The organism is Paraprevotella xylaniphila YIT 11841 (assembly GCF_000205165.1).
Lineage (GTDB): Bacteria > Bacteroidota > Bacteroidia > Bacteroidales > Bacteroidaceae > Paraprevotella > Paraprevotella xylaniphila.
Window position 1 is genome coordinate 68,381 of record NZ_GL883836.1, and the last position, 57,671, is coordinate 126,051.

Annotated in this window: 28 protein-coding genes and 1 pseudogene (1 of these 29 cut by a window edge); 26 read left to right on the forward strand and 3 right to left on the reverse strand. The window is 51.1% G+C overall.

Going from position 1 to position 57,671, the window contains the following annotated elements:
• The first annotated feature begins 168 nt into the window (after window positions 1-168).
• From HMPREF9442_RS05580 to HMPREF9442_RS05660, 18 genes and pseudogenes are all read left to right on the forward strand, one after another.
• Window positions 169-4,209: an ATP-binding protein gene (locus tag HMPREF9442_RS05580; RefSeq protein ID WP_253271035.1), complete on the forward strand. Its 4,041-nt coding sequence runs from the start codon at window positions 169-171 to the stop codon at window positions 4,207-4,209.
• Window positions 4,210-4,371: 162 nt separating this feature from the next.
• Window positions 4,372-6,237: a hypothetical protein gene (locus tag HMPREF9442_RS16685; RefSeq protein WP_008626292.1), complete on the forward strand. Its 1,866-nt coding sequence runs from the start codon at window positions 4,372-4,374 to the stop codon at window positions 6,235-6,237.
• Between the two features lie 26 nt (window positions 6,238-6,263).
• Window positions 6,264-6,425, forward strand: a complete 162-nt coding sequence (locus tag HMPREF9442_RS16425) for a hypothetical protein (protein ID WP_008626294.1) — start codon at window positions 6,264-6,266, stop codon at window positions 6,423-6,425.
• A gap of 203 nt (window positions 6,426-6,628) precedes the next feature.
• Window positions 6,629-9,595 (forward strand): glycosyl hydrolase 115 family protein, encoded by a 2,967-nt coding sequence (locus tag HMPREF9442_RS05590; protein ID WP_008626296.1) that lies wholly within the window; start codon window positions 6,629-6,631, stop codon window positions 9,593-9,595.
• Between the two features lie 68 nt (window positions 9,596-9,663).
• On the forward strand, window positions 9,664-10,830 hold the full coding sequence (locus HMPREF9442_RS05595) for an alpha/beta hydrolase-fold protein (protein WP_008626297.1): 1,167 nt from the start codon (window positions 9,664-9,666) through the stop codon (window positions 10,828-10,830).
• Window positions 10,831-10,934: 104 nt separating this feature from the next.
• Window positions 10,935-11,987, forward strand: a complete 1,053-nt coding sequence (locus HMPREF9442_RS05600; protein ID WP_040602694.1) for a glycoside hydrolase family 43 protein — start codon at window positions 10,935-10,937, stop codon at window positions 11,985-11,987.
• A 15-nt stretch (window positions 11,988-12,002) separates the two neighbouring features.
• A complete protein-coding gene (locus tag HMPREF9442_RS05605) occupies window positions 12,003-13,373 on the forward strand; it encodes a glycoside hydrolase family 43 protein (protein ID WP_008626301.1) in 1,371 nt (456 codons plus the stop codon).
• 61 nt (window positions 13,374-13,434) lie between these two features.
• Window positions 13,435-14,745, forward strand: a complete 1,311-nt coding sequence (locus tag HMPREF9442_RS05610) for a glycoside hydrolase family 43 protein (protein ID WP_172634390.1) — start codon at window positions 13,435-13,437, stop codon at window positions 14,743-14,745.
• A 41-nt stretch (window positions 14,746-14,786) separates the two neighbouring features.
• Window positions 14,787-16,415: a glycoside hydrolase family 43 protein gene (locus tag HMPREF9442_RS05615; protein WP_040602678.1), complete on the forward strand. Its 1,629-nt coding sequence runs from the start codon at window positions 14,787-14,789 to the stop codon at window positions 16,413-16,415.
• A gap of 114 nt (window positions 16,416-16,529) precedes the next feature.
• Window positions 16,530-17,375 (forward strand): annotated as a pseudogene (locus HMPREF9442_RS05620) (sialate O-acetylesterase); the annotation flags it as partial.
• A 32-nt stretch (window positions 17,376-17,407) separates the two neighbouring features.
• Window positions 17,408-19,741 (forward strand): CE1 family esterase, encoded by a 2,334-nt coding sequence (locus HMPREF9442_RS16690; protein ID WP_253271036.1) that lies wholly within the window; start codon window positions 17,408-17,410, stop codon window positions 19,739-19,741.
• A gap of 65 nt (window positions 19,742-19,806) precedes the next feature.
• Window positions 19,807-22,236 carry a glycoside hydrolase family 95 protein gene (locus tag HMPREF9442_RS05630; RefSeq protein ID WP_008626311.1) on the forward strand — a complete coding sequence of 810 codons (2,430 nt, stop codon included), beginning with the start codon at window positions 19,807-19,809 and terminating at the stop codon, window positions 22,234-22,236.
• A gap of 29 nt (window positions 22,237-22,265) precedes the next feature.
• Window positions 22,266-24,857, forward strand: a complete 2,592-nt coding sequence (locus tag HMPREF9442_RS05635) for a glycoside hydrolase family 2 protein (RefSeq protein WP_008626313.1) — start codon at window positions 22,266-22,268, stop codon at window positions 24,855-24,857.
• A gap of 418 nt (window positions 24,858-25,275) precedes the next feature.
• Complete coding sequence (locus HMPREF9442_RS05640) at window positions 25,276-27,636, forward strand: glycoside hydrolase family 127 protein (RefSeq protein ID WP_040602680.1); 2,361 nt, start codon at window positions 25,276-25,278, stop codon at window positions 27,634-27,636.
• Between the two features lie 483 nt (window positions 27,637-28,119).
• Window positions 28,120-30,717 carry a glycosyl hydrolase 115 family protein gene (locus HMPREF9442_RS05645; protein ID WP_172634389.1) on the forward strand — a complete coding sequence of 866 codons (2,598 nt, stop codon included), beginning with the start codon at window positions 28,120-28,122 and terminating at the stop codon, window positions 30,715-30,717.
• A gap of 35 nt (window positions 30,718-30,752) precedes the next feature.
• Window positions 30,753-32,633, forward strand: a complete 1,881-nt coding sequence (locus tag HMPREF9442_RS05650) for a sialate O-acetylesterase (protein WP_050795495.1) — start codon at window positions 30,753-30,755, stop codon at window positions 32,631-32,633.
• Window positions 32,634-32,666: 33 nt separating this feature from the next.
• Entirely contained in the window at window positions 32,667-36,692 is a 4,026-nt protein-coding gene (locus HMPREF9442_RS05655) for a glycoside hydrolase family 98 domain-containing protein (protein ID WP_008626323.1), read from the forward strand.
• 75 nt (window positions 36,693-36,767) lie between these two features.
• Window positions 36,768-38,885: a hypothetical protein gene (locus HMPREF9442_RS05660; RefSeq protein WP_008626325.1), complete on the forward strand. Its 2,118-nt coding sequence runs from the start codon at window positions 36,768-36,770 to the stop codon at window positions 38,883-38,885.
• 96 nt (window positions 38,886-38,981) lie between these two features.
• Here the strand turns inward: HMPREF9442_RS05660 and HMPREF9442_RS05665 are convergent, their stop codons facing one another.
• Window positions 38,982-41,882 (reverse strand): family 43 glycosylhydrolase, encoded by a 2,901-nt coding sequence (locus tag HMPREF9442_RS05665; RefSeq protein WP_008626326.1) that lies wholly within the window; start codon window positions 41,880-41,882, stop codon window positions 38,982-38,984.
• Between the two features lie 340 nt (window positions 41,883-42,222).
• Between HMPREF9442_RS05665 and HMPREF9442_RS05670 the strand changes: the two genes are divergently transcribed.
• The gene (locus HMPREF9442_RS05670) at window positions 42,223-44,580 is read left to right on the forward strand and encodes a glycoside hydrolase family 2 TIM barrel-domain containing protein (protein WP_008626328.1); all 2,358 of its coding nucleotides are present in this window, start codon (window positions 42,223-42,225) and stop codon (window positions 44,578-44,580) included.
• 80 nt (window positions 44,581-44,660) lie between these two features.
• Complete coding sequence (locus HMPREF9442_RS05675) at window positions 44,661-47,516, forward strand: DUF8487 domain-containing protein (protein WP_008626331.1); 2,856 nt, start codon at window positions 44,661-44,663, stop codon at window positions 47,514-47,516.
• A 121-nt stretch (window positions 47,517-47,637) separates the two neighbouring features.
• Here HMPREF9442_RS05675 and HMPREF9442_RS05680 read toward each other — a convergent pair whose 3' ends face one another.
• Together HMPREF9442_RS05680 and HMPREF9442_RS05685 are read right to left on the reverse strand one after the other, a co-directional pair.
• Window positions 47,638-49,095 carry a DUF5723 family protein gene (locus tag HMPREF9442_RS05680; protein WP_008626333.1) on the reverse strand — a complete coding sequence of 486 codons (1,458 nt, stop codon included), beginning with the start codon at window positions 49,093-49,095 and terminating at the stop codon, window positions 47,638-47,640.
• Window positions 49,096-49,123: 28 nt separating this feature from the next.
• Window positions 49,124-50,920, reverse strand: coding sequence for a hypothetical protein (locus HMPREF9442_RS05685; RefSeq protein WP_008626335.1), 1,797 nt, complete (start codon window positions 50,918-50,920; stop codon window positions 49,124-49,126).
• Between the two features lie 276 nt (window positions 50,921-51,196).
• Here HMPREF9442_RS05685 and purL point away from each other — a divergent pair, with 276 nt between their 5' ends.
• The 6 genes from purL to HMPREF9442_RS05715 all read left to right on the forward strand — a co-directional run.
• Window positions 51,197-54,901: a phosphoribosylformylglycinamidine synthase gene (purL, locus tag HMPREF9442_RS05690; protein WP_008626336.1), complete on the forward strand. Its 3,705-nt coding sequence runs from the start codon at window positions 51,197-51,199 to the stop codon at window positions 54,899-54,901.
• 88 nt (window positions 54,902-54,989) lie between these two features.
• Window positions 54,990-55,538, forward strand: coding sequence for a chromate transporter (locus HMPREF9442_RS05695; RefSeq protein ID WP_008626337.1), 549 nt, complete (start codon window positions 54,990-54,992; stop codon window positions 55,536-55,538).
• 7 nt (window positions 55,539-55,545) lie between these two features.
• Window positions 55,546-56,121 carry a chromate transporter gene (locus HMPREF9442_RS05700; RefSeq protein ID WP_008626338.1) on the forward strand — a complete coding sequence of 192 codons (576 nt, stop codon included), beginning with the start codon at window positions 55,546-55,548 and terminating at the stop codon, window positions 56,119-56,121.
• Between the two features lie 18 nt (window positions 56,122-56,139).
• Window positions 56,140-56,781 carry a MarC family protein gene (locus HMPREF9442_RS05705; protein ID WP_436197881.1) on the forward strand — a complete coding sequence of 214 codons (642 nt, stop codon included), beginning with the start codon at window positions 56,140-56,142 and terminating at the stop codon, window positions 56,779-56,781.
• A gap of 158 nt (window positions 56,782-56,939) precedes the next feature.
• Complete coding sequence (locus HMPREF9442_RS05710) at window positions 56,940-57,263, forward strand: ArsR/SmtB family transcription factor (RefSeq protein ID WP_008626340.1); 324 nt, start codon at window positions 56,940-56,942, stop codon at window positions 57,261-57,263.
• An 81-nt stretch (window positions 57,264-57,344) separates the two neighbouring features.
• A protein-coding gene (locus HMPREF9442_RS05715; RefSeq protein ID WP_008626342.1) for a nitrophenyl compound nitroreductase subunit ArsF family protein crosses the window boundary here: on the forward strand, window positions 57,345-57,671 show its 5' portion. It continues 120 nt past the right edge of the window; the window shows 327 of its 447 coding nt (coding positions 1-327); the start codon lies at window positions 57,345-57,347; its stop codon lies off the right edge, out of view.

The window sequence follows — 57,671 nt, forward strand, 5'->3', positions numbered from 1 at the left end:
TATGCCAGTCGCTCTCTTGTTAAGAGATAGGCCGTTTGGGCGTTCAAAAACAGGGGGGGATTTAACGGAGATATAGAAGAAAGAATCTATTGAATTGATATTTTATCTAAAACCATGAACGGTAGAAAGTATTTTTTAAGTTTATTTTGGACTGTGTGTGTTATCGCAATGAAAGCACAGTCGCCAATTTCTTTTACGTCCGATCAAGGATTGTCGAATACACGTATCCGTTCCATAACGGAGGACAGTCGGAAAAACGTTTGGATTTGTACCCAAAGTGGCCTGAACCGTTACGATGGGGTGAAAATGAATGTTTACCGGCATCAGGACGGGATGTCGGGAACCTTGGGGCATGATATCGTCACTTGCGTCTTGGAAGTAGAACCCGGGTGTGTGTTGGTAGGCATGGAGTCCGGGGTGCAGGTTTATTCTTACGATACGGATAAGTTTACCGATGTACCTCTGTTGGCAGAAGGAGGCGATACGCTTTCTGCCCATATCGTTTCGATGGCCAAGCTTTCCGGGGGAGACGTATACGTCTGTACGGCAGGATATGGATTATACCTGTTGTGTAAAGGGGACAAGGGCAAAATGTATTTGAAGGAAACGAAAGAAATGCAAAGTGGCTCTCCTCTTTTGCAACTGTTTGAAGATAAAAAAAGGCGTTTGTGGATGTTGGGGGCGGATGGTTGCATATACTGTCGTGCGGAAGGGAAGGTGCATAGGTTGGCCCGGCGACCGGGTGCCGTGGATTTTTGCCAAAGTTCGTCCGGGCGTGTTTATTTGGCTATGCAGAATGACGGGCTTCTGTGTTATTCCGAAAAGGACCGTAGTTTCTACCGGGTTTCTTCCGGGCATGAAAGTGGAGTCATCGCTTCCATCAATCCCGGAACGGACGGGCAGGTCCTGATTGCCACCGATGGGGGAGGCTTACGGGTGTATGACGAGTCTACGGGACGAATCACCCAAAGTCCTATCCGTACGTATGAGTACAATCTGGCTACCTCCAATGTGAAAGAAGCCATTGTGGACAGTGACGGGAATACATGGGTAGGTGTGTATTGGAAAGGCGTATGGGTTATGCCGGACATGGCTACGGGCTTCGACTATGTAGGGCGGCGATCGGTACAGAAAAACACCATCGGCACGAACTGCGTGACCGCCATTGTCGGAGACGGCAGGGGCGACTTATGGTTGGCAGCCGACCATTGCGGGGTGTACCATCTGAAAGCGGACGGGAGCAGCAGCGTGCATTTCAAGCCCGGAGTGGTGAAGACCATGCCTTCTACGGTGGTGAGCATCCTGGTGGACTCGGAAGGAGGTGTATGGCTTGGTTCCACGTGGTCGGGTGTATCGAAAATGAATCCGGAAACGGGGGAATGTACCCGTATCGGGGCATGGGTAAAGGGTGGGGAGAAAATCCCCAATGCGTATGCCATGGTGGAGGACGGGGCCGGTAACATTTGGATAGGCACGAACGGTGACGGGTTGTACTGTTACCGGCCGAAGACGCATGGATTGGAACATTATCAAGTGAGGGAGGGCGACGAGGTTCGTTATCCTGACAGGATTTTGTATAACTCTTATATTACGGCGTTATTGGTATGGGGGGATTGCCTTTATGTGGGGATGGCGGACGGGATGGATGTGTTCCGGTTGACACCGGAAGGTCCTAAAAGGAAAGGGAGGTTTTTGCCAAAAGCCAATGTCCGGGATATGGAGATTGGTGAAGACGGGGTGCTTTGGGTGGCTACGTCTACCGGTCTGGTACGTTTCGATGTAAAGGACGGCAGTATGAAGTCTTATACGGCGGCAGACGGGCTTCCCACGAATTCTCTGTGCAGCATAGAGAGGGATGCCGGCGGAAAGGTGTGGGTGGGTACGGATGACGGGCTTGCTTGCTTCAATCCGGCCAAGGAGACTTTCGACAATTATCGTATCGAAGACGGGTTGCAAGGCAATGAGTTCGGTGCGAAGGCTTCGTATGCCCAAAACGGTCTGTTGTATTTCGGAGGAATCAACGGGCTGACTTGTTTCCGCCCTTCTGATGTGGGAAAGAGGGATGGCGTGAACCTGGAAAAAATGGATTTGCGCATCGTGGATTTTTACGTCAACGGTAAAGCGGTTCATGCGGGTGACCGTTCCGGGCATTATACGATTATCGACCGTTGGCTTCCGTTGACGGACGAAGTAAACCTTTCCCATCATGACAAATCTTTCAGTGTAGAGCTTTCCACGATGTCTTTCAGCAACTCTCGCGTGACCTATCGGTATTGTGTCAATGATGGTGAATGGATGGCCTTGGAACATGGGCAGAACCGCATATCTTTTGTGAACATGGAGGCGGGAACCTACCGCATAAGGATAAAGGCGGAGGCATACGGGGAGTCGTCGGATGTGAAGGAACTGACGGTGAAGGTGCATCCGGTATGGTACCTGTCTCCATTGGCAGTCATGGTCTATTGCGTGCTTTTCCTTTTCATTTGCTATATGGTATTTTTGCAAGTCAAAGAGCACTTCAAAACCAAACGGATTTTTGAAAAGCATCGCCAGGAAGAGGAATTGAATGAGGCCCGGATCCAGTTTTTCATGAATATCAGTCATGAAATACGTACGCCGATGACGCTTATCCTCAGTCCGCTTATGAAATTGATGAAGCAAGATCAGGATGAAGCGCATCAACGCAGTTATTCGCTCATGTATCAGAACTCTCAGCGTATCCTCCGGCTGATCAATCAGTTGATGGATGCGCGTAAGATAGAAAAAGGGCAGTTCCGTCTGAAATACCATAAGGTGGAAATGGTGGGGTTTGTCAATAATCTCTATGAGTTGTTTGAAACCACGGCTCGTAATCGGGGCATTACGTTCTGCTTTGTGCACGACATGGAACGGATGGATGTTTGTGTGGATCCGCAGAATTTCGACAAAGTAATCATGAATTTGCTGTCGAATGCGTTCAAGTTTACTCCCGACGGGGGTGACATTACCATCGAACTGAAGGAGGTGGACGGCAATGTCTCGGGCGAACGGGACTTCAGGCTTTCGGTGACGGACAGTGGGGTGGGAATCCCCGACCAGGAGAAGAAGCGGGTGTTCGAGCGTTTCTATTCAGGCAAGTGGGGAGGCGATTACGTCGGTACAGGCATAGGGCTGAACCTGACAAAGTTGCTGGTAGAGCTGCATGAGGGGCATATTTGGGCAGAGAATAATCCTAAGGGCAAGGGCACGCGTTTCATCGTGCAGATGCCTCAGGCGTTGGAATTGTTGGAAGACATTTCGGATGACAAGATGCCCCGGGCTGTTTATTCCGCACCGTTGGAGGCAGAGCATGTGGCAGAGACGGTAGCCGAATTGCCGGAAGAAAAGAAAGGCGGAAGCAAGCACGGACGTATATTGGTCGTGGAGGACGAGACGGCTATACGGCGTTATCTGCATGGTGAGTTTTCCGGGGAATATCATGTCTGTGAATGCAGCAACGGGCAAGAGGCATGGGACTACATTGTCCAGAACGTTGAAAAAGTGGATTTGGTCGTGAGCGATGTCATGATGCCGGTCATGGACGGTATTGCGCTTTGCCGCAACATCAAGGGAAGTTTCAACACGAACCATATACCGGTGATTCTTTTGACGGCAAAAAGCGATGATGCCGACCGGTTGGAAGGATTGTCCATAGGAGCTGATGCCTATATGTCCAAACCTTTTAATATGGATGTCTTGCGGCAGACTGCGGAAAACCTGTTGAAAAACAAGCGGAGGCTTCAGGGCAAATATAGCGTGGCTCAACAGGAAGGGAAAATAGACAAGATAGAATGGATGTCTCCGAACGACCAGATGATGGAACGGGTGATGAAGGTGATCAACGAGAATATTTCCAATCCGGATTTGGGTGTGGAATTCATTGCCGATAAAATAGGTATCAGCCGGGTACATTTCCATCGGAGATTGAAAAACGCGACGGGACTGACTCCGCGCGACTTTGTGCGGAATATCCGCCTTATGCAGGCTGCAAAGCTGCTTTCAAGGACGGATACCGATGTGACCGGCGTGTCGGTGGCCACCGGGTTCAGGTCGGCATCTACGTTTTCTACATGCTTTAAGGCTTATTATGGTATGTCGCCTACTGAATATGCCCACAAGAATTCCAAGTCGGAAGATGGACCGGAAAAGAATGGGGACGGGAATGTTACAGGAGACAGGCATGAACAGTAGCTTCTGATGTAACAGGATGCTATGTGAAATGTAATATCCGGGCATTTGTTACAAAATAGCAAAAATCCGTTACGCAGGAATAAACAGGAATGGTTTGTTTCTGCGTAATTTTGTATCCGTATTGAGAATCTTTATTATGTTAAACTAAAATTTTATGGAGAAATGTTACGAAAAAATTTGCTTTTGGCTTTCTTGGGCTTGACCGCCGGTACGGGGCTGTGTGCCCAAGGAGAGAAGAGTCCCGTGTCGTTGCAGTACGACGTGAACGGGGTTGCCAACGTGTCCCTTGAAGACTTGGTGTTTGACGGGGAAGGTACATGGAATCCCGAGACAGGTTTGCTTACGACCACCGCAGGCGGTTGGACACTTACGTTGTATTTGGATAATGAAGATTTTTCCAATGTCGGTTATATCAATGTGGCCACAGACGAGAGTACCGACAAGGGGTATGCTTGTCTTGTCAACGATGTGCAGGTAATCGCTCCCGACGGAAAAGGGGCTGGCGGTGGTTGGTATAGTTCGTGGAGGAGTGCCAATTATGCGGCACAATGGAGTGGGGATACGGAAAATCCGAAAAGGACGTACCAACAGCTTTGTCCCACGGCTGCCCGTTACGTGTTTAATGGAAAGGCAGACCAAGGTGGTGTGGGTGCCATGGTCATCCAGTCCATTACGGTGGTGAAGAATCTGTTGAAGGCTTATCCCGGAAATGAAACAAGCCTGAATGCCTTGCCGAGGCTCAAGAACGACGGAAACTTCAACTTTACGGAGGAGGAGGCGAACGGTACTTGGAACATGGGAGTGGTTACGGACATATTCTATGGCGCGTCTTCCAGTGTGCAAGGATGGCCCTCTTATTGTGACCTGACGGGTTACGACGAACTGCGGGTGTACTTGCCAAAGGATAACAATGTGGGGGTACGTTGCTGGTTTTGCACGGCAGAACATAATGGCGACAACTCGAGCAATGACAACCTGTATGTCCCTATTGTGAAGCAGAACGATGACGGTAGGGATTATGCATCCGTGGACTTGGCTGAGGTGAGAGCTGAATGTGGGGGAAAGGCACACCTCATCGGAATGAAGACGGAAGTCGGAGGTTCGACGGTAGTCAATGACATTATCGCTGTGGATTACAGCAAAACCGAGGTGGATTATGTGCTGAACGGCTCGGGCGAATATACGGAAGGCATGAAAGCTGCCATGGCAGACACGAAGGCCACGGTGATAGATGCCACCGGGTTGTCCAATGCCGTGCCGATGGCTTTAGTTTCCGTTAACCCGAACTGCCTCTTCCTCGTGTCTGACGCTACGAAACTCTCCAACGAGAAGAACGTGGTGGTGAAAGGTGAAGACGGCACGTACACTTGTGCCAACTTGGCATTGGAGGGCGGATACGCTTTCCGTACGCCCTATGCCTTCACTGCGACATCTGCCAGTGTGAAGAAGACGATGCCCGCTTCTGGTTTCGCAACCTTCGTGTCTCCTTTCGAGGTGTCCGTGGCTGACGGTTGCAAGGCATTCAATTTGACCGGTGTGGACAATAACGACATGGTGGTGGGCGAAGAAACAGCCACGTTGGCAGCCAATGCACCCGCATTGTTGTCCGGCAACGGTGAATATGGTTTCACGGCGACAGGCGTGGAGGTGACCGCTACGCCCCAGTCCCTTGTGAACGGCATCCTGACCGCTTCGTATGCAGACGGCGCGATGGCTCCCAAGGGCAGCTATGTGCTCCAAACCCAGGCAGAAGGCACTGCCTTTTATAAGGTGCAGGAGGACGGCAAGCAGCGCGTCACTCCTTTCACGGCATACCTTTCGTTGCCGGAGGCTGCGGGCGTGAACGTGCGTTCGATAGGCATAGGCTTCTCCGAGGACGGGACGACCGGAATCTCTGCCGTAGCGGACGGAATGGTTGGCACAGCAGCCGTTTACGACCTGCAAGGCCGCAAGATGGAAAGCCTGGCCAAAGGCATCAATGTCGTGAAATACTCGGACGGCAGCGTGAAAAAAGTAATCATAAAATAAGTATAACCTTATAAAACAGAAGAACGATGAAAAAAGAATATCAGTCTCCCGTGATGGAGGTGACGGAGTTGGAAACAAAAGAAATGGTGTTGCAAGCTTCTGATGGTTGTCCCGGAGTATCCGATTCTCCTTCCGACACGGGAATGGGCTCAGAGGCTAACAAGAACATTTGGGACAGCCTTTGGTGATGGATATCAGCACAAGTCTTTTCATATAATGTTAGTTAGATTTAGAATGCGGAGTGCGCTGGGAAGTGATTCCCGGCGCACTTTTTTCCCGTTTATGGGATAAAAAAGCGCTTTTGTTACTTTATCAAAAAATAATGTTACATAGGCGAAATTAAGCAATGCCTTTTTCGTGTAACTTTGCGAGAAACAATAAAAGGTGAACCATGAAAAGTAACTTCTTGAAAATATGGGTTTGTACTTTCTTGAAAATATGGGTTTGTACTTTCTTCTTTGTGGAAGGGATAGTGAGTGCATGGGGGGCAGGCCATGTGGCCTTCTCGCCATTGCGCGGTGCTTTTTGTCTTGCCGAGCACGGGCGTGCCGCTACCATCCATGTGGATACGGCAGATTATAAAGGTGTGTATCTTGCCGCCCTAAATTTGGGGACGGACATCGGAAAAGTGACCGGAACGAAAGCCGATGTCTCTACGGCTTTGCCCATGGGGCAGGGAACTGTGATAGCCGGGACGCTCGGCCGGAACCGACGGATAGACGAATGGGTGAAACAGGGGAAAATTGACGTGTCTGCCATCGAAGGGAAATGGGAGAGCTTCCTGGTTCAAACGGTGGAGGGGAACCTCGTGATTGCGGGGAGTGATAAGCGTGGTACAATCTTTGGCATATATGACCTTTCGGAAAAGATAGGTGTTTCGCCGTGGCACTATTTTGCCGACGTTCCAGTACAGCGGCACGAAGTATTGTTTGTGAATCCGGGGCGGTATGTACAGGGTTCACCGAAAGTGAAATACCGTGGTATTTTCCTGAACGACGAATGGCCGAGCCTTGGCGGTTGGGCATCCACGAAGTTCGGTGGGTTCAACAGCCGCTTTTATGCCCATGTGTTCGAACTGTTGCTCCGGTTGAAAGCCAACTACATGTGGCCGGCCATGTGGGCCAGTTCGTTTTATGAGGATGACCCGGCGAACGGACAGTTGGCAGACGATATGGGCATCGTGATGGGCACTTCCCATCATGAGCCGATGATGCGTCCGCATAAGGATTATACCAAGCGGCGGAAAGAAGTAGGGCCTTGGGATTACGCCACTAATAAAGAAGGCATTGATTCTTTCTTCGTCGAAGGGGCGGAACGGAGCCGTAAGTACGAAAGTATCGTGACCATCGGAATGCGCGGTGATGGGGATGTGGCCATGGGAGGCGGCACGGATGAGGAGAACATGGCTGTGTTGTCGGATGTGATTAAAGGACAACGTGAAATTCTCGGACGTGTACATGGGAAAGACCCTGCCGGAATACCGCAACTTTGGGCGGTGTTTACGGAGGTACAACGGTATTATGACAAAGGTTTCAAGGTGCCTGATGACGTGATGCTGCTTTTCTGTGATAACAACTGGGGATATATCCGCAGGGTAGGACCGTGGCGGGAACAGCGGCGTAAAGGAGGCATGGGGCTGTATTATCATATTGACATGAACGGCGGACCGTGGAATGACCGATGGATTAACACTACGACCATCCCTAAGTTGCGCGAACAGTTCAATTTGGCTTACCAATCGGGCATAGACGACTTATGGATTGTGAATGTGGGAGACCTGAAGCCAAAGGAATTGCCTATTGATTTTATTATGCGTTATGCTTGGAATCCAGATGCCATACAAGCGGATGAAACGGATGATTACCTGAGGGGGTGGGCACGGCAGAATTTCAGCGGGGCGCATGCGGATGCCATTGCCGGCATTGTGTCCCGTTATTCCCAATATAACCTGTGGCGGAAACCCGAAGTGCAGTCCACCGATATATTCAGCGTCGTAAATCACCGTGAAGCCGACCGTGTGACGGAGTTATGGCGTGCATTGGTACATGATGCGGATTCTGTAGGACAACTTATGCCTCAGGCATACAAAGACGCTTATTACCAGTTGGTGCTTTATCCGGCCAAAGCTTCGGCCGGAGTGGCAGAAATCTATTTAGCTGCGGCAAAGAACCAACTTTATGCGCGGCAAGGACGTGTGACGGCAAACGATTATGCGCGGCGGGTGGAGGATTTGTATATGGCGGATACGGCCATGACCGCCTATTATAATAAGGTGTTGGCCGGAGGAAAATGGGAGAAGATGATGAGCGATATTCATTTGGGATATACCCAATGGTCGATGCCTAAAAAAGATTCCGTTCCGCAGGTGGTACGTGTGGAGCCTTTGTCGAAGCCCGTGATGGGCGTGGCCGTGGAAGGAAGCGAGGCGGCATCGCCGGAAGGAGATTTGGAACTCCCGGTTTTTGATAATTTTGAGAACCGTAAGTATTACATCGACATCTTCAATCGGGGGACGAGGGCGTTCGATTTCAAGGTCAAGGCCGGCGAGCCATGGATGGACGTGAGCCTTAGGAAAGGGACAGTGGAAACAGAAACCCGTCTTTGGGTCGGTATAGATTGGACGAAAGTAAAGGTCGGAAAGACGGAAGGCATGCTTTATATTTGTCGGGGAAGGGAGCGTGTGCCGGTGAAACTCCGTGTGGTAAAAGCTGAGAGGCCCGTTCAGGTAGAGGGGCACTGGTTCGGAAATGCTTGCGGAAATGAGTTCTCCGTACCTGCATGGCAGTTCAACGCTTGTTGGCCCGGACGATATGCAAAGTGGACTTTCCTGCCCGGTTTGGGCCGGGGTAAGGGCTGCATGGGACTGACACCGGTCACGGCACCTTCGGTTGAGGCGTTCCAGGATGCTCCATCTCTGGAATATCAGGTTTATTTTCCGAATACGGGGATGCAGACAGTTTGTCTCGGTATCCTTCCCACGCAGGATGTGGCACCCGAACGGGGTTTGCGGTTGGCTTTTGGTTTAGACAATGGAGCCGTTCGCACGTTGGATGCCCGTCAGGGATTCAAGGATGAGTTCCGGGAATATACTCCGGAGAACTTGCGGAAGTCACCGAATCTCAAACCGCTTCCTCCTCGTAACCGGACGTTGAAGCTCATCAACGGGAATGGATTCTGCCGCAACGAAGTGTTCGACAACCTGCGTTGGCTGACGGCAGAATTCAAGGTGGACCAACCGGGATTGCATACGTTCAAGGTTTATATGGTAGATCCGGAAATTGTTTTGGAGCAGTTGGTGTTCAATCCCGACAATACGCATCCGAGCTATTTCGGTGCACCACCGGTCAGGCATCAGTGAGAGCGGAAGCGGTGGAACGTATGGTGTTTTGGAAATTTAATTGGTATTCATTAAAATAAGATTGGAATATGAAAACAGGAATGCGGAATTCGAGAATGATATGGGCTTTCGTATGGGGGACCCTTACGGTCGGTGGGGGCCAAGGCTTGTGGGCGCAAGGCGTGGAAAGTTCCATCTACAATGTGCCGATGGCAGAGTATCCGAAAGTGGACGGGCAGCGGCGGGCCATTTTCCGGTTGCGTGCCCCGGAAGCACTTTCTGTGCAAGCCGATATTTGTGGGAAGAAATATCCGATGAAAAAAGGCCGTGACGGGATGTGGACGGTAACGACCGACCCGTTGGTGGTAGGTTTCCACTATTATTTTTTCATTGTAGATGGCGTGCAGGTGACAGATCCGGCTTCGGATTGTTTTTACGGTTGCGGCCGTATGGCAAGCGGAATAGAGATACCGGAAACTCCGGAAGAGTCCGCATACTACACGTTTAATCGCAGCATTGCCCATGGGCAGGTGCGTGAATGCCAGTATTATTCTGAGGTAGAAGGACGTGCACGTCGCTGTTTTGTTTATACTCCTGCGGAATACGAGACTTCGCCTGAGAGGAAATATCCGGTGCTTTACTTGCAGCATGGCATGGGGGAAGATGAACGTGGTTGGCATGAACAGGGACACATGGCCAATATTCTGGACGGACAAATTGCGAGTGGGAAATGTAAACCCATGATTGTGGTGATGGATTACGGTAATTGCGGATATATCCATGGGGCAAAAAGAGGAGAGACGCGGGATGAATTCGGTGCATCGTTTGGTGACATCATGTTGAAAGACATTATTCCGTTTGTGGAGAAGACGTTCCGTGTGGAAACCGACCGTGACCATCGTGCAATGGCCGGACTTTCGTGGGGAGGACATCAGACTTTCCAAATCACGTTGACACATTTGGATCGCTTTGCGCATATCGGAGCTTTCAGTGGAGCCATATTGATGGCTCCGGGACAGGATATAAAAGGCGTGTACGGAGGTGTGTTTGCCGATGCGGAGAAGTTCAACAGCCAAGTACATACACTTTTTATAGGTCAAGGAACAGAAGAAGGCATGGGGAGTGACCGTATGAGCCAATCGCTTAAGGAAGCAGGTATAAACCACGTATATTATGCCTCGCCCGGCACACATCATGAATGGTTAACATGGCGGCGTTGCTTGAATGAGTTCCTGCCTTTGTTGTTCAAGGAGTGAGGGTTAGGACGGAACTGATAGGATGAGATTATAAAACGTAAGTAAGGACATGAGTTAAAGAAGTTATACACATGAGGAAGAACTTGATATTCGGGATGGTTATGATGTGTTCGTTATTGGGACATGGTCAAGTTCCGGCTGTGAAGACATTTGGGATGAAGGGCAATCCCATTGTGACGGATAAGTTTACGGCTGATCCGGCTCCCATGGTTCACGACGGGACATTGTATTTGTATGTAGGACACGATGAGGCACGTGACGGAGAGATGTTCAACATTACGGAATGGCTGTGCTATTCCACAAAGGACATGAAGACGTGGACAGACCATGGGGCTGTATTGAAACCTACTGATTTTTCTTGGGCCGTAGGCGAGGCTTGGGCCTCCCAAGTGGTGGAAAAAAACGGGAAGTTCTATTATTATACCACAGTGCAGGCTGGCGAACCTTATACGGGCAAGGCGGTAGGTGTGGCTGTGGGAGACAGTCCTACGGGCCCTTTTAAGGATGCCATCGGGAAACCGTTGGTTACGGATGCCATGACTCCGAACGGAAAAAGGGGATGGTGGAACGACATCGACCCTACGGTTTTCATAGACGATGAGGGGACTCCTTGGTTGAGTTGGGGGAACGGGACATGTTTCTTGGCCAAACTAAAATCGAATATGACGGAATTGGATGGAGAGATACAAATATTGGAATTGCCCCATTACGTGGAAGGACCCTGGTTGCATAAACGGGGAGATTTGTATTACTTGACCTATGCTTCGATGGGAAAGGGGCGTGAGATGATACACTATGCCACAGCGGAATCCATAGGCGGGACGTGGACTTACCGGGGGGCTTTGACCGGCATGGCGGAAAACAGTTTCACGATACATCCCGGAATCATAGAATTCAAAGGACAGTGGTATCTGTTCTATCACAATGCTTCGCTTGTCATCGGGAATCAGGCCGGTGCCACAGGGCGCAGAAGTGTTTGTGCGGACTATCTGTATTATTTGCCCGATGGTTCCATGGCATACGTGGAACAGACGAAAGCCGGACTGACGCAACCTCCCAAAACGGCTGAAGACGTATCGCGGATAGCTAATCCTTATCCGGAGGAACCGAAGGAAGTGAAGAAGCGTGCGGTAAACACCGATGGTGCGGTGAAGTAATCTTTATACGATGATATGATGAAGCAAGTGGAAGTTATGAAAGTCTTGTCGGCCTTGTCTTTAGGCTTGTTTTTCATGGACTTGTCTGCTCAAAATCCGATAGTGCAGACCCATTATACGGCCGATCCGGCACCGATGGTGTACCGGGACACCTTGTATTTATATGTAGGGTGTGACGAAAAGGACGCACCTCGGAATGCCTACCTGATGCGGGAGTATCGCTTGTATACGACTACGGATATGGTGAATTGGACCGACCACGGTGCGGTGCTCCGTACGAGCGCTTTCGGTTGGTCGGCGGGCGATGCCAGTGCGGCGCAGTGTATCGGGCGGAATGGCAAGTTCTATTGGTATATTTCTTCGCAGAACCGGTTTAAGCCCGGCTCGTCCATCGGTGTGGCCGTAGGTGATACCCCTTACGGTCCTTTCAAGGACGCTTTGGGACATGCGTTGGTGACGAATGACATGACCACATACGCCAAGCACAGTTGGGATGATCTCGACCCGTCCGTGTTTGTGGACGATGGCGGGCAAGCATGGTTGTATTGGGGAAATGGCGTGTGTTACCGTGCCAAGTTGAAGGAGGACATGGTGTCGTTGGACGGAGGTATCGAGGCCATCGACCGGAAGGATGCTTCGTCCTTTTCTGGAGGCTTCACGGAGGCACCGTGGATTTATGAAAGGCAAGGGCGTTATTATCTGGTTTATGCGTCCGGATTCCCCGAATCCATCCATTATTCCATGGCAAAGTCTGCCGGTGGAAAGTGGGAGGCACAAGGTGTGGTCATGCCGACGGAGAAAGGAAGCAACACCAACCATCCGGGTATCGTGGATTTTAAGGGACATTCCTACTTTTTCTATCATAACGATGCCTTGCCCGGCGGGCACAGCTATTGCCGTTCGGTGTGTGTGGAAGAGTTTGCTTACGGTGCCGACGGGACGATTCCGGAGTTGCACATGACATACGAGGGGGTGAAGCAAGGTGTCGGCACGTTAGACCCTTACCGTCGAACGGAAGCCGAGACTATCGCTTGGTCGGAAGGGGTGACTTCTGCCGTTTCGGCCGAGAAAGGGGTATATATCACCGGAATACACGACGGGGATTATATCAAGGTGCGCGATGTGGATTTCGGGGATTCCGGCTCGAAGAAGTTCGTGGCAGCTGCTTCCAGCCGTTACCATGGTGGGGAGATGGAGTTGCGCATAGATGGGCGTGACGGTGAAATCATAGGCAAGGTCCGCATTCCTTATACTGGCGAGTGGGATAAGTGGGGCGAGTTTGCTACGGATGTGAAAGCCGTTACGGGAATACATGATTTGTATTTCGTATGCCGGGGAAAGAAGCCTCATGAGTTGTTTAATTTTGATTATTGGTATTTTAAATGAAATAAAAGGTATGAAAATAAGTAGATTGAAACATTGTATCGGGGGATTGGCTTTATGGCCAATGGCGTTGGCGGCACAGAATCCCATCGTGCAGACCATGTACACGGCAGACCCGGCACCGATGGTGCACGACGGTAAGTTGTTTTTGTACACCAGTCACGACGAAGACGCTTCCACATGGTTCGTGATGAATGACTGGAAGCTTTATACGACGACCGACATGGTGAACTGGACCGACCACGGAGCGGTATTGTCTTACGAAACATTCTCGTGGGCGAAAGGTGATGCTTGGGCCATGCAATGCGTGGAGCGCGGAGGCAAGTTCTATGCTTACGTGCCCGTGACGATGAAATCGGGGGGAGGTGCTATCGGAGTAGCCGTGGCAGACAGTCCTTATGGCCCGTTCCACGACCCGTTGGGAAAGCCGTTGGCGCAAAGCAAACGGGGAGACATCGACCCCACGGTCCTTGTGGATGACGACGGGCAGGCTTATCTCTATTGGGGAAATCCTTTTTGTTATTATGTGAAACTGAACGAAGACATGATTTCCTACAGTGGTGACATCGTCCGTGTCCCGATGGTGGAGGAGGCGTTTGGCAAACGTGAGGGCAACGTGGCCGAGCGTCCGACGCTCTATGAAGAAGGGCCTTGGTTGTACAAGCGCAAGGATTTGTATTATTTGCTGTGGGCGGGAGGCCCCATATCGGAGCATCTCGGTTATTCCATGAGCAAAAGCCCGACAGGCCCGTGGAAGTACGGTGGTGTGTTGATGCCTGCCGAAGGACGGAGCTTTACCAACCATCCCGGTATGGTGGACTATAAGGGAAACACTTACCTGTTTTATCACAACGGGGCGTTGCCCGGTGGCGGAGGTTTTACCCGTTCGGTATGCGTGGAACAGGCGGAATTCAATAAAGACGGTTCGATTGTCCCGTTGAAAATGACCGCCGGGATAGAGAAAGGGTTGGAGACGCTGAATCCTTTCCGGAAGACGGAAGCGGAAACCATCGCTTTCTCCGAAGGGGTGAAAGCTTCCCAGAACGAGGAAGTGGGCGTGTTTGTCAATGCCATGAAGGACGGGGCTTACATCAAGGTGAGGGACGTGGATTTCCGTGAAGGAGGCGCGTCCCGTATCACAGCCCGTGTGGGCACGACGCACAACGGCGGCGTGACGATGGAAGTACGTGCCGACGGTCGTGAGGGACGGTTGTTGGCCACATTGGAGGTGCCTATGACCGGAGGAGACAACCGTTGGGCATTGGTTTCTTCCGAAATAGAACGGATAACCGGCGTGCATGACCTGTATTTTATTTGCAAGGGGAACAAACCCGGCAGGTTGATGTACTTCGATTATTGGATGTTTTCAAAATAATGGTTTAATGTCTTCATTATAATAGGAAAATGAGAAGGATAATGAAAAAAAACAGCTTTTGGGGATGGTCGTTTGCTTGTGCGGTTGCGCTTTCATGGCATGCTCCGGTGTTTGCCGCATCTCCTGAAATGCGACTTACGGAGGTACAGCCCGCCACATTTAAGAATCCGGTGGTCTGGGCCGATGTGCCCGACCCGGATGTGATTCGTGTGGGGGATTATTTCTATATGGTCAGCACGACCATGCACCTGATGCCCGGGGCACCGGTCATGCGTTCCAAAGATTTGGTGAACTGGGAGACGGTCAGTTATCTTTTCGACAAGTTGCATGAGACTCCGAAATACGACATGGAGGAAGGTACGGTATACGGACGGGGACAATGGGCTACATCCATCCGTTATCATGACGGTAAGTTTTATGCCTTGTTCTCTCCGAACGATGTGCCGTACCGTTCTTTTATTTATACTACGGACGACCCGGCTAAGGGTTGGACTTTGCACAGCCGCATGAAGCATTTCCACGACTGTTCTTTGTTCTTCGATGATGACGGACGTGCCTATGCCTTTTATGGTACGGGGCAGGTTACTGAATTGGAACCGGATTTGTCCGGTGTGAAAGAAGGTGGTTTGAACATCACCTTGCCGGTGAGGGATGAGGAGGAAAAGGGACTGCTTGAAGGTAGCCGTATGTTGAAACATGACGGGAAATATTATCTCCTGATGATTTCCTGGCCCAATGGGGGGAAACGCCGGCAGTTGTGCTACCGGGCCGACAAGATTGACGGTCCGTACGAAAAGAAAGTCATCTTGTGCGATAATTTTGCGGGCTTCCCTTACGTAGGACAAGGGACGATTGTGGACGATGCCGAAGGAAACTGGTATGGTGTGATATTCCAAGACCGTGGCGGCGTGGGGCGTGTGCTGACATTGTCCCCTTGCCGTTGGATAGACGGATGGCCTATGTTGGGCGATGAAAACGGCCGTGTGCCGGAAGTGATGGAAGTGCCGGTGAAAGGCGGGCCGGTCATCCCCTTGGTCGTAAGCGATGAGTTCGATGGGGACAAGCTGAAGATGGAGTGGCAGTGGAACCATAACCCTGTGGATGAGGCTTGGACACTGAAGGAACACAAAGGATTCCTACGTTTGAAAACCAATAAGATAGTACAGAATCTGTATGAAGCCCGTAACACGCTTACCCAACGGATGGAAGGGCCGGAATGCAGCGGACGCATAGGTCTGGATGTCAAGGGAATGAAGGATGGTGACCGTGCCGGATTCGCCGCCTTTAACGGCCATTCCGGTATCCTGACCGTGGAGAAAGACGGGAAGGACTTGTTCTTGGTGATGACTGAGGAGGTTGTGTCATTGACCGACAAGGAGAAGAAAGTCACAGGGGTGGAACGGAAAGAATGCGCCCGTGTCAAGCTTCCTCGTACCAAGAATGTTTACCTGCGTATAGATGCGGATTTCCGTTTGAAACGGGATATAGCCGTGTTCTATTACAGTCTGGACGGTGAGGAATGGACGAAAATAGGTTCTGATTTCAAGATGCGTTTTGACTTCCGTAAGCTCTTCATGGGCACGAAGTTCGGCATATTCAATTATGCCACGAAGACGGGTGGAGGTTACGTGGATGTAGACTATTTCCGGTATGAAAAGGTTGAAAAGTGAAAATCGCGATTAAGCTCGGCAGAGGAAAGCTTGCTTGCCTCTGCCGAGTGGGAGCGATTTATGCAAAAAGTACGTGGGATTGAAGAATAAAATGGCAGAAAGGGAAACTGAATGATGAAGAAGATTATATTAAGTGTATGTATGTTGTGCGCATCCGTGGGAGGATGGGCGCAAAAGGATGGGGGAAAACCCGATCCGGACTTTTACGTGTTCCTCTGTTTCGGACAGTCGAACATGGCGGGCAATGCCCGTGTCGAGAACCGGGATTTGCGAGACGTGGATGAGCGGTTCCGGATGATGGCGGCAGTGGATGATTCGGGGCGGAAACGTGAAAAAGGGAAATGGTACACGGCGGTGCCTCCGCTTTGCCGGCCGGGGGATGGACTTACTCCGGTGGATTACTTTGGTCGGACATTGGTGGCCACGCTTCCGGAGAATGTCAAGGTCGGTGTTATCAACGTGGCTATCGGAGGCTGTCATATCGAGACGTTCATGGAGGATAGTATTGCAACGTATGTGGCCCACCGTGCTCCGGGTTGGATGAAAGGCATGTTGAAGGATTACGGCAATGACCCTTATGCCCGTTTGGTGGAGATGGCCCGTTTGGCCCAGAAGGATGGCGTGATAAAAGGTATCCTGGTTCATCAGGGCGAATCCAACACGGGCGACAAGGCATGGCCGAAAAAGGTGAAAACAGTCTATGAAAGCCTGTTGAAAGACCTTGGGCTAAAAGCCAAGGACGTGCCCCTCTTGGCGGGGGAAGTGGTCAATGCCGACCAAGGTGGCGTATGCGCTTCGATGAATAATATCATCCGTACTCTTCCGCAAGTCGTTCCGACAGCTGCTGTGGTATCTTCCGCCGGATGCACGTGCGCTACGGACTCGTTACATTTCGATGCGGCCGGTTACCGTGAGTTGGGACGGCGTTATGCTGAAAAAATGTTATACCTTTTAGGAAAGAACAGTCGTTGAAAACCTGAATCTATATGCAAATGAATAAACTTATAGGAACTTGTCTGCTCTGCGCTTGGGTATGGGGAACGCAGGCAAACGCGCAAGAGAGCATCAAAGTGGGTAATACAACCCGTAACATGATTACATACGCCCCCGAGGGATTGCCTTATAATCCGCCTTTGGTCATTTCGTTACATGGAATGAATCAGGATGCCAATTACCAAAAAGGACAGGCGAATTGGGAAGCCGTGGCCGATACGGCCAAGTTTGTGGTGGTTTACCCCAATGGCATCAATAAGGCTTGGGATATATCCGGTGATACGGATATAAAGTTTCTGGAGACGGTTATCGACACGATGTACAACCGTTACCACATCAACCGTAACCGGGTATATCTCTCCGGTTTTTCCATGGGCGGTATGATGACGTACCATGCCATGGCGCGGATGAGTGATAAAATTGCGGCCTTCGGCCCGGTGAGCGGTATTTCGGTGGACTACCGTAATCCTTCAGGCAGACGTGCAGTGCCCATCATCCATACGCACGGCACAGCTGACAACGTCGTATACTACAACGGGGATGCCAACCATCCGGCCGGAGGGTATGGAAGTATACCGGAATATGTGAAGAAGTGGGCTGCGTTCGACGGTTGCGACATGAATCCCGAAGTCATCAAACCCTATCCTGCCGGTAAACCGGGGTCATCGGCTACATATACCCGGTATTCCGGAGGAAAGGACGGAGTGGAAGTCGTGCTCATTTCAATAGAGGGCAAAGGACATTGGCACTCCAATGATCCGGCCAGTGTCATGACGACGGAAGAAATCTGGAATTTTTGCAAGCGATATTCGTTGGGACCAGAGGAACCGGAACCTCCTGCTTTGGTGTCGGCTGAGCCGGAAAACCATTCTTTTGACTTGCCTTCGCAGGATTTGGCTTTTGTTTACACCTTCGATGAAGCGGTAGATGGTGGAGAAGCCAAGGCTATTCTTTCCGGCGAAGGCATGGAATATCCGCTTGTGTTGTCTGAGAGTGGTTTTAGCAAACGCTTGACATTCCGTTTGCCGGACGGGGTACAGTTGCCTGATGGGGATTATACGCTGAGAGTGGAACATTTGGAGAACGAAGCGGGAGGTGTTTTGCAGTCGTGCGTGTTCACTTATACGATAGGAGTGGTTGAGGTCGGCGATGAACTTGCCATAGAGACGTTGCTTTCACCTGTTTGGAGAGAAGAGCAAGCGGTGGTGGGCGAAGGCATACCTACCGGTTGGAAGCGTGTGAACAGCCGTAAGGACGGCACGAAGGATGAGAAAGGATCGGGGGCCGCCAATACAGGCGGTGCCCGGCTGAAATACTTCCCTGAAGGAGGTGATTTCGATGCGGGGTTCTATTTGAGTGCCCGTGATTACGATGTATGTGACTTTTATTTTGGGAGTTACGATGGGTATCGTCTGCACTTGTTGCCCGGACAATACGTATTGTCATTCAATTCCGTATATTGGAGTGCGGGGTCGGAAGAAGGAAAGGCCACCTTTGATGTGCAAGTGACCGATGGGACAGGCAAGGGCGTGTGGTCGCAGGTCGGGCTGCTTTCTTCTGGATGTATGGACGAGGTCTCCACGGAAAAAGTAAAAGGTTCCAAAGCGCATGAATATGTGTTTTCCATAACATCCGAAGGTAATTATGAATTGCATTTTACGATGTCGCAGGGGTGGAATTCCATCATTCTCGGTGGGATAAGGATGACGACTCAGCCTTCTGTGGCCGACGTGTACAAAGGTGGCTTCCTGAGATTGATGAAGGAAGCGGCGCGGGGATACGAGGCAACGGCATCGGATTGTTATGCCGCTTCGGAAGATTTACGCACAGCTTTGAAAATCGTGTTGGATCAATATGAAGGTTTCGTTTCCACAGCTCCTTCGGAGTATGAAGAAGCGATGGAAGCGGTAGAGGCTGTATGGCTACCTTTGGCTGACCGGAAAGAAAGCGTAGACGTGTATGTGAATGCTTTGGAAACGGCACAGGAAGCTTTATCCGGATGGGAGAAGGACGGGTTTGACTTGACAGCACAGGCTTATTTGGATTTGAAGGAGGCCGTGCGGGACTGCGCATTCGGGCAGGTGGACATGACAGACAACTTGCGGATGCGGGATGCGGCGGAAAGTTTGTCCGGCTATGTGCAGAAGTTGCGGGAGGAAGCCTTGACGGTGGACGGCGTGACGGTGTCGGGGCGTCCTGTAAGTGTGGAGCATTATGATTTGAGTGGCCGTAGGATAAAGCCCGGTTGCCGGGGCGTGACGGTGGTGCGTGAACTTTACCGTGACGGCAGTGTCCGTGTGCAAAAAAGGTTGAATGTTTTTTCTTCTTTGTAAAGGCGAAGACTTTTTATTTGTATATCTTTGTAAGAGGTTAGGAAATATTGAAAAAATCGAGTACGATGAAAAAGAAGTTATTAGGAGCCTTGCTTCTGCTTTGTAGCAGCATGGCATGGGCGGGGGATTTGAAACTTTGGTATGGCAAGCCGGCCAAGGATTGGACGGAAGCTTTGCCTGTGGGCAATTCCAAGTTGGGTGCCATGGTTTATGGCGGCACCGGGCGTGAGGAACTACAGTTGAATGAAGAGACATTCTGGGCCGGCGGTCCTTACGACAATAACAATCCGAATGCGTTGTACGTCCTGCCGGTAGTCCGGAATCTGATATTTCAGGGTAAGACACGTGAAGCCCAACGGTTGGTCGATGCCAATTTTTTTACGCGCAAGGATGGCATGAGCTATTTGACGATGGGAAGCCTTTTTCTGGATTTCCCAGGGCATGACAAGGCAACGGATTTTTATCGTGACTTGGATATCGGGAATGCTACGGCCACTACCCGCTATAAGGTGGACGGCGTGGCTTATGCCCGCACTGTGTTTGCCTCTTTCACGGATAGCGTGATTGTAGTGCGCCTGCAGGCCGACAAGGCCGGGGCTTTGGCTTTCACGGTGGGCTACGACGCTCCTTTAAAGCACGAAGTCAGTGCCGATGGAGACATGCTTTCCATCGCTTGTGAGGGCAAAGACCAGGAAGGTGTAAAAGCAGCCTTGTGTGCCGAGTGTCGCGTGAAAGTGGTGAGCGACGGCAAGACAACCGCCGATGGAAAAAAACTGGAGGTGGTCGGTGCAACGAAAGCTACGCTTTACCTGTCGGCGGCTACGAATTACGTGGACTACCACGATGTGAGCGGTGATGCGGCTGCCCGTGCCGACCGTTGCCTGCAACGTGCTGTCCAGATTCCTTATAAGAAAGCTTTGGAAAAACATGTGGCTTATTATCGGAATTTGTTCGGACGGGTGGAGTTGGATTTGGGTGAGACAGAGGCTGCGGCGCGTGAGACCCCTTTACGTATCCGCGATTTCAGTCAAGGTGGAGATCCGTCGTTGGCTGCGCTTTTGTTCCAGTATGGCCGTTATTTGTTGATTTCCTCTTCCCAACCCGGCGGGCAACCGGCTAATTTGCAAGGCATTTGGAACCGCAGTACGAATGCTCCTTGGGACAGCAAATACACCATCAATATCAACACTGAGATGAATTATTGGTTGGCCGAGGTGGCCAACTTGAGTGAGATGCACCAACCCTTGTTCTCCATGTTGGAAGACTTGTCCGTGACGGGGGCGAAGACAGCTCGTGACATGTACAATTGCGGAGGATGGGTGGCCCATCACAATACCGACTTGTGGCGCATCAGCGGCGTGGTGGATTTTGCAGCGGCCGGCATGTGGCCGAGTGGAGGGGCATGGTTGGCCCAGCATCTGTGGCAGCACTACCTGTTCACTGCCGACAAAAAGTTCCTGAAAGCTTATTATCCGGTATTGAAAGGCACGGCCCGTTTCTTTTTGGATTTCCTGACCGAGCATCCTTCTTACAAATGGTGGGTGGTGGCTCCGTCGGTGTCGCCCGAGCACGGTCCGGTAACGGCAGGTTGTACGATGGACAACCAAATAGTGTTTGATGCCTTGTACAATACTTTGCAGGCTTCTGAGATTGTGGGCGATGATGCCGCTTTCCGCGATTCTTTGGCGCAGATGCTCGACCGGTTGCCGCCCATGCAAGTCGGACGGCACGGCCAGTTGCAGGAGTGGTTGCAAGACGTGGACGATCCTAAGGACGAGCACCGCCATATTTCCCACCTTTATGGCCTTTATCCGAGTAACCAGGTTTCCCCGTTTTCGCACCCCGGACTTTTCCGGGCTGCCCGTACTACGTTGGAGCAGCGTGGCGACAAGGCTACGGGGTGGAGCATCGGGTGGAAGATAAACTTCTGGGCGCGCATGTTGGATGGCAACCATGCTTATCGTTTGATCAGCAACATGCTTCAGTTACTGCCCAGTGATGCCGTGGCGGGGGAATACCCAGAAGGCCGTACATATCCTAATATGTTCGATGCCCATCCGCCTTTCCAGATTGACGGCAACTTCGGGGCAGCGGCCGGTATTGCAGAGATGCTGTTGCAAAGCCACGACGGGGCGGTGCATCTGTTGCCTGCCTTGCCCGATGTGTGGAGAGAAGGCCGTGTGAAAGGTTTGCGGGCACGCGGGGGGTACGAAGTGGACATGGAGTGGGCCGATGGCCGTCTGTCGTCTGCCACCGTGCGTTCCACCGTAGGGGGTACGTTGCGTTTGCGTTCTTACGTACCGTTGAAAGGCAAGGGCTTGAAGAAAGCTTCGGGCGTGTGTCCCAATAGCTTGTTGGCTCCAGCCACAATCAAGGAACCTTTGTACTCGTCCGAACTGAAGGCACGTCCGTCGGTTTCCGTTCCCGAAGTGTATGAATATGATGTGCAAACCCAACCCGGGAAGACTTATAAATTCCGCATAGGGAATTTGTAGGTTTCCCCTAAAAAAATAATCACATAAGGATGAAACAGGTTGTATGGATATGTTGGTGTTGGCTTAGCTGTATCACGTTGGGGGTACAGGCCAAGAAGACGGATAACCGCGAGGTGGTGAATTTGAACCGTGAGTGGACTTATCAGCGTGGCGATTATCCGGGAGCCGAACAGGCAGATTATGACGATTCAGGATGGGAGCACGTCGGCTTGCCCCATTCGTTCAGCATTCCCTATTTCATGTGGAAGGACTTTTATACCGGTTACGGTTGGTATCGCAAGACAATAGTGTTGGACAAGGCTGACCTGAAGCGGGAAATCTTTTTGGAGTTCGACGGAGTGTTCCAAGTGGCAGAAGTATATATGAATGGCCGTTTGGCCGCGACGCATAAAGGGGGCTACACCGGTTTCAACGTCCGTCTCACGCCATACATGAGAAAGGGAGAGAACCAAATCGCCGTACGGGTGGACAACTCGTGGCGGGGCGACGTGGCTCCGCGTGGAGGTGAACATGTGTTTAGTGGAGGTATCTACCGTAATGTGCGTCTGGTGAAGAAGAACCCCGTGCACATCGATTGGTATGGCACGTTTGTGACCACGCCGACCTTGGCTGCGCATAAGGGACGTTCGTCCTCCGTCCGTGTACAAACCGACGTGCGCAACCTGACGGACCAAGTGGGAACGTATGAATTGCAGATACAGGTATTGGATGAAAACCGGCGTGTCGTGTCCGGACAAAGGGCTGTCCGGCGCGTGGAAGCGCAAAGTATGGCTCGGTTCGATTTGTCTACTGATGAAATAGAGGGCGTGGCCTTGTGGCATCCGTCGCATCCTCATTTGTATTCGGTGGTGTGCAGCCTGTACAAAGGGCGCAAGTTATTGGACAGCGAAGAAGTGGCGTTCGGCTTCCGGTGGTTCGAGTGGACAGCCGACAAAGGTTTTTTCCTTAACGGGGAACATTTCTTCTTCCGGGGGGCGAATGTCCACCAGGACCAGGCTGGTTGGGGCGATGCCGTGACCGAAGAGGCCATGCGGCGAGACGTGCGGATGATGAAGGAAGCCGGCTTCGACATGATTCGTGGCAGCCACTATCCCCATGCTCCGGCTTTTGCAGAGGCATGTGACCGGGAGGGGATGCTCTTCTGGTCCGAAACCCCGTTTTGGGGTACGGCGGGGCCGAAAAAGGACGGAAGTTGGACCGCCAGTGCCTATCCCGTGAAGGAGAGTGACGTTGCGGGATTCGAGAGCAACGTGCTTGCGCAATTGGAAGAAATGATACGTATCCACCGTAACCATCCTTCCGTATTTGTGTGGAGCGTGAGCAACGAACCGTTCTTTACCGACGGGAAGACGATTCCGGCTGTGAAGGCTCTGTTGAAAAAGATGGTGGACACGGCGCACCGCCTCGACCCTACGCGCATGGCGGCCGTCGGAGGAGCACAACGCCCGTTAGGAGACGACCGTATAGACAAGATAGGCGATGTGGCCGGGTATAATGGCGACGGGGCCAACATTGCCGACTTCCAGCAGCCCGGCATTCCCAGTGTCGTGACGGAATATGGCAGCACGTTGGCCGAGCGTCCCGGAAAATACATGGCCGGATGGGGCGATTTGGGCCGCGACGAAGGTTGGAAAGGACGCGAATGGCGGAGCGGACAGGCTATTTGGTGCGGATTCGACCATGGCAGCATTTTCGGAGAGAGCATGGCGCGGTTGGGCATTGTGGACTATTTCCGCCTGCCCAAGCGTTCGTGGTATTGGTATCGTAACGAATACGGGCACCGGTTGCCTCCGTCGTGGCCGCAAGAAGGCGTGTCTGCGCGTCTACGTCTGGAAGCTTCGAAGACAGGAGGCATCTTGGCCGACGGTACGGACGATGTACAGTTGGTGCTTACGGTATTGGATAAGGAAGGCCGCGAGTTAAGCAATAGTCCGGATGTGACGCTTTCCGTCATTTCCGGTCCGGGAGAGTTCCCGACCGGGCGTTCCATCACGTTCTCGGCCGACAGCGACATACGGATTGCGGACGGCAAGGCTGCCATGGCACTGAGGTCTTATTATGCAGGCCGTACGGTGGTGGAGGCCTCTTCGTCCGGATTGGAATCCGCCCGGGTGCAGCTTGAATTTACGGGTGCGCCGGAATATGAGGAAGGCAAGTCGGTCCAAGTGCTTTCGCGCCCTTACGTGCGTTTCACTCCCGGCCATGTGGAGTCCGTGCTTCAGGTTTACGGTCCGGACAGTCCCACCTTTGCCAGTAGCTCGTCTGAGGGCCATTCTCCCGGTTTTGCGGCAGATGGCGACCGGAAGACTTATTGGAAGCCTGCTGAAAGCGACGCGTCTTCTTATCTGACGCTCGATGTGGAGCGGACATTGGAGGTGCATGCCGTGAAAGCCCAGTTTCCTCTGGAAACCTGTCAGAGTTTCAAAGTAGAGTTTTCTGTGGACAATGTGGAATGGGTCCTGGTTTCGGATGGAGTTGTGACAGAAGGAACATCATGGGAGAAGACGTTGGCGCATCCGCAAAAAGCCCGTTTTGTACGTTTCTCTTTCCCGTCAGAAGGGAACGGACAGCGGTCGGCCGTGGCCGAGATAGAAGTACATGGCAAAGTGGGTGCCCGTTGAATGGGCGGGATATGCAGGGGTGTGCCGTAAGTGGAAATCTTTGGAAAGTAAATATTTATTCATTCCGAATTGATTCGGCTGAGATTACGGATTTGTTTGGCACAGATTGGAAAATCATTCTCCTGAGAATGATTTTCCAATCTGCGGAACAATGTAAGTTGTTGAAATAGAATGTGTAATACTTGTGGTAATCAAGGCGTTACGAAAGGGTACATGTCATGGATATTTATCCCGGTGCGAATCGGTGTCTGGGAGTCGCATGGACAAAAGGGATGGCATTCCGGGAAAATAAGTAAGATGTGGACGGTTATGGTTGCGCCGGTTGGAGTAAATTCGTATATTTGTGCGTGTAAGAAAGACACCCATTCGTGAGAAAGTGGGTGAGGTCAAATTAAAATTAAAAAATGATATAGGAGATATGAATGTATTGAAAACATTATGTTCGGCATCATTGCTGGTGGTGATGGCTTCGGCAGATGCCCGGATTCCGGTGAAAGTGGAGACTTTCCCATTGAACGACGTGAGACTGACGCAGGGTCCGTTTAAGCATGCGGAGGATTTGGATATCCGTTATCTGCTCGGGTTGGATCCCGACCGCCTGTTGGCACCTTATCTGAAAGGTGCGGGCTTGGAACCGAAAGCCGACAATTATACCAACTGGGAAAATACCGGTCTGGACGGCCATATCGGGGGGCATTACGTTTCGGCACTTGCCTATATGTACGCTGCCACCGGGAACGAGGAAATCAAACAACGGTTAGACTACATGTTGTCCGAATGGAAAAGGGCGCAGGACGCTGCCGGTGACGGATACCTTTGTGGTGCGCCGAACGGGCGCAAGATATGGGATGCCGTGTCTAAGGGGGACATACAGGCTTCTTCTTTCGGACTGAACGGAGGGTGGGTGCCTTTGTACAATATCCATAAGACGTATGCCGGTTTGCGTGACGCCTACGTGGTGGCAGGCTGTGCGCAAGCCAAGGACATGTTGGTGAAGTTGACCGATTGGATGATGAACCTGACGAAAGACCTGAGCGATGAACAAATACAAGATATGTTGCGTAGCGAACACGGGGGATTGAACGAAGTGTTTGCCGATGTGGCCGACCTGACGGGAAAGGACGGCTATATGCAACTGGCCCGCCGTTTCTCGCACCGTGAGATTCTCGACCCTTTGTTGAAGCAGGAAGACCAACTGACGGGCAAGCATGCCAATACCCAAATCCCGAAAGTCATCGGTTACAAGCGTATTGCGGACTTGGAAGGGGACGAAAGTTGGGACGATGCGGCACGTTTCTTCTGGAAGACGGTGGTGGATCAGCGCAGTATCTCCATAGGTGGCAACAGCGTGCGCGAGCATTTCCATCCCTCGGAAGACTTTTCCAGCATGCTGACGAGCGAACAGGGACCGGAGACCTGCAATACCTATAATATGCTGCGGTTGACCAAGATGTTGTACCAGACCAGTGCGGACGCACATTACATGGACTATTACGAACGGGCGTTGTACAATCACATTTTGTCTACCATCGATCCTGTGCAAGGAGGCTTCGTATATTTCACGCCGATGCGTTCGGGGCATTACCGGGTGTATTCCCAACCACAGACGAGCTTTTGGTGTTGCGTAGGTTCCGGAATGGAGAACCATGCGAAATACGGGGAGATGATTTATGCCCATGGCGGGGATGATTTGTATGTGAACCTGTTCATACCCTCGGTGTTGCAGTGGGGAAAGGTGCGTGTAGAGCAACGTACGTCTTTTCCTTATGAAGAAGCGACCACCCTTCGCCTGTCGTGTAGCAAGGCCAAGACGTTTACGGTGAAATTCCGTGTGCCGGAGTGGACGGACGCTTCCCGGATGGAGTTGACGGTGAACGGGACGGCCCAACCTGTTTCGGTTTCCGGCGGTTATGTGGCGGTCAGCCGTAAATGGACGGACGGGGACGAGGTGCGGTTGACTTTGCCGATGTCGCTCCGGGCTGTGGTTTTGCCTGACGGGTCGGACAACTATTCGTTCATGTATGGTCCGGTGGTCTTGGCTTCCCGTATGGGTAAACAGGAGCAGGTCGGATTGTTCGCCGATGACAGCCGGGGCGGCCATATCGCGGGCGGGCCGCAGTGGCCTTTGCAGGACATGCCGGTGATTGTGGGCGACAAGGACGAACTTCTGTCACATATCGAAAAGGTGGAAGGGAAACCATTGGAATTCAAGCTTCGCGGTGTGCGTCCCGAACGTTATGAAGGGATGGTGTTGGAACCGTTCAATCGCTTGTATGAATGCCGTTATATGGTGTACTGGCCGGTGATTTCTCCCGAAAAACTGAAAGCCCAACAGGAGGAACTGGCACGTGTGGAGCGTGAACGGAATGCTTTGGAGGCTGCGACGGCAGATAAGGTCATCTGTGGGGAACAGCAGCCGGAGAGCGACCATTTCATCCAGTCGGAGCAGTCGCGTACGGGAAGCCAGGGCAATCGCCATTGGCGTGCTGCGGACGGGGCAGGTTGGTTTTCGTACCGTATGAAAACGAATGGGCGCGAAGTGGCCCGTTTGCGGGTGACTTATGCGGCAGGAGGTAAAGACGTGGCTGCTACAGTCTCGGTGGACGGGCAGGCGGCAGGCATATTGGGACAGCCGGATGGCAAGGGTATGCAGACGGTTTTCCTTGATTTGCCGGAAGGTGTGTCCGGGAAAGACGTGTTGACCGTGCGGTTTGCCCCTTCCGGGAAAAGTTCGACACCGCGTGTCTATGAAATAAGATTGTTGGTGGCTGACGAGTAAAACAAGAGTGTCAGGGCTTGTCCTGCAAGTAAAATGCAAAACCGCTGGAGGAGGAACTCTTCCAGCGGTTTTTGATACATAGCCGGTTGTTTTTCCAGCTGTTTGTGTTTCCATGATAACAATCTTCCTTCCTTAAACAATACCAACACCTAAGAACCAATCATTAACCTAATTTCCAATTATGAAAAACCATCCTGTGCAATCTTTACCTTGAGGCAAAACCACCTGAAAAACCAACATTAACCTAATCATTATATTATGAAACCTATTTTGCTTTGCCTTTATCCTTATAGTGCAAAGATAAGGTTATATTTCCTTTTTCATTTTTGAATAAGTAGCATATATTTTGTTTTATGAAACGTGATGGAATTTTTTTTGGTAAATGAAACATAGGAGAATAAATATGTTACATAGGCAAAAATGGGTTACATGCAGAATGCCGTATCTTTGCGTGTAAAGAACAAGATAGTATATATGAAGGTGATGAGAAGAAGAATAAGGATGTTGTGTATGGGAATCATGGCATGGGCGATGTCCTTTGCCGTGTATGCGAAAGCGAATACGTTACGTGTCTTTGGAGAACCCCGGAAAGGAAGTTTTCCTATATCCGAAGCTTATTTGGTATATGCCCTCGAAGATGGGAAGACTGTAGAGAAAGTGACCGGGCTATTGTCGGAAGACATCTTCAGGGTCACGGGGAAAAAAGTCGGCATACGTACGGAGGTAGCCGGGGGGCATCCGGTGATTCTTGGTATACATGGGAAGGGTAACGGACTTATAAGCCGTATGGTGGAAGAGGGACGGTTGGATGTTTCATCGCTTGAAGGCGGATGCGAGCAATTCATTATCCGGCGGGTGGAAAATCCATTGCCCGGAGTGAAAGATGCTTTGGTTATCGTGGGCAGCGACCGTCGTGGGGTGGCTTACGGTGCCTTTACGCTCAGCGAGGCCATGGGCGTTTCACCTTTCTACTGGTGGGCCGACGTACCAGTGGAACGCCGTGCGCGTTTGTGGGTCAAGGCAGATTATGTTTCGGACAAACCATCCGTCTGTTATCGCGGCATTTTCCTGAACGATGAGGGATGGGGGCTGAATCCTTGGGCGGCAAAGACATTCGAGAAAGATTTGGGCAATATCGGTCCGAAAACCTATGCGCGGGTGTGCGAACTTGTCTTGCGCTTGAAAGGGAACATGCTCGCCCCGGCCATGCATGGTTGTTCCGACCCTTTTTATTTTCATCCGGAGAACAAACGCGTGGCAGATGAATACGGCATCATGGTGAACACTTCGCATTGTGAGCCGCTTCTGTTCAACAACGCTTCCAATAAAGAGTGGGACACGAAGAAAGACGGGGCATGGGATTATACGCGAAACAAGGAGACCATTTTAGGAAAGTTGGACAAACGGGTATGTGAGGCTGCCCCTTATGAGAATGTATATACGTTGGCCATGCGCGGTTTGCACGATGCCGGGATGCAGGGTGATCTGACGGAAGAAGGCAAGGTGGCTTTGCTGCATGAGGCCATTACCGACCAACGTGGCATCCTGTCGAAGTACGTGAGGAAACCGTTAGAGGAGATTCCCCAGATATTCGTTCCTTATAAAGAAGCGTTGGAACTCTATGAGAAAGGGTTGGAAGTGCCGGAGGATGTGACATTGGTGTGGCCGGACGATAACTATGGTTACTTGAAGCGGCTCAGTAATCCTGAGGAGCAGAAGCGCACGGGCGGTTCCGGTGTGTATTACCACCTTTCTTATTTAGGTGGCCCTCATGATTACCTGTGGCTGTGTACCACGCCGCCGGTGTTGATGTATGAGGAATTGAAAAAAGCGTATGATACGGGAGCCGACCGGTATTGGTTGCTGAATGTGGGCGACATCAAACCGATGGAATTGGGCATCAAGACTTTTTTCGATTTGGCTTGGGACTTGGACGCGTATGACTATGGGCGGGTTCACCGGCATCAGGCCGAATTCATGGCCGGGATGTTCGGCAACCGTTATCAGGACGAGTTCCAGGACGCACTCGATACTTACTATCGGCTGGCTTGGAGCCGTAAGCCGGAGTTCATGGGGTGGGAACGTGAATGGGATGCCCCTGAATATAAGGAGTTGGCAGACACGGAATATTCTTTTGAGGTGTATAATGACGCACGTCAGCGGTTGGCCGATTACCGGCGTATTTCCGATTGGGCGGAGAAAACCATGGCCGGATTGCCGGAATCCTACCGTGCGTCCTTTTTTGAGATGTTGGGCTATCCAGCCATGGCCTCTTACCAGATGAACCGGAAGTTTCTGATGGCGCAACTTAACCACGAACGTGCTGAACAGGGGCGGATGGAAGAGGCTAATTGGGCTGCCCGACAGTCCCGGGAGGCTTACGACAGCATAAACCGCTTGAACGACCGTTACAATCGGTTGTTGGATGGAAAGTGGAACCACATGATGATGTTGGCACCGGGGTGGGTGGCCAAATACCAAAACATGCCTCGCTTGGCCTTGTCGGATGAAGTGGGGGAAAAAGAAGTGGATATTATGCCTTGTGAGGAACAAGGGCGTTTGGAAGGTTGTACCGTGGTGGATTTGGCCGGATATACCCGGATGGACGGTGAGGGGACTCATAGTCTGAAAGTGGTGGAAGGCATCGGTTACGACGGGTGCGTTTTGCAGTTGGGCGAGGCTGTGGAGGCCTCTGTCAATCCTGAAGACCCAAGGTGTCCGCATGTGGAATATGCACTTCCGGACATGGCTGCCGATAGCGTGACCGTGCATGTATATACTTTACCGTTTTTTCCTATATATAAAGGAAAGGGAACACGTTTCGGGATTTCCGTGGACGGCCATCCCGTCCAGGTGGCTCAAAACCTACCCAAGGAGTTTTCCAAGGCGTGGAAAGACCAGGTGTTGCGTAACGGTGCTGTGGCTACATTCCGTTTTCCCATAGATGCCAAACGGAGGCGGCACAAACTGGCCGTGGTATGTGGCGATCCGGGTGTAATGGTACAACGGGTCGTGGTGGATTGGGGCGGACTGCAAGATACGTATGTGGGGCCGGCCTTGTCTTTGGTTCGTGGAGAATGAATGGAATAACAATTATAGATAAAATAAAAATGGAGATGGGAAAAGTGGCAAGGCGGCTATGTCTCGGCTTGCTTTTTGGGGGGATGTCCTGTGTCGGCAATGAAGCCGGGGCTGTAATAAAACTGCCCAGTCTGGTAGGTGACCGCATGGTACTCCAGCGCGGGACGGATTTGAAAATATGGGGATGGGCCGATCCGGGCGAGAAGGTGACAGTACGTTTCCGGGGGGCGCATTATTATACCGAGGCTGACGGCCAAGGGCGATGGCACGTGCTGCTGCCTCCGCAACAGCCGGGAGGTCCTTTCCTCATGGAGGTGAACGAGAAAGTGATACGTGACGTGCTCGTGGGAGACGTTTTCTTGTGCGGGGGACAATCGAACCAAGAGAATCCGATAGAACGGTTGGTGGAGAAATTTCCTGAAATACCGGTGTCGAACAATCACATGATCCGCCATTTCAAAGTGCCTTATCAGGACGACGTGAGAGGCGTGAAGGAGAATCTGGCCGGAAGTGGGGTATGGCATTCGGCTACGGCTTCCGAAGTGATGAACTGGACTTCTTTGGCTTATTTCTTTGCCACGGAAGTGTACAACCGCTATAAAGTGCCGGTGGGCATGTTAGTTTCCAGCAAGGGGGGGACGGACATAGAATCTTGGATCAGCCAGGAATATCTGAAGGACTTCCCCAAGCTGCGGGTAGACCGCGAGGCATTAGAGGCCGCAGCCGAAGCCAAGCGCGACAAGGGTACCGGGAAATGGAACCGGAGGGATTTCGACGATTCCGCTTGGGACTCAGTGGACGTGCCGGGCACTTGGCGCGAGACGGGTATCCGGGTAAAGGGAAGCGTATGGTACAGGAAGAACTTCCGTCTTCCGTCTTCCATGGTGGGACGGCATGCGAAACTCTATATGGGGCGCATGTCCGATTGTGACTCGGTGTTCGTGAACGGCACTTTCGTAGGTACGACGGCGTATTTCGGACCGCCGCGCAAGTATGATGTTCCGGCAGGCGTATTGGTGGAAGGTGTGAACAACGTGACCCTGAAGCTGACGGCATTGAACGGCAATGGAGAAATCGTGCGTGACAAGGTGTATAAGTTGAAGGGGGATGACGACGAAGTGGAATTGTCCGGGGTGTGGAAATACAAGGTCGGATTCGACCGTGCCGAGGCAGAACCTTACGAGCAACGTCTGGCCAACCTGAGGCATGCCGGTTCCGGATTGTACAATGGCATGATTTACCCTGTGCGTAACTGGAAAGTGAAGGCAGCGATATGGTACCAAGGAGAGAATAATGCGGGACGGGCAGGAGAGTATGCCCCGTTGCTGACTTCCCTGATAGCGGACTGGCGCGAGACATGGGGGTGGCCGGAGATGCCTTTCCTCTTGGTGCAGTTGCCTAACTATATGGCAAAGCAAGACAAGCCTTCCGACAGCGGGTGGGCACGCCTGCGCGAGGCACAGTTCCAAGTATCCCGAAACGTTCCCCATACGGCTTTGGCCGTGACATACGATGCCGGGGAATGGAACGACATCCATCCTTTGGACAAGAAAACGGTGGCCCGGCGGTTGTTCCTTGGGGCACGCAAAATCGTGTATGGCGAAAAGGTGGCGGCCTCGGGGCCTATATATAAAGGTCTGGAGACGAAAGGCAACCGCATTATCCTTTCATTCGACGATGCCGGACGGGGATTGTCGTGCCGGGGCGGAAGGCTGAAGCATTTTGCCATTGCGGGTGAAGACCGTAAGTTCGTATGGGCAGATGCCGTAATCAAAGGCGGCAAGGTGGTGGTGAGCAGTCCGGAGGTAGAACATCCCGTGGCCGTGCGTTATGCTTGGAGCAACAACCCCGAAGAGGCGAACTTATGTAACAAGGACGGGCTTTTGGCTTCTCCTTTCCGTACGGATAATTGGTAAATCATTATAATTAAAAATCAAACAATTACTTTTATGAAACAATTTTATTTGAAATGCAAACGGGCGTTCTTGGCGGGCGTTTCGTTTGTCTTGATGGTTGGGGCAGGCTTGGTGGAAGCCAAGGCCGATGCACCCTTGCGACGGCCTATCTCGCCGGAGCGGCCCATGTTGTTGGTGCATATCGACACGTGGAACTATCCCGACCCCGAGCGTATCATCGAGATGGTACCGGAAGACATTCTTCCTTACGTGGTGTTCAATATATCCTTGTCGGCTTCCGACAACGTCTGCGCGGACGGTTATGCCGTGGCCGGTTCTTGGCTGAAGGCATGTGCACAGAAGCGTGCGTGGGCCATGGTGCAATGTGCCAGTGGAGGCCATAGCCGTTTTTCCGATCATGACCTTTCTGTATACGAGGATTATTTCCGCCAATATCCCAACTTCCTCGGTTGGAACTTCGCCGAGCAGTTTTGGGGATTCGGTGAAGACGGGACTCCTTCTTTCTTGGAGCGTCTTTCGTTGTTCGGCGACATCTTGAAGATTTGCCATCGCTATGGCGGCTATTTGGTGGTGAGCTTCACGCAGGCCTACTATTCGGCCGACATGTTGCCCATTGCCTATATGAAACGAAATCCGGAAGTGAACCGTTTGTTGACGGAACATCCCGAACACTTTATCTGTTGTGAGAAATACACGATGCAACATGGGTTCTATGAAATAGAGAGTAATTGCCTTGGAGCTTTCTTAGGAGGTTATGCCGGGAATTATGGCATCCGTTTCGATGATTGCGGATGGTCGCCCGATGATGGTAATCCGGCAACGGAAAACGATGGGGACTTGTATCCTTTCGTGAAAGCGGCAGGTGCAATTCCTATCATGGAGCACGTGATGCTGACGGGGCAGACGGTCATCGACGGCCCTGAATTGATTTGGACGGATGTGTCCCGTGAAGTGAGTACTTCTGTGACCCCCGATGGTTATACCCGCCGTAATTGGGATTGGTTCCCGCAGTTTGTCAATATCCAGATGGACGAGTTCCGTAAGATTCTGGACGGTACGGTACGCATCCTTACCCGTGAAGAAGTCATCGACCGGACGAAAATCTGTCTGCAAAATGATGTGAACGACGGGACTTTTGACAGTTACCTGACTCCGGCCACTCTGTTTGACGGGCTGTACCGTCCGGATTGCGACCGTGACCGTATGGACGGTAATTCATGGTTGGAGAACAAATGGTGGATGAAAACTTCTGGTCGCTACCCTACGATACCGCAGGTATATGATTTGTTGGACGATACGGCTAAGAAACTTCAAGTGGTGAAGGTTTCGGAATATGATACTCGTTGGCCGGACATAGCTGCCAAGGTGGAAGAACTCAACCGACTTTTCCCACAGGAATACACAGGTGACATTTATGCAGCCCATGCGGAAAATACTTGGATGACCTACAACCCCTATCAATATGAGGACCAAACGACGAACGGAGTGCGTACGCGTTATATTTCCAAACGTCGTGCTTCAGGAGTCATTCCTTTCTTGTATAATACGGCAGACAGCATCTCTTTGGACTTTTCGCCATACGCCATGGCTGTGATGAAAGAATATCCGGATAGTGTGGCGCTCTACATGAGCAATTACCGCCTGAGCGATGATAACAATCTGGTAGAAGCTGAAAACGTGGAGGACACGGTACGCATCTATGGTGCCACGGAGGAACCAGTTGTGAAGTGGTATGACCGTGCCGACCATCGTGCCAGCGAAGTGAAACAGACATGGGAAGACGGTGTGCTGACATTGGTAGTAGGCCATAATGGTCCGGTGGAACTGAGCATCGAGTGTAAGGGAAAAGCCACCGGACGTCTGACGGAATGGACACCGGCACGGGTAGAAGTACCCGAGCGTCCGTCCGTATATACCGGCACGTTGCAGTATGAAGCCGAATTTTTCGATTACAAGAATATCGGGGCTTGCCATACTAACGGTTATTATAATGGCTATCCGGGCTACCAAGGCCAAGGGTTCGTGGAAATGGGCACGAACCGTTCGGCTTCCATCCGTGACACGGTAAGAGTGCTTCGGAATGGAACTTATACCATAAGCGTCCGTTATCAGGTTCCGAATGGTAGTGCACGTATGTATTTGATTGTAAATGGAAAACGAAAATCTCTGACGATGCGTGCCACCAATGGTGTTTGGGCAGAGACATCTGTCGAGGCAGAGTTGGAGGCCGGGGAGAACGAAGTGGAATTGAAGTTTGTTTCAACGCCTGTAAACGTATTGGTGGATTGTATCAAGATAAATCGTGCTAATGCTTATGTTTACGATTTTGAAGATGACAAACCGGGCACGTCTGCTACAGACCCGGCGGCTGAAATGATGACCCTGATGGGAGGCGAAGCCGGCGTGGTCGCCATCGAAGACAATCAGGCATTGCATGCCTATGCTGCCGGTACGGACGGAATGGGGCAGGCCTTGTTGGATTTGTTCCCACGTGATGCCGTGGATTATAGCGTGTCATGGCACCAGTTGGAAGGCGATGCAGGCATGTTGCTCCGTGGCGGTTATCTGTTCCGCGTGCAAGGTGGTAAAGTATCGCTCGTTGTGATGGAAGAAGACGAAGACGGGACTTTGCGTGTGGGCAAAACTTTAGCCGAGGGAGACAAGGCCGAGGGGATGGCATACTACCGTGCCACGCTGCTTGATGGGAAATTATACTTTGACGGTTCTGTAGACGGGGTACAATGGCAGAATATGCTGTCAGCGGAGGATGCCACGTTCTCATGCGGTGAAACACGTCTTTGTTGGGAAGCAGCCATGACGGTAGACGACATCCGTTTCCATAATACCGGGCTTACGATGTCACAGACGGATTTGGAGGACATAAACATGACTTATGGTGGAACGAATGCGGTCATCCGCAGTTTGGAAATCAGCGGAACGGATTTGTTGGGTGATGTGAAGATTTCTTTGGCAGGCAATGCCTTTGGGCTTTCGCTCGACTCCTTGGGTGAATATACCGGCGCACTGGTTGTTGAGTCCAACCGCTTGACCAATGAGCAAGGTGCCGTGCGTGTATTCGTCCGTCTGAAACCGGAGATGGCTGTGGATGACTACGAGGATGTGATGACCATCGCTACTTCTTATATGGAAGAACGAAAGGTGAACCTGAAAGGGAGCGTGACCCCTGCCAATTATGCCACGTATTATGATTTCGAGGATGATGCCGTTTCTTCCGGGGCTTCCAACCCACCGGCAGAGGGGATTACCCGTGGCGTGGGCAACCTTTGTACGGCAGGCGTGTCGAACTATACAGATTCGGAGAACCGTACGAGCAAGATGTTACGGGTCTACACGGCACCGAGTGCGAACGGCACCGGAGTGTTGGATTTGGAGCGGTTTACACGCAAAAGTACGGATTACAGCGTGACGTGGCGGCAGGTCGTGACTTCATCTGGCGATTACAAGAACGGAGTGGTTCTTCGCGGTGATACGCTCACGATAGGGAACGCCAACCAAGGTTATACTCTGGGTATCATGGCCGGTTATTATATGAATGTGTACAACCACGGTACGGTTACCGATTTCCGCATTTACAAGTCCACGTCTTCCAAGCAATTGAACATGTTCAACAGCGCGAGCGTATCCTTGCAGGCGGCTTTGGGCAAAAGTATTTGGTACCGTGCTTCGGTTTCGGGTTCTTCCAAGGTCACTTTGAAAATAGAGTACTCTACCGACGGGGAAACCTGGCATCTGGGGACTTCCACCACGGATGAAGGTGGTGAATTCCAACAGGGAGCCACACAATATGTATGGGGCTTGGCCGCATCCCAAGGTAATTTCCTCATAGATGACATATCGTTCGAGGGAATTACGTATGACGAGGGTGTGGAGAACGGAATTTACTCGGCCGAGGAAACTACGGCAACGGTGGAGCGCGAAGAGTTCTTCGACTTGTCTGGCCGTAGGATACTTCCGGGCGATAGCATGACAGGAGTAATCATTCGCCGCAGTTACCTGTCGGATGGCACAGTCAAGGTGGATAAGATATTGAAACGATGAATTTTTCTGGAAAGAAACGGTACTAAACAGAATGTTTAGCCGTTTTCTTTCCAGATATTAAACAAGATAAAATCAATGGAAAAAAAGAAAATGATTTTGGGAAGAGGCCATTGGGTGGCATTGTGGTGTGCTGCCGCATGCTGTTCTTTGACCGTAGGTGTGGATGCGTTCGGGCAACCGGATGCACAGGAGTATGTGTTTCATGGGGCGGGAAACCCTTATTTGCCGTTGTGGGAACATTTGCCCGATGGTGAGCCGCGCGTGTTTGAAGATCCGGACAATCCCGGGAAATACCGCGCTTACATCATTGGTTCCCACGATTTGCGGATGAACAGTTATTGCGGGCCGGACATCCGGATGTGGTCGGCACCGGTAGAGGATTTGTCCAGTTGGCGTGACGAAGGCCCTATCTTTACTTATCCCATTGAAGGACAGTGGGACGTGATGTATGCGCCTGACTTGGTGGAAGTACGCCGCCGGGATGGAAAGAAAGAATACTACCTGTATCCGCACAGCCGTGGGCGTAACCGGGAAGCGATGGTGACTAAGAGCGACCGTCCCGACGGGCCTTTCAAACCTATAAATTTGAATGCCGACGGCACCAAGACTTTACCGGGCAGCATCTTGGGTTTCGACCCGTCTATTTATGTGGAGCAAATCACCGACCCGAAAGACCCCGACTACGAAATCGGCTTTCGTGCATACGGTTATTGGGGCTTCCAACGTTCGTCGGCAGCACAGCTTGACCCAAATACGATGTATTCCGTGCGGCCGGGTACGGAGGTGATTCCGTATTTCATGCCTGCCGGTACTCCGCAGGGAGGTGTCCGTGATCCGGAAGGTACTGAATATCCTTGCCTTTTTGAAGGGCAGGATCCCAAGGCTTTCAACTTCTTCGAGGCTTCTTCCATTCGTAAGGTGGGAAACAAATATGTGACGATATATAGCGGATATTCCGGCCCTGATTACGGCATAGGAAATTCCAATTCCACTTTGCGTTATGCTTATGGGGATAGCCCGTTGGGACCTTGGAAGAGCGGTGGGGTCTTGGTGGATTCCCGTGCTCCGGTGCTGAACGAAGACGGTTCACGTTTGCAGACCACCAATGCCGGGCACAATACGCATGGGAGTATTGAGCAAATTAACGGACAATGGTACGTGTTCTACCACCGTCCGCCGCGTGGATTCGGTTTTGCGCGTCAGGCCATGGTAGCCCCCATTCAGGTGGAATGGGATGAGAAGCCGGTAGCCAAGGGAGGCAAAGTCTCCATCCGGGCTTACGACCCGTATGCCAAGAACCATGTGTGGACGGCCAAGGACAAACAAGGTAACGAATACAAAGGGGCGGAAGTCACGTCGGAAGGTTTCCACATTTTCGGGCTTGACCCTTACCAATACTATTCTGCCGGTATCGCCTGTTACTTGTCGGATATACGTCTTCAGCAAGATGCTTGGGACATTTGGGACAACCATGCCCCGATTGCCGGTGTGAAAAACGGAAATATCATCGGATATAAATATTTTGGTTTCGGAGGTTTGAAAAAGGACCAGTTGGGTTTGAAAGCCTTTGAGGGGACGAAGAAAGGAAACCAGACGGCTTTCAATCTTTTCCTGACCCCAAGAACGTCCAAAGCTTTCAAAGTAAACGTATGGATGGATGGTCCTTGGGACAACGCTACGTGGAAAGGCAAGAAGATAGGAGAAATCCAGGTACCAGCCGGTTCGGCGCAGGAAGTCACACAGTTTACTGTGGATGTCTCGGCCCATGTGGACGGACTGGGTCGGAAGCATGCTATTTATTTGGTGGCAGAAGGAGGCAGTGGAGAGGAACTTTTCGACTTGACAGGGTTGGGATTCAGTTCGGTCGGGAAGAAGATAGCCCGTCCGGTCGTACCTTCTGTCAGCATATCGGTGGACGGGAAGGCTATTGAATTGCCTAAGACTCCGGTACGTTCCACCAATGCCAATGGCATAACCGGCTACGGGACGTATGAAGTGGTATACGTGCTTCCTTCCGAGACTGCCCGTTTGCCTAAGGTGTCGGCATCTTCCGATAATAAGGACGTGAAAGTAGAAGTCAAGCAGGCTCGTCCGGATGCAGAGACTGCTGTGGTGACGTTCGACTATCAGGGACTGGTCAAGACCTACAAGGTGGTATTCTCCCGTTCTTTTGTGGTAATGGGGAGTAAATAAGAAACTTGTTTCCAGATACTGTTTCCGGTTTTTGGGTTGTAAAAATAACGGGTGCGTTACAAACGCACCCGTTATTTTTGCATCTGCATTCCTTTTTTAATGTTCGGAGAGTTTCTTGTCGGTTTTCACGCTTCCGTCACTGTAATACGTCTTACGGATATACATGCCTGTGGCGGGTTGTTCTGTAAGACGCATACCGTTGGGGTGGTAATATTCATACCGTACGGGAGTTCTGTCTTCCATTTCGGTATTTGTGATGGCATCGGAACCTTTCCCGGCAAACTGCCATGTGTCGAACTTCACTTCGCCCCGTGTTTCCGTGAAAAGGAAATACACGTCATGCGATCCGGTAATAGGTGTGGGACAGTCGACGGATACTTCTGTGGCCTCCGGTGTGGAGAAGTCGAGGGTGACCACGGGTTCGGCTTCTATGTCGTTTAGACGGATTTCCAACGTGCCTTCCCCTTGCAGGTTTGCCGTGAACTTTTTGATGCCCTCTGTGCCGAACATGACACCTTTTACCATGGTCCAACCTCCGGATTGTGGGATAGTGATACGGGTATTGCCTGTTTTCTCGTAGCTTTCGGCACTCACTCCGGCTGCCGTGCACAAGTTTTCCGCTTGTTGGAGGATGAACGGGTCTACACGTTTGGCCGTGAGTTGCATAACGCCGGTCGGAGAAGCCGTCACGGCATTGATGCGTTGCGAGCGTTCCACTACGGGTAATCTGTTCATGGCTATGCTACGGTAACCTCCGTTGATGGCCATTTGTTGTTCCAATCCTTGCGTGTGGTAAAGAAGGTAATAAGCATTACTGAATTTTTGCAGGTGTGAATGGTTGTTACCGTACGGGTAGCCGAATGTGCCGGGGTTGGCGAAGTATTCTCCTTTGTAGGTCCAACTGTCCGGGGCAAGGGGCGTGTCGGTCGTCATGTAACATATACTGCATGCCGAAGGAGCTTCAGAGATACCGCCGTATGAAGGCCAGTTCGTACGTTCGCGCCAACTGGTACAATAGGAATAGACCAGTTTTCCGCCCATCACGTTCAGTTCGTTGGCTTCGAAATGATAAGGCGCAGGAATCGGCATGATGTCACTGTCAAGCGAAATCATGTCCTTACCGAGGCGTACGATACGGGCATTGCCCGGCATGAGTTCCGTTCCTTCCGCGTTCGGGTTTCCGCCGCCGAAGGCCAACCACCCCGTACCGTCGTTGTCGATGACGACACCCGGGTCGAAAGGTGTACTGCAAAGGCCGAGTCCGGGTGTGCTGCCGGAAATGAGGTTTTTGCCGAGCGGGTCGGTCCATGGCCCCAGAGGAGAAGTGGAGGTAATGACGCCTACGCCTCCTCCGCTATTGGAGAAATATAGATAGAAATGGGTTTTCCCGTCGGCTTCTTCACGGGAGACGATTGAAGGTGCCCACGAAGCGTTCAGCCATTGCCCGCAGACGGTCGTCATATCTATGGTGCCGTGGTAAGTCCAGTTGACCAAATCCTCCGTAGACATCATGACCAAGGAACGGATCTTTCCGTAAGTGTTGGAGGTCAGGCCTCCTGTCGCGTCGAATTCCTGTTGGTCGTTCGTTCCGTACACATAGAGGCGCCCTTCATATTCGACGGATGTCGGGTCGGCACAGAAACGGTAGGGGTTGAGCGGGTTCACCTCGGTTGTTTTCTTGTAGGCTTCCATGACGGTAGGTTCACTCGGTTCGGGTGTCTCTGCTTCCGTCCGGATAAATTGCAGGGTATAGAAAGCGTTTCCGAGTAGGTCGATTTCCGGTGAGGCCGTTCCCGCATATTGTGTGCTTACGTCTTGCACGAAGCGGTTGCGCGTGGCGTTCGTCAGAACGGCGTATACCTGCCGGCTTTCAAACGGGAGGTTTGCTTTCAACTTTACTGGTTCGGAAGAGCGGTTGAGGACGAACAGACTGAGGGTGTCGCCGTTCTCACTGACGTATGCCGAACCGTTGACCGGAGTTTTTCCTTTGTCGGAGAATGAGGATTTGATGCGCGTCATTCCGGTTGCATATCGGGCATAATGCCCTAGCACGTAGGCGAAAGTACTTAATTCCGAAGCGTTGCCACCTCCTTTCCCGTCGCCGAACATGTGGTTTATCATATTGTAGTAAACATAGGCACTGAAACCGGCCCGCATGCAACTGTCTATCTGTTCCTGGAAATCGCAGGCACTTTCCCATGTGCCCACCTTGTCTTCGTCGAAAATATATTCGGTCATCCACATGGGGCGCTTCGTCAGGCTGCGCACGTAGTCCACGTAGGTCATGTCGTTTACGCCGTAAATATGGTTGCCCCAGATGTCGATACTGTTGCGCATGGCAGCCGATTTTACCAATTCCTGGTTGTATTTGTGGCTGTCCCATCCGAAGCATTCCGGTGCCATGACCTTGCATTCCGGGGAAAGGTGTTGGTGCAGGGCGGTTACCATGCGGGTCATTTCGTCGACGGTGTAGAGGCAGCCTTCGTATCCTTCCGGGTCGTAGTCGCTTTCGTTTTGGACGGATAGGATGTCTATGGCCGCTCCCTGGTCTTCCATGAACTGGCGGTAGCGTTCCAACCATCGGGCGTATGAGTCGATGCTGTCCGTATTGATATGTCCGTGGTTAGAGGATTCTCCCCACGTCTGTTCGGCACCGACCTTGAAACAGAAGGGAGGTGTCCACGGGCTGGCAAAAACGATGGCACCGTGTGCCTTGGCCCATTTGACAGCGTTCACGTAACTCTTCCAGTTACTTTCGTCGGGGTTGATACGGATACGCATGATGTTATAGCCCATTCCGTCCGGTCCCCACAACCGGTCCACTTGTTCTTGGGTGTAGACGTCAGCCCATTGTCCGTTCATTCCGCAGCCTCCGAATCCGTCTATTTTTTGGTATCTCGTTTCGGAGTCGAGGTTTACGTTGGCCGTACGCTGTGCGCAAAGCGGTATGCATCCCGTGAGGGCCGTTGCATACAAGAGGGTAATCGTTCTTTTCATGTGTTTTTGGTTTTAAAGTTTGCAGGGTAAGTCCCATGGTTCATCTGTTTTTCTTGATGACAAGCAAAGTTACGTATTTTCAGCCTGTCGCATTTTCGCTCCAATAGCGGATACTTTCGTACAAGTAACATCCTTTTCTTTTGTATAACATATATTTTTGCGTATGTAACATAGACCTTGAAAAAACTTTTTCAGGGCAAAGATTGGTAACATGCGATAAAGCCCCTTGCTTGGGATTTTCCTAACTTTGCTGCGAGAATCATGAAAAACTTGAAAACGTATGATGAAGAAGAAAGCGTGGAGCCGGTGGATACTGGCGTTAGCGGTGGTTTGGCCATGCATGGCCGTAGCCCGCGATCGTGTGAGGGAAAAAGAGAATTTTGATTTCGATTGGAAGTTCATCCTGAATGCCGACGACCGGGCAAACGCCGGTATGCAAGTGTCGGAAGCCGGATGGCAGGACGTACAGTTGCCGCACGACTGGAGCATTTCGCTGAATTTCGATCCGAAGTTGAGCGGAAGCAACGGGCATTTGCCCGGCGGTATCGGTTGGTACCGGAAGACGTTCCGGGTGGACAAAAAGGACAAAGGAAGGCGTATCGCCGTGTTGTTCGACGGCATATACAGCCGTAGCGACGTGTATGTGAACGGGCAGCATTTGGGATTCCGCCCCTACGGTTTCTGTTATCAGGAGTACGATCTCACACCTTATTTAAATTATGGAGCCGAAAACGTGTTGGCTGTCCGGGTAAACAATCCGTTGGAACACGACAGCGTGGCACGTTGGTACACCGGTGCGGGGATTTACCGCCATGCTTGGTTGGTGAAAACAGCCGAGGTGCATGTGCCCTCCTACGGGACTTACGTCACGACTCCGGTGGTGACGGTGGAACGGGCGGAGGTTCGTGTCCGCACGTCGGTGGCGAACGAGGCGGAGCGTACCAAGACTTTGTCCGTCCGCCAACAGATTACGGACGGAGAGGGGCGCACAGTCGTGCAATCCGGCAAGCAAGCCTTGCAAGTGGCTGCCGGGCAGACGGCTGACACAGAGCATACGCTCGAAATCCCCCGTCCGCAGTTGTGGGACACGGAACATCCTTATCTTTATACTTTGCATACCTCGGTATATGACGGGCGCAAACTGGTCGATACTTACGAAACGGTATTCGGCGTGCGTACGTGCGAGTTCACTTCCGACCGTGGTTTCCTGCTCAACGGGAAGCCGTTGAAGTTGAAAGGTTTCTGTTTGCACCAAGACGATGCCTCTTTAGGTACGGCTCTGCCTTTGCGTTCCATGGAACGCAAATTGGAGATTTGCAAGGAGTACGGAGTGAATGCCATCCGGTGCAGCCACAACCAACCGTCGCCGGAGTTCCTTGACCTTTGCGACCGCATGGGGTTTGTGGTTATTGACGAGGCGTTCGACAAGTGGAAGTCCGGCTATTATGCGCAGTATTTCGATGCGTGGTGGCAGGAGGACTTGAAGAACATGCTGGTGCGCGACCGCAACCATCCCTGTGTCGTATTATGGAGCATCGGCAATGAATTGCAGGAAGCATGGGACGGGTCAGATACGGGATGCCGACGGGCGGCTATGTTGCAGGACTTCGTGCACGGGTTCGAACCGTCGCGGCAGGTTTGCCTTGCGGCACAGAACCGCCATAACGAGAAGTTTTCCGGAGTGACCGACGTCGTGGGCTACAATTATCTGGAGGCACGTATGCTTTCCGACCATAAGAAGTTTCCCGAGCGTCGCTTTTTAGTGACGGAGGAGTTGCCTTATTACTGCGGGGCGGAAGGGAATATCCGTAGTTACGACACGAACAATCCGTGGAACATCATTGCCGAGAACGATTTTATCGCGGGCGGTTTCCTTTGGACCGGTACGGACTACATCGGTGAAGCCGGTTGGCCGAGCCACGGTTGGCCTGCGGGACTTTTCGATATTTGCATGGTGGAAAAGCCGCGTGCGGCTTTCCATCGGGCGATGTGGAACGACGAACCGATGGTGCGTATCGCCGTACGAGACAATGCGCTCGACATCGACCACGGGCGTGACCTTTGGCAATGGCCGAACATGGCGGCGATATGGAATTTCCCCCGAGCTTACGAGGGTTTGGTCATCGAAGTAAACACCACGACCAACTGCGAGCGTGTGGCTCTGTTCCACAACGGCAACGAGATGGGCGTACGCCGGACGACGGATTACCCGAACCATACGATAACGTGGTGCCTGCCTTACCGGCGTGGGACGCTTGTGGCTAAAGGCATTAACGGGACGGATACGGTGGCTGTGCATGAAATACGTACGGCAGGTGATGCCGTGAGGTTGAAAGCCATAGTCGACCGTGGAAAATTGATGGCCGACGGGCAAGATTTGAGTTATGTGCAGGTGGAGTTGTTGGACCAAGACGGAACGCTCGTGCAGCATGCAGACCGCCGGGTGAAAGCCTCCATTGAGGGCGAGGGCCGTTTAGTGGGATTCATCAGCAGTGACTTGCGGCGTAAGACTCCTTTCACTTCCCATGAAGACAAGACGTATTTCGGGCGTGCCATGGCCATTGTGCAGTCTACCCGGAAGGTAGGGACAATCCGTTTACGCTTCGACGTGGAAGGATGGGATGAACCTGTGTGGGTAGAGCTGACTTCGGAAGCCTTACCTAAGGATTACGTATCCGACATCCCGAGTTTTCGGTAAAAAGTGCAGGGTGGGATATAACTGGACAATTTGGATTTTCTTACCTTTGCCTTACGATAAACCTAAACCATTAAAAAGACATGATGAAGAAAAGGATGTGTGCATGGGTATGGGCCGTGCTTTTTTCGTGCGCGATGTTTCCCCAACGCCAACGGATGGACTTGCAAGGCAAATGGGCATTCAAGTTGGATGTCAGGGGAAACGGGGAAGAAAGCGGTTTTGCCACAGCACCGTTTGCTGAGGAAGTGATGCTTCCGGGTACGACAGACACGAATCGAAAAGGATTCCGGCCCACAAGGACGGACGAAACCACTTATCTCACACGGTTGCACACTTATGTGGGCAGGGCTTGGTATAAGAAAGTGGTGGACATACCGGAAAGTTGGAAAAATAAAGTCGTGACACTGACTTTGGAACGCACGAAGCCCACTCGCGTGTGGGTGGACGGCAAGGAAGCCGGAAGCCGGGACGGCATTTCCGTGCGCCAAGTGTACGACCTCTGCCGTTTTCTCACGCCCGGCCGGCATGAAATAGCCGTCAGGGTGGACAATGGCGAGTCCGTGCCGCCGGAATTGCTCGGGTCTTCCCATGCCTATACGGAATCCACACAAACGAATTGGAACGGTATCATCGGCGACATTTTCCTGGAAGCGAAAGAACCGTTGCATTTGGCCGGTGTGCAGGTTTATCCCGATGCGGAGAAAAAGTCGGTCCGGCTGAAAGTGAGGCTGGCCTCGCCCGAAGACATTCGGAACCGTATGCAGTTGGAAGTGCGCGCTACGGCATGGAACACGGAGAAAGAGCATCGCGTCCGTCCGCTTGAGTTTGGTTTGGAGAAGGGGCAGGCAGAGTACGACTTCGATTTCCCGTTGGGCGAAGAAGCTTTGTTGTGGAGCGAGTACGACCCTGCGCTGTACCGGTTGGAGGTCGAACTGCCCGGGTATGACCGGCTATCCGTCGATTTCGGTTTACGGGACTTCTGTGCGGAGGGAAAGCATTTCGCGATTAACGGTATGACCACTTTCCTGCGCGGAAAGCATGACGCCTGTGTGTTTCCTTTGACAGGACATACGGCCATGGATGTGGAGACGTGGCGGCATTATTTCCGGGTGGCCAAATCCTATGGTATCAACCACTATCGTTTCCATTCCTGGTGTCCGCCCGAAGCCTGCTTTGAAGCCGCCGACATCGAAGGAATATATTTGCAGGCCGAACTGCCGTTCTGGGGATGGATGGGGAAGGACAACACCCGTTTGATTTCGTATCTGCGCGAAGAGGGTTTGCGCATTCAGCAGGAATACGGCCATCATGCTTCTTTCGTCATGTTTGCGTTGGGCAACGAACTGTCCGGAGATTTTGAAGTCATGCAATCTTTGGTCGATACTTTCCGGCAGGCAGACCACCGGCATTTGTATGCTTACGGTTCCAATAATTACTTGGGTTTCAAAGGGCAGCTTCCGGGTGAGGACTATTTGGTGACGTGCCGTATCGGAGGTGAAAAGCCGCAGAGCCTCGACACGCATGTCCGTGGCTCGTTTTCATTTGCCGATGCGTACGACGGAGGGTATCTCAACCATACCTATCCCAATACGGCGATGGACTTTTCCGAAGCCGTGGCGCGGGCGGGCGTTCCGGTGGTGAGCCATGAGACGGGACAGTTTCAGGTGTATCCCGATTATCGCGAGATAGCCAAGTACACGGGTGTCTTGTACCCTTATAATATGGAAGTCTTCAGGGACAGGCTAGCTCGTGCCGGGATGTCGGAACAGGCGGAAGATTTCTTTCTCGCTTCCGGGCGGTGGGCAGCCGAACTTTACAAGGCCGACATCGAAATGGACTTACGCACGGAGGGACTGGCCGGCTTCCAGTTGTTGGATTTGCAGGATTATCCGGGGCAGGGTTCGGCTTATGTCGGTATCTTGGATGCTTTTATGGACAGCAAGGGACTGGTTTCACCTGAGCGTTGGAGGGGATTTTGCAATGAAGTGGTTCCCTTGTTGCTGACGGAAAAATTCTGTTGGACGGAGGGGGAGACGTTGACGGCCCGGGTGAAGGTCGCCCATTATGGCGCACGTTCTTTGCAGGGAACCGAATTGGCATGGACGTTGAGGGACGAACAAGGGCACGTTGCCGGGAAGGGCGTGTGCCCCATAGTTTCTTCCGGACGGGGATTGCTGGAGGTCGGAGATATCCGGCAGCCGATTCCTGTGGCCGGCAAGGCGAGGAGGTTGGATCTGGAACTGGCCATAGAAGGTACGGACTATAAAAATACTTATCCGCTTTGGTTCTATCCCGAAAACCGGAGCGCAGAAGAAAGCCATCCGGGCATCACGGTGGTCAAACGGTTGGACGGCCATGTGCTTTCGGCATTGGAAAACGGCGGGAAGGTATTATGGTTTCCCGAACGGGACCGCTATGCCTCCCAAACGGTAGGCGGGTTGTTCCAGACCGACTATTGGAATTACAGGATGTTTGAGACCATCAGCCGCAACAACCGGAAACCGGTCTCTCCTGGGACGATGGGGCTACTGACCGACCCTAGCCATCCGTTGTTCCGTTCCTTTCCTACGGATTTCCATACGAATTGGCAATGGTTCCCTATTGTGAAGCAGAGTTATCCCTTGATTCTGGATCTTTTTCCGAAGGGCTACCGTCCCATCGTACAGGTTATCGACAATATCGAGCGGAACCATAAGTTGGGGCTGATATTCGAACTGGCGGTAGGGAAAGGGAAATTGCTGGTGTGCATGTCGGATCTTGAGGCGGTGGATGACAAGCCTGAAGTACGTCAGTTGTATCGCAGCATGTTGGATTATATGGCATCCGGTGATTTCAATCCGAAGACCGCTGTAAGTAGCGGTGAATTGCTTCGGTTACTCCAAATGAGGCCTGAGGAAACAAAGCGGGAAGAGTTGAGGAATATATCTTTTGAATAGTATTGTTTGTGGGACTGTTGTCCAGAACTTAGCTCTTGAGGTTGCGGAGAAGAGAAGAAAGCCTGCCCGTGCCGGTAACGAAAGGCACGGGCAGGCTTTTATAAAGGATTTTTATCGAAAGTTACAAGGACTTGATGTCTCCGAACGGGAAGTTGATACCGATACTGATGTTCATGTTGGCATTTCCCACCGGAATGAATTGCGGAGTCACCTTGAAGAACTGGTGGTTGCTACCCAAGAAGAGACTGAATCCTTTTCCGTGGTAGTTGGCCACCCATCCGAAAGACGAACCGAAAGATGAAATGGCGTAGCTGATGGAGGCATCGAAGCACTTCACCGGAGCCACGTTGGCCGAGAAACGGCCTTCGGACCAAGAATAACGTCCATTGATACGAGTCGATTCCAAAAAGCCGAATTTCAGCTTATCATAGTATGGGAAAGTGTAAAGTGCACCTATGTTCAGTGTGGCTCCCAAAGCACGCGTATGCTTTTTTGTACCTTGCGCCTTCATTTGGAACAAGTCTTCCAAATCATCTGTCAGATTGTCTATTTGGTCTTCGATAGACATACCCGGAGCCGCTTTGTCCGAATCGAACGGAATGTCATGGAAACCGTCGAACTCCCAAGGCTCGGCGGCCATGGTAGCCTGTGTGGCATTCTTGTAACTTATCCATCCTAAGTCGAGTACGGCCATGGACAATTCCAAATCTTCGCGTAATTGGTATGTGGCACCGAAGTCGAATGCCATGCCGAAACCACCGATGGCGTTGCCCGTTTCGATGTTGTCAAAGTCGAGTTCTTCTTCCTCTTTCTGTCCTACTACGGCTCCCGTGTTCTCGTCTACTACATCCTTGAGTTTAGTTTTGGTCGGAATGTCCACGATGCCGACGGAAGAAAATTCACCATTTCCAGACACGGCCCATTTGTCATCGGTCAAGGTCAGTTTCATGTCGTTGACGTGGAAGTCTGCGTTATATATGCCCAAAAGGAATTTTACTTTGGCTCCCACTGTCAGTTTGTCCATGATTTTACGTGAGTGTCCGAAAGCGATTTCCGCATAGTTGTTAGAATAGATACCCATGTCTTCGAGAGTATATTCGCTGTTCCCATTAGCCATGCCTACCTTAGCGAATTCGAATAAATCCTTGGGAAGGTTCATACGCGTACCGCTCTTTACGGAAAGGTCGAATGTGTTGAATCCTCCCCATTTATGGAAACCGAAAGACAGAATGGTCATATCGAGGTCTAAGTTCAGGCGGTTGCGGTTTTTCAATCCATCTAAGAACTCTCCGGCATCCACGTGGTCGTTGAGGAACGTGGTGAGGCTTCCGTCGGGGAGTTTATGGATGAAATCCTTCACTCCGACAGTGGATTGTAGACCTACGTTGAAATTACCTAATGGGATGAGGGGCATACTTATGTAGTTACGTTCATTGGCGAATGCCGGGTTCATCTGGTGGCGGTAGGTGTAGCCTTCAAGGAAATAGGCCGAACGCAAACTGTTTTGTGCCAAAGTAGATACCGTGGGTAAGGACACCGCAAAAAGCAGGGCTGCTGCGATTTTATTTCTTCTTTTCATAAATTTATTCCGTTATAAAAATGAGATATTAGTTCAAGTCTACCGTTACTCCGTCTTTGATGCGGATGCGGATATTGGAAAGCTTCAGGGTCATGCCTTTGTTCAGCGTGGCATTTTGGTTGACACCTTCCATGTCGGCCGTGAAATTGACAATCAGTCCGTCAAGGTCTTTCATGTCTCCGCTTTCGCATACGATCTCCAATTGTATGGGACTCTCGGTAGCTGTTTCACCATTTTCGCCTGTCAGTTTCAGACCCGGGGCAATCGTGTTTTTGACCGGATTAACCGTTACGTTGGGATATACGTTGCCGTTCCGGTCTATGGCTTGTGCATTAAGCTTGAAGTTGAGTGGAATACCGTTCAAGGCATCCATTTCTACGATGGCTTTTTTGATGGTGATGTCTTCCAGGTCACCGCCCCAATCGTTAATGGTATCTTTATAAACTATGTTCAGTTCGTTTCCGAATTGCAGCGGGGCATTCAGTTCGTAAATGGTGTTTACTTCGTAATAGGCACCATCGTTGCCGAGTTCCACTTCCGTGTCGTGTTGCAGTGCCTTGGCTTCTACGTCCGTAAGTTTGATTTCATCAGGAATGGTGCGTATCAGTTCATACAGGTTGTCACCTAATACAATATTCTTGGCGCCTGCGGGCAAATTCTCCATATTGATACGTGAGAGATAATATTCCGAAGTTGCACTTCCTGCAAGTGTGATGGTTTGGTCCGTAGGTGTACTGCCCAAGTCCGTACCGATTTGGAAACCTTCGTTGAAGACACCGTCTTTGGTCCATGTCATGCGTGCCTTCAAATTTACGTCAGCCGGGCTTCCGTTCTCAAGCCTCAGTTTGATGTACGGGTTCGTCAGGTCTAAGTTTACGTCATCCTTCAAGAAATCAGGTACACCTTCTACGGTGATCGGGTCTACGTTGATGTCAATTTTCGGGTCAACGATACCCGTTACACTCTGCAACGTGATGTCGGGCACTTCCGTGTCGGTAATCAGGTCTACTTGGATGTTTCCGGCCGGAACTCCGGGGGTTGTGGCCGTACCGTTAGCTATGACATGCGTTTGCAGTTTGAAATGTCCCGGTTCGTATATTCCTTGGCCGTCGGGGAAATTCTGGATGCGCTTGAAATATACAGGAATTTTCAGTGTCATACCTTTGCGGATTTCTTGATCCTGCAGGAATTCTATGGTCTGGTCTTCTCCTTCTTTGATACCATAATTTCCCGTATTGTCCAATTCAAAAACGAAACCGTTGGGTTGTGTCTGGCCTTCCAATTCCATTTCTATGGAGAATCCCTTTTTCAGGGTGATGACCTCCACGTTTTGGCTTGTCTGGCTGAAACTAAGGGTCAGATAGGCCGTGAAATCCACATCGGTGGAAGTGAGCGACACGATGTCCGTTGTTACGTCGTCTTTCGAGAAAAGGAAGTCCGTGGTCACATCGTTTACTTGGGCCTCCACTTCTTCGCTTGTGGCTGCCGGTGTGTTGAAGTACAGTGTTGTCGTCGTCGGGTTACTTTCCGGGGCGTTGATATGTACGGGGTCTATTTCCACGTCGGTTTCTGTGGTATCGGCTTTGTTCAGGGCATAATTCCCTTGTGCGTCAGCTTTTACGACACTGTTGTCTTCCAAATCCATAATTTCTTCCAACGTGAATTCTTCCGTTCCGCTACCCGGAATGCTGAGGTCTCCGCCCACGGTGATAGTCATGTCAATGTCCTTGGTGAGGTCATAACTGTCATCCACGCAAGATGCGAAGAAGAACGGAGATAAGGCGGTTGTCCATAACGATGCCTTGATGAGTCTTCGTTTGTTCATAATTAATAATGTTTTGAAGTTATTTCTGAATCTAAATAATGCCAATACGTCTTTTTGACCATTTGTTTAGCTTAATCGACCACAAAGATATTTAAAATAAACATAATATAAGTATATTTCATGAAATATTTTGGAAGAAGTTTTATTTTTATAGGCAGAGATTCTTTATTTTATATTATCAAGATTACTTTTCTAAGATGTCAGGACGTGCAATCGGGCTTTTTTGCTTAACTTTGCAGCACAAGTATTTATTCTAATCTGTTACAAATAGTAGTTATGTCTATTTCATTTTTTAGAACTCCCGGCGGGAGCGTCATCGCTACAGAGGCGGACCATCGTCTCAATGCGGAGGAAATCGAAAAATTATGTTGGCTTTACGGTGGTGCCACCGTGGAAACCGAAGACGGACTGAAAGGTTGTTTCGTAGGTCCGCGTCGTGAGATGATTACTCCGTGGAGTACGAATGCCGTTGAGATTACTCAAAACATGAGCCTCAGCGGTATTTCTCGTATAGAAGAGTATTTCCCAGTGGAAGATGAACATGCCGGGCACGATCCGATGCTGCAACGTATGTATAAGGGTTTGGACCAGGATATTTTTACGGTTGATATCCAACCGGCTCCCATCGTGTATATAGAGAATCTGGAAGAATATAACGAACAGGAAGGATTGGCTCTTTCGCCAGAGGAAATCGAATACCTGCATCAGGTGGAAGGCCAGTTGGGGCGTAAGCTGACGGATTCGGAGGTGTTCGGTTTCGCACAAATCAATTCCGAGCATTGCCGTCATAAGATTTTCGGCGGTACGTTCATCATCGACGGGAAGGAAATGGAGTCTTCTTTGTTCCAGATGATTAAGAAAACTACACAGGAAAATCCGCATAAAATCATTTCGGCATACAAGGACAATGTGGCTTTTGCACAAGGGCCGGTGGTGGAACAGTTTGCGCCGAAAGACCATTCCACGTCCGACTATTTTGTGATCAAGGATATCGAGTCTGTGATTTCCATCAAGGCGGAGACACACAACTTCCCGACCACGGTGGAACCTTTCAATGGAGCTTCCACGGGAACGGGCGGTGAGATACGCGACCGTATGGGCGGAGGTGTCGGTTCATGGCCGATAGCCGGGACGGCGGTCTACATGACCTCTTATCCGCGTACAGATGAGGGTCGTGATTGGGAGGACATCCTGCCGGTACGCCGTTGGTTATACCAGACTCCGGAACAGATTTTGATCAAGGCATCGAACGGGGCTTCCGACTTCGGTAACAAGTTCGGGCAACCGCTGATTACCGGTTCCGTACTGACATTTGAACATCAGGAGAACGGCGAACGTTACGGTTATGACAAGGTGATTATGTTGGCCGGAGGCGTGGGATACGGCACAAAGCGCGACTGTTTGAAAGGAACGCCGCAGAAAGGCAACAAGGTCGTAGTGGTCGGCGGTGACAACTACCGTATCGGTTTGGGCGGCGGTTCTGTTTCGTCGGTGGATACGGGACGCTATTCTTCCGGCATCGAACTGAATGCCGTGCAGCGTGCGAATCCCGAGATGCAGAAGCGTGCCAACAATTTGGTGCGTGCATTGTGCGAAGAGGACGTGAATCCGGTGGTTTCCATACACGACCACGGTTCGGCCGGACATGTGAACTGTCTTTCCGAGTTGGTGGAGGAGTGCGGTGGATTGATAGATATGTCCAAATTGCCGATTGGTGACAAGACTTTGTCTTCTAAGGAAATCATAGCCAACGAATCGCAGGAACGCATGGGATTGTTGATTCAGGAAGAACATATCGAACACGTGCGTAAGATAGCCGAACGCGAGCGTGCACCGATGTACGTGGTCGGTGAAACGACCGGCGACGCGCACTTTGCTTTCCAGCAGGCCGATGGCGTGCGTCCGTTTGATTTGGATGTGTCGCAGATGTTCGGTCACAGTCCTAAGACGTACATGCGCGACAATACGGTGGAGCGTAAGTATGAGGACGTGACGTATGATGAAGCCAAGTTGAATGAATACGTGGCTCGTGTGTTGCGTTTGGAGGCCGTGGCTTGTAAGGATTGGCTGACCAATAAAGTAGACCGTTCCGTGACGGGCAAAGTGGCGCGACAGCAATGCCAAGGTGAAATCCAGTTGCCGTTGAGCGACTGCGGTGTCGTGGCTTTGGATTACCGTGGAAAGGCCGGTATCGCTACCGCTATCGGGCATGCGCCCCAAGCCGGTTTGGCAGACCCGGCCGCAGGTTCCGTGCTTTCGGTGGCCGAATCGTTGACTAATATCGTATGGGCACCGCTGGCCGAAGGGTTGGACAGCGTGTCTCTCTCTGCCAACTGGATGTGGCCGTGCCGCTCTCAGGAAGGCGAAGATGCCCGTTTGTACCAAGGTGTACAGGCTTTGTCCGATTTCTGTTGTGCTTTGGAAATCAACGTGCCTACCGGAAAAGATTCCTTGTCCATGAGCCAGCAGTATCCCGGCGGCGAGAAAATCATCTCGCCGGGTACGGTCATCGTGAGTGCCGGTGGTGAGGTAAGCGACGTGAAAAAGGTAGTTTCGCCGGTGATGGTCAATAAGGAAAAGACCACTTTCTATCATATCGATTTCAGCTTCGACGATTTGCGTTTGGGTGGTTCGGCTTTTGCCCAATCTTTAAATAAGGTGGGTTCGGATGTGCCGACCTGCAAGAATCCTGAATATTTCCGTGATGCTTTCAATGCCGTGCAGACGTTGGTAAACAAAGGCTTGGTTTTGGCCGGTCATGACATTTCGGCCGGAGGTTTGATTACCACTTTGCTTGAAATGTGTTTCGCGAATATGGAAGGCGGTATGGAAATCTCTTTGGACAAATTCGGACATCATGACATCGTGAAGATTCTCTTGGCTGAGAATCCGGGTGTGGTGGTGCAAATTGCCGACAAACATAAGGCGGAATTCAAGAAAATCATGGACGATGCCGGTGTGGGTTATCTCAAGTTGGGACATCCTACGGACGAACGCCTTGTTCAAGTGACAAAGGACGGTGCGGAGTACCAGTTCGGCATAGATTATCTGCGTGACGTATGGTATAGCACTTCCTACTTGCTCGACCGGAAGCAGAGTATGAACGGACGCGCCAAGGCTCGTTTTGAGAATTATAAGATGCAGCCGCTCGAAATGGTGTTTAATAAGGATTTCACGGGCAAGTTGGCGCAGTACGGGTTGAACCCTGACCGTCGTACCCCGTCGGGCATCAAGGCCGCCATTATCCGTGAAAAGGGAACGAACGGTGAGCGCGAAATGGCTTATTCGCTCTATTTGGCGGGATTCGACGTGAAGGATGTCATGATGACCGACCTGATAAGCGGACGGGAGACGTTGGAAGATATCAATATGATTGTCTTCTGTGGTGGGTTCTCCAATTCGGATGTGTTGGGTTCTGCCAAAGGTTGGGCCGGTGCTTTCTTGTATAATCCGAAGGCCAAGGCGGCACTCGACAATTTCTATGCCCGTGAAGACACGCTGTCTTTGGGTATTTGCAACGGTTGCCAGTTGATGGTGGAACTGGATTTGATTAATCCGGAATTTACGAAGAAGGCGCACATGTTGCACAATGACTCTCATAAGTTTGAATCGGAGTTCGTAGGGTTGACCATCCCGATGAACCGGAGCGTGATGTTCGGTTCGCTGAGCGGGAACAAGTTGGGCATCTGGGTAGCTCATGGCGAAGGCAAGTTCTCGTTGCCTTATCCTGAAGATAAGTATAATGTGATTGCCAAATACAGCTATGATGAGTATCCCGGTAATCCGAACGGGTCGGATTACAGTGTGGCCGGTATATGCAGTGCCGACGGGCGCCATTTGGCCATGATGCCCCACTTGGAGCGTGCCATCTTCCCGTGGCAGAACGCCTGGTATCCGGCAGACCGCCGTGCGGATGAGGTCACGCCTTGGATGGAAGCTTTTGTCAATGCCCGTAAGTGGGTGGAGGCTCATAAGAAATAATCATGTCCGGACGGCATGCAAAGGGGCTGTGCCTATGTCATGGCGCAGCCCCGTGTGCTGTCTGTGCATCCCGTGTAAGAGTTGGAATATGAATATTTATTGGAACAGTTTCCGTACGTTTTTCCGCATAGGTTTGTTTACCATAGGCGGGGGATATGCCATGATACCGTTGATTGAAGCGGATGTGGTGGACAAAAACAGATGGGTGAGCCGTGAAGACTTTCTGGACTTGATGGCCATAGCCCAAAGTTGCCCCGGGATTTTTGCGGTCAACATGAGCATTTTTATCGGCTATAAGCTGAAGGGCGTACCCGGTAGCGTGGTTTGTGCTTTGGGTACCATCTTGCCCTCTTTCTTGATTATTCTCGGCATAGCCTTGTTTTTCCAACAGTTTCGGGATAATGAGACCGTGCAGAGCATTTTCAAGGGTATCCGTCCGGCAGTGGTGGCACTGATAGCCGCCCCTACGTTTAAAATGGGGAAGAGTGCCAAAATCGGGATGACCAATGTGTGGATACCGGTGGTGAGTGCCTTGTTGATTTGGCTGTTGGGTGTTTCTCCTATATACATTATTATAATGGCCGGTTTGGGAGGTTACCTGTACGGCCGTTATGTCAAACCGTCGGAAAGTAAATGATAAAGATATGTGGTGGTTATATATAAAGCTTTTCTATAGCTTCTTCAAAATCGGCTTGTTCGGTTTTGGGGGAGGCTATGCCATGATTTCCTTGATTCAAGGGGAAGTGGTCAACCGTTATCATTGGTTGACGAGCGGGCAGTTTACGGATATCGTGGCTATCAGCCAGATGACACCGGGGCCGATAGGCATCAATTCGGCTACGTATGTGGGCTATACCAGTGTGGTCAATGCCGGTTACGGGCATGGTTGGGCGGTATTGGGCAGTGTGACGGCAACTTTTGCCGTGGTGCTTCCGTCGTTTATCCTGATGTTGCTTATCAGTAAGTTCCTGATGAAGTTCAAGAATCATCCTGTGGTGGAACATGTGTTCCAGGGTTTGCGTCCGGCTGTGGTCGGGTTGTTGGCGGCGGCAGCCTTGCTGTTGCTCACACCGGAGAATTTCAGTACACCGGACAATCCGTGGCAGTTCTATATCAGTATTTTCCTTTTTGCCTTTGCTTTTATCGGCAGTCTGGTGTATAAGATGAATCCTATCAAGTTGATTTGCTTTTGCGGGTTGGCGGGATGGATTCTGTTTTAACCGTTAAATGATATGAGTATGATGGATACGGTAATTCCTTTTGCGTTGTTGTGTTTCACTTCATTGTTTACCATCACCAGTCCTTTGAGCACGATGCCGGTGTTTTTGACGATGACACAGTCTTTGGATGAGAAAGAACGGCGTGCAGTGGCCGTACGCGCCACTTTGGTGGCTTGTTGTGCATTGTTGCTGTTTGTATTGGCAGGTCAGTTCTTATTCAAGTTTTTTGGTATTTCCACCAACGGTTTCCGCATTGTGGGTGGAATTATTATTTTTCGTATCGGTTTCGACATGTTGCAAGCCAAGTACACTCCGATGAACTTGCGGAAGGAAGAAATCAAGGAGTATGCCAACGATGTATCCGTGGCTCCTTTGGGAATTCCTTTGTTATGCGGGCCGGGGGCAATAGCCAATGCTATCGTGCTGATGCAGGAAGCCTATTCCTTTGAGATGAAGACGGCGGTGATAGTAGCCATTATTTTGGTTTATCTGATTACGTTCGTTCTTTTACGTTGGGCAGGGGTTTTAGTGAAGTTCATCGGTGAGACAGGAAATAATGTGATGATGCGTCTGATGGGGTTGATCCTGATGGTGATTGCAGTGGAATGTTTCGTAAGTGGGGCGCGCCCCATCCTGACGGAAATCCTGCGTGGAAGTTAGAAGATATCAAAATGAAAGAGGCTTAGTCAAAGGCAATCCAAAGAGAAGTTGAAGGATTGATAAGATAAAAACTGATGAAAGAAGAATATTTTTCATCGGTTTTTTTGCGAAAAATGGAATTGTTCGTATCTTTGCGAACATTAAGGCTGTAGTAAAGCATGAAGGATAAGAACTATACACTGGCGCAGGAACAAATAGCCCGTTTCGCCAAGGCGATGGGACACCCTGCAAGGATTGCCATACTTGAATTTCTGGCAAAACAAGAGTGCTGTTTCTTCGGGGACATCCATGAGGAACTCCCGATAGCCAAAGCAACGGTGTCACAGCACTTGAAAGAGTTGAAAGATGCCGGACTGATACAGGGGGAGATAGAACCTCCTAAAGTAAAGTATTGCATCAATCGGGAAAACTGGAATATAGCCCATGAACTTTTTGCCAAGTTCTTCGGACAATGTGCCTGCAAAAAAAGAAAGTTACTGTAAAAAGTGGCACTTTTTTTATTCTTATTGTTCGTAATTCTACGAAATACAAACATGTCTTATAACCAATTAAAAATAACTTGTATGAATAAAATCGTTTTAACGTTGGCTTTAGTGTTTGGTATGACAGCCTGTGGAAACAATACAGCGAAAAACAGTAGTGGCACAGAGCAGCAAACAGCACAGAGTGAGAAACAAGACCGTGTGGAAGTTCTCTATTTTCATGGTAAGCAACGGTGTGCCACTTGTATGGCGATAGAGAAAAACGCTAAAGAAGCAGTAGAGGCACAATTTGAGGCACAATTAAAGAACGGGGCACTCGTTTTCAAGACTATTGATATCTCAAAAGAAGAAAACGAGGCAATCGCAGACAAGTACGAGGTGACGTGGTCTTCACTCTTTCTTGTCCGT

Coding starts and splice junctions, on each gene's coding strand:
- HMPREF9442_RS05580 (WP_253271035.1), top strand. CDS start 169: ATGAAAGCACAGTCGCCAATTTCTTTTACGTCCGATCAAGGATTGTCG.
- HMPREF9442_RS16685 (WP_008626292.1), top strand. CDS start 4,372: ATGTTACGAAAAAATTTGCTTTTGGCTTTCTTGGGCTTGACCGCCGGT.
- HMPREF9442_RS16425 (WP_008626294.1), top strand. CDS start 6,264: ATGAAAAAAGAATATCAGTCTCCCGTGATGGAGGTGACGGAGTTGGAA.
- HMPREF9442_RS05590 (WP_008626296.1), top strand. CDS start 6,629: ATGAAAAGTAACTTCTTGAAAATATGGGTTTGTACTTTCTTGAAAATA.
- HMPREF9442_RS05595 (WP_008626297.1), top strand. CDS start 9,664: ATGAAAACAGGAATGCGGAATTCGAGAATGATATGGGCTTTCGTATGG.
- HMPREF9442_RS05600 (WP_040602694.1), top strand. CDS start 10,935: ATGTGTTCGTTATTGGGACATGGTCAAGTTCCGGCTGTGAAGACATTT.
- HMPREF9442_RS05605 (WP_008626301.1), top strand. CDS start 12,003: ATGATGAAGCAAGTGGAAGTTATGAAAGTCTTGTCGGCCTTGTCTTTA.
- HMPREF9442_RS05610 (WP_172634390.1), top strand. CDS start 13,435: ATGGCGTTGGCGGCACAGAATCCCATCGTGCAGACCATGTACACGGCA.
- HMPREF9442_RS05615 (WP_040602678.1), top strand. CDS start 14,787: ATGAAAAAAAACAGCTTTTGGGGATGGTCGTTTGCTTGTGCGGTTGCG.
- HMPREF9442_RS16690 (WP_253271036.1), top strand. CDS start 17,408: ATGAATAAACTTATAGGAACTTGTCTGCTCTGCGCTTGGGTATGGGGA.
- HMPREF9442_RS05630 (WP_008626311.1), top strand. CDS start 19,807: ATGAAAAAGAAGTTATTAGGAGCCTTGCTTCTGCTTTGTAGCAGCATG.
- HMPREF9442_RS05635 (WP_008626313.1), top strand. CDS start 22,266: ATGAAACAGGTTGTATGGATATGTTGGTGTTGGCTTAGCTGTATCACG.
- HMPREF9442_RS05640 (WP_040602680.1), top strand. CDS start 25,276: ATGAATGTATTGAAAACATTATGTTCGGCATCATTGCTGGTGGTGATG.
- HMPREF9442_RS05645 (WP_172634389.1), top strand. CDS start 28,120: ATGAGAAGAAGAATAAGGATGTTGTGTATGGGAATCATGGCATGGGCG.
- HMPREF9442_RS05650 (WP_050795495.1), top strand. CDS start 30,753: ATGGGAAAAGTGGCAAGGCGGCTATGTCTCGGCTTGCTTTTTGGGGGG.
- HMPREF9442_RS05655 (WP_008626323.1), top strand. CDS start 32,667: ATGAAACAATTTTATTTGAAATGCAAACGGGCGTTCTTGGCGGGCGTT.
- HMPREF9442_RS05660 (WP_008626325.1), top strand. CDS start 36,768: ATGGAAAAAAAGAAAATGATTTTGGGAAGAGGCCATTGGGTGGCATTG.
- HMPREF9442_RS05665 (WP_008626326.1), bottom strand. CDS start 41,882: ATGAAAAGAACGATTACCCTCTTGTATGCAACGGCCCTCACGGGATGC.
- HMPREF9442_RS05670 (WP_008626328.1), top strand. CDS start 42,223: ATGGCCGTAGCCCGCGATCGTGTGAGGGAAAAAGAGAATTTTGATTTC.
- HMPREF9442_RS05675 (WP_008626331.1), top strand. CDS start 44,661: ATGATGAAGAAAAGGATGTGTGCATGGGTATGGGCCGTGCTTTTTTCG.
- HMPREF9442_RS05680 (WP_008626333.1), bottom strand. CDS start 49,095: ATGAAAAGAAGAAATAAAATCGCAGCAGCCCTGCTTTTTGCGGTGTCC.
- HMPREF9442_RS05685 (WP_008626335.1), bottom strand. CDS start 50,920: ATGAACAAACGAAGACTCATCAAGGCATCGTTATGGACAACCGCCTTA.
- purL (WP_008626336.1), top strand. CDS start 51,197: ATGTCTATTTCATTTTTTAGAACTCCCGGCGGGAGCGTCATCGCTACA.
- HMPREF9442_RS05695 (WP_008626337.1), top strand. CDS start 54,990: ATGAATATTTATTGGAACAGTTTCCGTACGTTTTTCCGCATAGGTTTG.
- HMPREF9442_RS05700 (WP_008626338.1), top strand. CDS start 55,546: ATGTGGTGGTTATATATAAAGCTTTTCTATAGCTTCTTCAAAATCGGC.
- HMPREF9442_RS05705 (WP_436197881.1), top strand. CDS start 56,140: ATGATGGATACGGTAATTCCTTTTGCGTTGTTGTGTTTCACTTCATTG.
- HMPREF9442_RS05710 (WP_008626340.1), top strand. CDS start 56,940: ATGAAGGATAAGAACTATACACTGGCGCAGGAACAAATAGCCCGTTTC.